This is a genomic window from Paenibacillus silagei, assembly GCF_017874735.1.
In the GTDB taxonomy this organism is placed as follows: domain Bacteria; phylum Bacillota; class Bacilli; order Paenibacillales; family Paenibacillaceae; genus Paenibacillus_AQ; species Paenibacillus_AQ silagei.
Genome location: NZ_JAGGLV010000023.1, coordinates 57,672 through 115,342, shown reverse-complemented (window position 1 = coordinate 115,342; position 57,671 = coordinate 57,672). Strand labels below are relative to the sequence as shown.

Sequence of the window (57,671 nt, the reverse complement as noted above, 5' to 3'; positions counted from 1 at the left end):
TGTCTCCGCCTTCATCAGGCCGTAGTAAGGGGAGACGTCAATGAGGTTAATCCCCAGATCAATCGCCGTATGAACCGTGAGGATAGCCTCATCCTTCGGAACCTCCCGGAACACGCTGCCCAGCGAAGAGGCCCCGAAGCTTAATGCGGAGACATCCAGTCCCGTATTGCCCAGCTTTCTGTATTTCATATTGCTCAACCTCCTATAATTAGTGAATCCAGCTTATAAAATCTAACAGCATTCGCTCCAAATACCGGCTCCATCTCTTCCGCGGACAAGCGGTCTTGCAGTGCTGTGCGCAGAATCCCCACAACCTCCTCATAGGTTGCCGCCATCAGGCACACAGGCCAGTCGCTGCCGAACATCACCCGCCCGGGTCCGAACAGCTCCAGCACAGCATGTACGTAATCCGTGAAATCCTCCTGCGTCCAGCCCTGGGGATCTGCTTCAGTGACCATCCCGGACAGCTTGCAGTAAATTCCCGGATGCTTGGCAACCTCCGCCATCAGGCTTCGCCACGGCTCCAGGCTACCCGAAGCAATCGGCGGCTTGGCCAGGTGATCAATGACTCCCCGCAGTCCCGGAACCTGTTCCAGCATCTCAATGAGCTGCGGAAGCTGATCGGCCAGCACCAGCAGGTCCACCGGCACATCCCGCTCCGCAAGGTATGAGAGCGCTTCTATATAAGGCCGGGTCAAAAGCACACCGGGGTCCGCCATCTCCTGAATCATCACCCGCAGCCCGGTAAACTTCGGATGTCTGCTGAGACGCTCGAATTCGGCCTGGAAGGAAGGGCTTGCTAGATCCAGCCAGCCAATCACGCCCGCGACAGACTCCGCCTGCCCGCTGAGTTCCAGAATATATTCCGTCTCCTCCACCGTAGGCGCAGCCTGTACGACAATCGTACGGCTGATCCCGTGCTTCATTAGCTCCGGCTCCAGATCAGCGGGCAGATAATCCCGGAACAGCACCGGAATCTCCGGCGTAATCCATCCATAATCATCCCTGTCTATCTTCCAATAATGCTGGTGAGCATCAATATACATGATAACGCCTCCATTCCACCTTATTGTAAACATCCGATAAAGGAATAAAAATAGCTTAAACAAACAAATCTATACCTTATTTTGATATGATGTGGGTAAGAATGCAGAGATTTAACTCAGGGGGCGACTTCATGGAACCGATCCGCAGGCATTTTGACCATCAATTGCCGGTTACGCTGCTGCTGGACTATAAGGAAACGAAAAGTCCGCAGCGCGAGCTGCCCGACCACCAGCATGACTGGTACGAATTCATTTACGTATACGGCGGCAAAGGAAGCTTTTTCATCGATCAGACCTTTTATGAGATGCATCCGGGTGACATTATTGTCGTTCCCGGAAACACGGTACACCGGGGATTTCCCGATAATGAGGAGCCGGTGACCTCCTCCGCCCTTTTTTTCAGCCCGGCTCTGATCCATAACCATACCTACAGTGAGTCTTATCCCTATCTGAAGCTGTTCGACGCTGCCAAGACAAACAAGCAGTACAAGTATACCCTGTCTCCAGAGCATGCTGAAATTCTGCAAAATGATATCGATGCGATCCACCGGGAACGCGAGCAGAATCAGCCGGACGGCGGGCAGGCGCTTACGCTGCTGCTTCATCTTACACTGCTGCATCTGAACCGCTACTGTCTGCCGCAAGCCGCTGAGCCTGTCGCTTCAAGTCCCTTGCTGCCGGAGTGGTTCCGTGAGGCGCTCAGCTATATCAATGATCATCTGGATCAGCCGCTGGAGCTAAGCTCTCTGGCTGCGCGGGCGTCGATCTCACCGGCCCACTTCAGCCGGGTCTTCAAGCAGCGTCTGGGCATGAATGTGACGGATTATATTGCGACGAAGCGGATTTTCGCCGCCAAGGACAGCCTGCTGCAATCAAGCTATACCATCGAGCAGATTGCCATGGCCTGCGGCTTCGAGAGCCTGCCCCATTTCTACCGTACATTCAAAAGAATCACCAGCATGACACCCGCCGCCTACCGCAAGAGTAACAGAGCCTAGTAGAGCTTCTCTATCAAGCGTACAATAAGTCACACATCGAATGAAGTCTCATCTCTGAAGGTCCGCTTCACGGACAATTACAGCTTCCCCTTCATAAGTGACAATGCGGCTTCCCGCATAACCGGCCAGCTCTACAGCAAATTGCCTTACCGCCTGCATTCCGGCATAGTCTCCGGCCCGCTTCCCGATAGTCAGGCTGCGGTCCGCTTCACACCAGCTCAGCTCAATCATGGCATAGGCGCCGGTCTCATAATTATAATTATCGCCTTCATCTTCATACAGGGTGAAGGCTGCATCCTTGCCGCCGTATACCTTGAGCCTCGTCACCGCCTCCGGCTGTTCATCCGTATATTGAACATCGGGGCCGAGCGGAACAATGGACCCGGCACGGACATACAGGGGAAGCGTCTCCAGATCCGCCTTGGCTTCAATCGTCACGCCGCCCTCCAGCCGTTCATCGCTCCAATAATCATACCATTCGCCTTCAGGGAGGTAGACCCGGCGCTGCTTAAGAACCCCCTCAAGCTCACGGGAGCCGGGACCGTAATACATGGCCTCTGTCACAGGAGCCACCATGAAGGCCGGACCGAACATGAACTGGTCGCCGATGGCATGGACCTGCACATCTTCCCGGTAATCGAAAGCCAGCGCACGGAACATAGTATAGCTGCGGTGTGCCACAGCTCCGGCCAGGGAGTAGATGTATGGCATCAGCCTGTAACGGAGCTTCAGATAGTTCACCAGCGTGTCATACATCAGCTCACCCTCCTGGCCGAACTGCCATATCTCCCTCGGCGTATCCGTGCCATGGGAACGGAACATCGGCAGGAAGGCTCCGAGCTGGAACCAGCGGACATACAGCTCCCGGTAGCCCAGATCCGCAACACCTTCGTCATAATCCCCGCTCCAGAACCATTGCTCCTTGGGATTCTTTACGAAGAACGCTCCGATATCCAGTGTCCAGTATGGCGAACCGGTCATGCAAAAGTTAAGGCCGTCTGCTATCTGCTTCCTCAGCGTCCCCCAGTTGGCGGCTATATCGCCTGACCATGTAATCGTGCCATAGCGGTGCTGCCCTGCGAACGCGGAGCGTGTCAGATTGATCACCCGTTTCGCTGAGGTTGCTGCGCGCTGGCCTTCATAGATCCCTTTGGAGTGCTGCATGGAATAAGCATTGATCAAGCCCGGATCGAGATACCGCTTCGATTCTGCCGTATTAATCAGCAGCCGCTGCTCCGGCTCCGGCTTCACCGCGCCCTTCCAGTCCGCTTCGAACGGCTCGGTGCAATCACACCACCAGGCATCAATGCCGTGGGCGAACAGCCCTTCGTTGGCCTGCTTCCAGTACAGCGCACGAGCCTCCTCCGAGAAGGCATCATAAGTCGCCTGATTGCCGAGCAGGAAACCGCCTGCCTTCATCTCTTCATGATTCTCCCCGCCCGCGCCCATAATCGGCCAGATGGATACCATCAGCTTGGCGTTCATAGCGTGCAGGCTGTTCATCATCTGCGAGGGATCGGGGAAGCGCTCAGGATCGAAAGTCTTTTGCCCCCACAGATTGCCCGTCCAGGACTGCCAGTCGAGTACGATACAGTCGAGGGGAAGCGAACGCTCACGATACTCTTGCACGATGGCGATCAGTTCCGCCTGAGAGACGTATCTTTCCTTGGACTGTACATACCCGAAGGACCACTTCGGCAGCATTGGTGCTTCTCCGGTCAGGTAGCGGATTCCCGCCGTAATCTGATCGAATTCCGGACCATAAATGAAATAATAATCCATCTCTTCATCCGCATCGCTCCAGAGGTACGAGCCAAAGGCATCATCATGAAAAGTCATATAAGATCCCGAATCTACCAGAATCCCGTAGCCGCGTGTAGACACCAGTACCGGTACAACCGCCTTCATATTCTGCTGGTACAAGTATTGCTGCCGTCCCCGGAGGTTCATCATCCCCTCTTCATGGGAGCCGAGTCCGTACAGGGCCTCCCCTTCCTGCCATTCGAATTCCAGCTTTGTATGAAAAGCCTCCCGGTCCAGCCTCCGTTTGACGCCCTCCGCTCTGGCACGCAGCCCATCCGCACCCTGTCCGGTCTCTACCGTGTCTGCCGAAGCATCGAATACCGTATGATAGACCTCTGTGCGCTCCAGGGTTTTGCCGCCTCTGGCCGGCTCCCGTGTCAGCAGCGTGCCGTCCGCAGCTCTGTAGCTGAAGGCACAGCTCTCTTTATCCACTTCAACCGTTAGCTGCGCCGTTGATATCTGCAGATGGCCAGGCAGTTCTGTGATAGTGTAAGGTACGGTCTCGGCTTCTGGCCGGCTTACCACCATCAGACTCTCTTTACCGCTCAGCTCAGCATTCAGCGTATAGCGGATTCTGGCAATCCCCGGCGTACACCAGCCGATATGCATTATTCCCTCACTAGTCTCCAGCCTTACGCCAGCCTCGCCGGATTGAACAGTTATCAGTTTCATTATGGTTCCACCCTTCCTTATGACTTCCTCTGGTTATAATGATATTATTATTGATAACGGTTCATCTAACATATATTTGCGCGATATCATCACAATATAGCGATTCAGAGGAGGGCATCATGTACGAACACCGTTACCGGGAGAACAAACTGCACGGCCAGCCGGAATTCCCGCTGCATATCTACCGGGTGGAGCATCAGGCCCGCGTGCATTCCATTCTTCCCGTGCACTGGCATAACGAAATGGAGATGATCTATCTGGCGGAAGGCCGCGCTACCTTCTATATTGAGAGCCGCGAGTTCGCCATCCAGGCAGGAGATGCCCTGATCGTTCATCCCGGTGAGCTTCATTCGGGCATGGACACCGCAATGGGCGGCACCTGTTATTATTCCATCGTGTTCAAAGGCTCCTGGCTGTCTTCGCCGCAGCCCGACCGGGTACAGGAGCTGTTCCTGGACCCCGTCCTGCAAGGGAAGGTCCGGCTTCCCGCTCTGTTATCTGCTGCAGATGCCGCCCACTCCCCCTTGCTTCAGCTGATCAGGGAGCTGTTAAGCCGCTATGAGCGTAAGCCCGGGGCATACGAAATGAGCCTGAAGGCGCTCTTACTGCTGTTCATCGCAGACAGCTATCAATACGGGCTGACCAGGCTGAACCCGGCCGCGGAGACCCGGCACGGCCGGGAATATAACCGGCAGATCCGGGAGGTGCTGAGCTATATGGAGGCGCATTCCCGCGACAGGCTGGAGCTGGATCAGCTTGCCGCCGTGGTAGCGCTGAGCCGCTCGCATTTCTGCAAGTTTTTCAAGGCTCAGACAGGGATGCGCCCGATGGAGTATCTGAATTATATCCGCATCAGCCAGGCGGCCAGTCTGCTCCGCAGCGGATCATACAATGTGCTGGAGGCTGCACTGGAGTCAGGCTACCAGCATGTCAGCTATTTCTCCAAATGGTTCAAGCATTATATGAACATGACGCCCTCAGAGTACAAGGCCCGGTATTCTTCCGGCGTGTAGCAGCAGGCTGAGAGCGTACGCTCTACGATGTGAACGACAAAACAGCAGCACCGGGAACACGCTCCCTGGTCCTGCTGTCTGTGTCATGCCTGGTCTGATGCCTCCGGTCTATTCCAGTGTAAATGAAGCAAATTGAGCGCCGCCGCCTCCGGTGTATGTGAAATACAAGGCCTGCACGCCGTCCGGAATCTCCACTTCCGCAGCATATTCTTTCCAGACATTAGTGAAGCCTACCGGAATAGAAGCAAGCGCAGGTCCGTCCCAAGCCGTCTTCACCTGGAACTCCCCATGGCAATATCCCCGCACCTTGATGGAGACCCGGTTAACTCCCTTGCAGTCAAAATACTTGAACCCGGCGGTCGCCGACTCCGTCATATTGGCAATATAGCCAACCTCTTCGTCGCCGTCTCTGCCGTCCTGGGTAATCTTCGGGAACCGGCTGTCCATCCACGCACCCACCTTGCCAAACCCTCCGGTATACATCTCCTGATCCTTCGTGAACAAATGACAGGCCAGGTAAGCCGGATATTCTCCGCGTCCCTCCAGCGGGCCGCCGTTCGGGCCGGAGGTTGTGATCTCCACCTGCGGGATGGTGCCGTCTTCACGGAACGTAATCGGCTCGATGCAGCCCTGGCGCGAGAACGCGGTCCCGTTGGTATGCCGGTGATAGAAGATATACCACGCTCCATTAACCTCCACGATGCTGCCGTGGTTATTGCCGCCGTAATACATCGTCCGGTCCGCAGGCTTATACGTATCGATGTGCAGATCACAGTTGCTCACAATGACTCCCTGATACACGAAATCCCGGGTAGGATGACTGCTGGTGGCATAACACAGCTCATGCATCGAGATGGAGGAATAGATCAGGTAATAGATATCTCCTCTTTTGCGGATGGAAGGGGCCTCGAAGAACTCATAGCCCTCGAAGCCGGTTCCCTGGCTGTAAGGCTGGCTCGGTGCAACGAACACAGGCTCTTCAATAATCGTAAGCATATCGGGACCCAGTACGGTAGCCATCGCGCCGTGTCTGGACTTGTCGCCGTATCCGCAGAAGCCGGTGTACAGGTAAGTGGTGTCTCCTTCGGTCAATACCCCCGGGTCAAACTGCGGCTCATCGCCTTCCCGTTCGCCCAGACGCGTGCCGTCCCCGTAGGTTACATAACCGTAGAATTCATATTTGCCGCCCGGCTTATCGCAGACCGCTACCGATACGACAGAAACCTTGTCCAGTACATAGTAGAGATAATAGCGCCCGTCGGGTCCCTGCGTCACATCCGGTGCATATAGACACATGCTGCCTTCCGGGTTGAGCGGGTCATCTGTCGTCTTGTAGATCACCCCTTCATACTGCCAATCGCCCAGATTGTCCTCCGGCGCTGACCAACAGACATAGTCGTTCAGACAGAAGGCGTGTCCGTTGAACCGGTCATGCGAGCCATAGACATATACTCTTCCTTCAAAAACATAAGGCTCCGCATCCGGCACGTACTCCCAGGAAGGCAGATAGGGGTTGAATCCTTGTTGTTGTGTCATTCTAACATCCTCCATTTGTTATATAGATTGTCGTTGTTAATTTTTCATTCTGGGATGGCCGTGACTCCAGACTAAGCAAGCACTGTCACCTGTATCGTGCAGTCGGCGTAATCCGGATGTACATCTCTCTCCCCGGCCACATCGAGCAGTGGAACTCCGTTACTGTTGTAATGCACTCTGTGGATCGCCGAGCATCTCGTTCCATGCTTCACCAGTTGCTCTTCCCCGTGGTAGAGGACTAGCGTAGTACCATCTGTATCCTGGAAAAAGGAATTATGCCCCGGGCCATACACCCCGTCCAGCGAATAATAAGAAAGTGCCGGCGTGCCCGCCTTGCTCCAGGCACCGGCATCCAGAACATCGCCGCCCCGTGGAATGCTTAACCAGCCCACCGCATAGGTATATCCCGTTGCCGCCCCGCCGGAATAGGCAATATACACGGTATCTTCCGTCAGGAGCGGATACGGGCCTTCGTTATTAATCGTGCCCTGAACATTCTCCCACCCCAGCAGAGGACGCGACAGCAGCACTGGTTCACTGGTTAATACCGCCGGGTTCGCTTCATCTACAGTGGCGATGTATAGCATGGAGCCGGTATCCAGCGGCGTTCCGATCCCTTTGCGGTAAGACCAGACTACACAGGAGGTGCCGTCTGCCTTGAAATAAGTCATATCCAGCGTAATGCCGTCTGCGGCCAATGGAGTACCGTCCATCCGCTTCACCCGGACCGGCGTGCTCCAATCCCCGGCCTTCATAATATCGCCGCCGGGGTTCAGCTTCATCAGATGGCATTGCGGTCCCCATACCTTGCCGCCAACAGCGAACAGAATGTACAGCTCCCCGCCGATGACATGGAATTCCGGTGCCCAGAAGGTCTGGATGAAGTTCAGCTCCTCATTCAGGTCCAGTATAACGGCTTCCTGGAAGCCCGGAGCGAATAAGTCCTGTAAAGTATCTGCCACGCGGACATAGATGCCGATATTATTGACATTGTCATTGGTAGCCAGGAAGTAATACCTGCCGTTCCAGGGGAGAATCACCGGGTCTGCATAACCGCTTGCTAACGGGAACGGCAAGTCAAAAGTGACCACTTTGCCATGTATGGTATGTGTTCCCGGCAAGGTGAAATCAATCCCTGCGGTATCCCAGGCCACCCGCTTATCGGCAGTGGAGCCGTCAGAATATAGCGCTGTGGCTCTGACCTTTGTCAATTCGCCGGCGGAGTGGACACTGACCTGCTCCTCCACGCGAATACCGGTGTTATGCACCGGGGTCCAGGCCGCCTGAACCTTGCGGCCGGCGGGACCGTCTACTGTCAGCACATTCCCCGGACAGGTTCCGGGCAGCGGCTGAGCGGGCCGCTCTACTGTGTAAGCTTCCGCAGGCTCCGGCGGCGAGATCCCTTCCGGCTTCCGCAGATCGGCCAGCCGGTTCACATAATAGCTGCCGTCATTGTCCTGCCAGCGGATCTCATATCCGCCAGTGCTGTCCAGTGCGCAGACTGCTTCTTTTACATAGCGTTCATTATCGAGCCGGACAAGCCGCTGGGCATCGAAGGTCACCAGATCCGGCGAGGTCCACAGCAGAATCTGCCCCCTGCTCTCCCCGTCATCCTCCCCCGAGGCGTCAATCCTTACCGCAATCATCCCGAAAGCACCATCCTGTGTGCGGAACAGATAGGGGTTTTTGAGTCCTTTTTCATGAATCACATTGTTCTCATCCACGGTGGCCACGGCAAATAATAGGCCATAGTTCCGGTTCAGCGGCTGAAATTCGTTAGGGTCATCTGCACAGGCCATATGGACACTGTTGGCGAGAGACCCGGTGTAATCCTGGTTCGGTATGCGCGTGTAGACTGTAAGCTTCATTAGCTCTGCCACCTCATTCATAGCTCTATCACCCTTACCTTGTTATTCATCTTGCAGCATGTCCTATCAGTATAGAGAAGCTTTTGGCGTGAAGTCCATGACATATAGACACCTAAGCTTGATCTATCCTTAGATTATGGGCCGGAGCCGGAATCCTCTATAAAATATCTGGAAAACGCTTTAATCTCTATACTGCCGCTTATGATATACTTGGGCAAAATAAAATTCACCTGGAGGATGTTATGATGAATACTACAGAGGGCTCTTTTTACACAGGGGAGTACAGAAATCTGTTCCTTGAGAACGGACTGCGTCCGGAGGCGATTCAGCAGCGGCTGGAAGATACCTGGAACGAAATGTTCTACGGCGCCCCTGATGTCCGGCTCTATCATACTATGGATGAGGATAAGGGTTATATTGTAGATACAGGCAATACCGATGTGCGCACAGAGGGCATGTCCTACGGGATGATGATGGCGGTTCAGATGGATAAAAAGGAGGAGTTCGACCGGCTCTGGAATTTCGCCAAGGTATTCATGCAGCATACGGAAGGCCGTTACAAGGATTATTTCGCCTGGCACTGTAAACTGGACGGTACACGGCTGTCTCCCGGTCCCGCGCCGGATGGAGAGGAGTTCTTCGCGATGGCACTGTTCTTCGCTTCCCGCCGCTGGGGTGACGGAGCCGCGCCGTTCAATTATTCCGAGCAGGCCAGAATTATTCTCCGCGCTTGTGTGCACAAAGGAGAAGACGGGGAAGGCCAGCCGATGTGGGACCCGGAGACCCGGCTGATCAAGTTCATCCCGGAGACTCCGTTCAGCGATCCCTCCTATCATTTGCCGCATTTCTATGATTTGTTTGCGCTGCAAGCGGATGAAGCAGACCGGGCGTTCTGGAAGGATGCCGCTGCTCGGAGCCGGGATTACCTGCATCTGGCCTGCCACCCGGTTACCGGGCTGTCGCCGGAATACGCCAACTATGACGGAACTCCGGCGGAACCTCAACCGCATGGCGACTTCCGCCACTTCTTCAGTGATGCTTACCGGGTCGCCGCCAACATTGGGCTGGATTATGAATGGTTCCGCTGCGATCCTTGGCAGGTAGAGCAGTCTAACCGCATTCAGGCTTTCTTCCGCGATATCGATCCGGCTGATTACCGGCGGTATACCATTGACGGTCAGCCGTTCGACGAGCCTTCGCTGCATCCGGTCGGCCTGCTATCCACTCTGGCCATGGCCTCGCTTGCCGCCGATGGCCCGGATGCCGGGCATTTCGTCAAGCTATTCTGGGACACCCCGCTGCGCACCGGAGAACGGCGGTATTACGACAACTGTCTATACTTCTTCACCATGCTGGCGCTGAGCGGGAATTATCGGATTTACTTATAAAAGAAACTAACTAAAGCTGGCCTCACTGTCCTCCATTGGCCTACTTCTGGCGGGGCAGATGGACTATGTAGAGTGAAATCAGGGGCACTTGTGCTCCTGATTTGTTCATTTAGCCGACTTCTGCTGGAATCAGGGGCACTTGTGCTCCTGATTTGTTCGTTTAGCCGACTTATGCCGATATAAGGGGCACTTGTGCTCCTCGTTCGTTCATTTAGCCAACTTCTGCCGATATCAGGGGCACTTGTGCTCCTCGTTTGTTCATTTAGCCAACTTCTGCCGATATCAGGGGCACTTGTGCTCCTGATTTGTTCATTTAGCCGACTTCTGCTGGAATCAGGGGCACTTGTGCTCCTGATTTGTTCATTTAGCCAACTTCTACCGATATCAGGGGCACTTGTGCTCCTGATTTGTTCGTTTAGCCAACTTCTGCCGATATCAGGGGCACTTCTGCTCCTGATTTGTTCATTTAGCCAACTTCTACCGATATCAGGGGCACTTCTGCTCCTGATTTGTTCATTTAGCCGACTTATGCCGATATCAGGGGCACTTGTGCTCCTGATTTGTTCATTTAGCCAACTTCTGCCGATATCAGGGGCACTTGTGCTCCTCGTTACTCTAATACCTTCCCTTTCATTTCTCCATCCAGCCGACTTTTGGCTGCATCAATGGGATTTATCCCTTTCATTTCCCCATCCAGTCAACTTTCAGTTGCATTAATGGGATTTATCCCTTTCATTTACTCTCCTCAACGAACAATCGCTCCCCCGGACGATGGAGGCAACGCCATCCATCCCGAAGGAGCGACTATATCTTCCTCTAATATTTCTCATCCAATGTATCTCATTCTTACGTCTCTCATCCTGTCGCTCTCACCCAATGGACCTTCCCCGTTATCTCTCCCCTGCTCCACCCTCGCTCGTGGCCGCCAGCCACGAGCGCAGGACATTTACCCGCCAACCACATCCATACGGTATTCCTGCGGCGTGGTTCCGGTCCACTTTTTGAATACGCGGGTGAAGGATTGCGGGGTGACGTAGCCGATTAGCGAGCCGACCTCCGCCACTTTCAGCTCCCCCCTCCGCAGCAGCTCCTTGGCCTGGCGGACGCGCATATCCTCAATATACTCGGACAGATTGATCCCCCGTTCCTGCTTGAACAGGCGGGACAGATAGGAAGGATTGAAGTGGATCACATCGGCCAGACGGACCAGCGACAGGTCCTGGTCGAGATTCTCTTCTATATATATGCAGATCCGGTCGATAACACCCGCCGCCCGCTTCTGCTCGCCGCTCCTGCGGACAGAGAACAGATTCCCGGCGGTGTCCTCCAGATAACGGAAGGCTTCTCCCCATGTCCGGTGGACCTCCAGCTGCATCAGCCCGCTTGCCCCGATCTCCTGGTCCGCTTCCCATCTGTTCGTATACGACATGAGCATCAGAGCAATGGTGTAATACAGCTCAGTCAAATAAGGGTTGCCCCGCGTGCATTCCTGCCCCGCAGGTTCAGCCATCTCCCTGAACAGCCGGAGGAATTCCTCCTTACGGCCCGCCTCCAGATGTGCAGCCAGAGTCTCCACCTTGCCCTGCATGAACCGGTCACGCATGGTATCCGGCGCCGCCGCTTCATTCAGCTGCACCTTCTGCACCATCCGCTCTCCGTCACCTGCCCGGTAATGCTGAACCTGCCTCGCTTTATCGTACACTACCTGAAGCCTGGACCAGGCAGACTCCTCCGCACTGAGAGTGATGGCCATCCCGACCTCCAGCGATTCCCTGCACGACTGCTGAATCAGCTCGAAGGTGCCTTCCAGAAATTTAATCATTTGCTCCAAATCCTCCGGCTGCGAAGCCTCTCCCGTCCCGTCCGGCTGAATCAGCCAGATCAGGTCACCGTACCGGTCGATAACCCCAAGGCTGACCGTCCGCTCCTTCAGCAGCTTCTCCGACAAGAACTTCACCGCAAGCGCTGTCTCCCGGCGGTCCATATACGTGCGCGAGGATTCAGGATCACTGATGCTGCCCAGAGCGATCAGCACCGGCCGCGAAGCATCAAGCGGAATGTTCAGACGGACGAAGTCCCCGGCCATATCCTGATCCGCCTTGACGCTGTGAATGAGATGGCGGAAATAATCGCCCTGTGCCAAGGTCTCCAGCGTGTTCAGCTGCTCCTTGGATTCACGGATCAGATCATTCACCTGCATGGTGTCGTTCAATTCCTGTAGCGCACGCATCACTGCTTCAATCAGCTTCGGATAACCTTCATTCTTGAGCACATACTGGACGCCCGGAGCCTGAATCGCCTGGTAGACATAATTGAAGTCGCTGTGTCCGGTCAGGAAGACGATTTTGCATTGCGGCCAGCTCCGGCGGATATGCTCCATCAGCTCCAGCCCGTCCATCTCGGGCATGCAGATATCAGACAGGACAATATCCACCCGGGTACGGTGCAGCAGATTTAGCGCTTCACGGCCCGAGTAAGCCTTGTAGATGTCCAGCTCAAGCTCCATTTTGCCGAAAATTACCGCCAGTCCATCTGTGATAATCTCTTCATCATCAACGATAAGCATCCTGTACATCAGCATTCTCACCTCCAGCTCTAAGCAGGATGGTTACCCTTAGTCCGCCCAGCTCACTCCGGTCCGCCAGCAAGCCGCTCTCTTCCCCGAAGGTTATGCGGATGCGCCGGTGAATGTTCACAAGGCCGGTGGTCTCCGCCTGCTCCTGATAGACATTAAGGGACTCTTTCAGTTGCTCCAGCATGTCATCGCTCAGCCGGTCCCCGTTATCCTCAACGATAATGCGGATATCCGGGCCTTCCTGCGCGAAGCGGACAATGATCAGGCCCTCCATGGCTTTCTTTTCCAGGCTGTGCTTGAACGCGTTCTCAATAATCGGCTGCACAATCAGCCGCGGAACGGGCACCTTCTTCAGCTCCTCCGACAAGGCATCGAACCGGACCCCAATTCTGCGGGAGAAGCGCATGGCCTGAATCTCTGTATACATCCTTGCATGGTGAATCTCCTGCTCCAATGACACCAGATCGGAAGCGTTCCGGGTGACAAACTGGAAGTATTCCCCCAGCATCGTTGTAAGCTGTTCGATCCGCTCGGTATCGCCGGTCTTCGCCATTGTGTTCAGAATGAAGAAGCTGTTGTACAGAAAATGCGGGTTAATCTGTGATTGCAGCTGCTTCAGCTCTGCCCGCTGGGCCATAATCTTCTGCTTGTACACCTGGTCGATCAGGGAGTGCAGATTGCTCACCATCTGGTTGAAGCGGCTGTACAGATAACGGAATTCATCCTTCGACTCATGCTGGATATGAATGTCCAGATCACCCTGCTCCATTCTCCGGAAGCTCTTCACCAGCGTCAGCATCGGCTTATGAATGAACTTGTAGGTCGATAGTGCAAAAGCAATGATGATGGCAAGCGCAGCCACGGCGAACACCCAGGCCCAGGTATAGAATTTGCTCAGCGGATTCTTGATAATAGCCTCCGGGATGATCCGGTAGATGGACAAGCCAAGCTCCTGTGAGCCGGTCTGGACGATATAATAAGGCGCACCTGCGATCCTCAGCCTATCCCCGGAGGCCACCGCGCGGATATCCCGGGCATACTGGGACGGTTCCGCCTGCGACAGCTCGCCGGTCATGCTGTAGAGCGCGAATCTCGCACTATCGGAGAGCAGCAGCGTTCCACTGCCGGGATACGTATTGAATTGGCCCAGCGCCGCCCGCAGCTCCTGGGTGTCCAGCTCAATCTCGACCGTCAGCAGCGGCTCCGCCCCCTTGATGCCCCGCTGCTTCATCGCACTAAGGTACAGGCCGCCATCCCACTCAATCACCTGGGAACGGCGGTCCCCGAAGACCGAGCGGATCTCGCGGAAGCGCTTCAGTTCAATCTCACGCACGCCGCCAACTGATGATATGGTCCGGCCTATAGTCATGATATGAACCCTGACGTCCTTGATATACGTGCTGCTGTTCTGCACGATGAACAGCCGCTTCATCAGCGAATTCAGATTCTCCGTGCGGTCAATGGTCGGCAGCGTCTCCCAGGTCAGAGCCAGCTTGTTCAGATCCTCATCCTCCAGCAGACTGTATTGCAGCAGCTTCATCCGCTCGATCTCATTCTCCATATCATTTAAGTAGAAGACGGTTTGCGCACTGGCCGAGCTTCGGATATCGCTGCTGGCCGTTTGCACAATCCACTGATACAGATAAGCGGCGAAGACAAGAATAGGCAGCATAATGAGCAGAAAGGTCACAATCAGCCGCAGAAATATCGTATTGCGCAGTGAGTAATCCTTTTTGAACAACAGTCCCAGGCCCCCAGCAATCATTTTCACCATTATAGCCTGAATCCGGGGAGAGACGCAGGCATATGCATAACTTCCGGGAGGTTAACCTTTGACACTGCCGAGTACAATTCCCTTCACGAAATATTTCTGCAGGAACGGATAGGCCAGAATAATCGGCAGGGAGCCGAGGAAGATCTGGGAAGACTTCAGCGTCCGGTCCGAGATCAGCGCCAGATCAAGCATGGCATCACGCGACATATTCGACAGGTTCTGCTGGATCACTATCGTCTGAATATAGCTCTGCAGCGGATAGTTGGCCGGATTCCCCATGAGCAGCAGGCCGTCGAACCAGCTGTTCCAGTGCTCCACCATTGAGAACAAGGCCAGTGTAGCCAGCGCAGGCTTGGAGATCGGCACGAAGATAGACCAGACCGTCCGGAAGTGGCCGGCCCCGTCAATCAGCGCCGCCTCTTCCAGCTCCTTCGGAATCTCCCGGAAGAAGTTAAGCAGCAGCACCACACTGAACACAGGAACTGCGCCGGGCAGCACCAGCGCCCAGATGGAATCCAGCAGGCCATACTCCTTGAGCGTGGTATACCAGGGGATCAGCCCGCCGTTGAACAGCATCGTGACGAAGAAGGCCCAGGCATAGACGCTGCGGAACCGCAGAGCGTGTGATTCCTTGGATAGCGGGTAGGCCACGAGGATCGTCAGCAACAAGTTCAGCGGCGTCCCAATCCCGATCCGGGTCAGTGATACAAGCATTGACTGCCAGAATTCTGTGCGGCTCATCGTATACATATACGAGGCGAAGGTGAAATCTACCGGCCAGAGCCTGACATACCCTGCGGAGGCGGCCGCGCTGGAGCTGAAGGACACCGCTATAATATGAATAAGCGGGAGGATACAGAGCAGTGAGACCAGAATGAGAAAGGTGGCGTTCAGCACCGATATCCCGTCGAACTTTTTTGAACGGTGAACAGTAGTGATGTCTGTCTGTTTAGGCGTAAGCGGTTGCTGCAAGGGTACTCCCTCCTCTAAAAAATCCGGTATTTGGCGAAACGGTAAGCCAGGAAATACGAGCTGGAAATTAAGGTAAGCGATATGATCGATTTAAAGAAGCCGACGGCAGTCGCTACGCCGTATTGTGCGTCGAGCAGACCGATCCGGTAGACGAAGGTATCCAGGATATCCCCGCTTTCATAGACCTGCGGACTGTACAAATTGAAGACCTGATCGAAGCCCGCATTCAGCAGTTGACCCAGACTGAGTACCGACAGCAGGACGATGACCATGCGTATGCCCGGAATGGTAATATGCCAGGTCTTGTGCCACCGGTTCGCACCGTCAATGGTAGCTGCTTCATATAACCCGGGATCAATGCCCGTTATAGCCGCCAGATATACAATCGTGCCGTAACCGAAGTTCTTCCACACATCCGAAGCAATCAGCGTGAAGGGGAACCAGTCATTGTCGCCGAGGAAGAAGATCTTGGAGACACCGAACCATCCGAGGAATTCATTCACAATCCCGCCCGATGGAGACAGAATATCAATCAAGATGCCGCCAAGCACGACCCAGGACAAGAAATACGGCAGATAGATCGCTGTCTGTACGGAACGCTTGATTACATTACTGGCCAGCTCGTTCAGCAGAATCGAGAATACCAGCGGAATAATCAGGCCCAGAATCAGCTTGAGACTCGAAATAAACAGCGTATTCCACAGCACCTGTGTGAAGCTTGGCAGGTTCATCACATATTCGAAGTTATCGAGGCCCACCCATTTTTGATCCCCGAACAAGCCCTTGGCAGGGATGAATTTCTGGAATGCAATCATGACACCGGCCATTGGGACGTAGGAGAACAGAATGATCATCACCAGTCCCGGCAAAAGCATCAAATGAAGCGGCAGTTCTTTTCGCAGTTTTGTTCTCATCGTTATCCTCCACATCTGCAGGCAAGAATGGAATGGAGGAAGAAAAGGTCGTTTTCTTCCTCCAGTAGCGCCTTATTTCTTAGTCGCTGCGTACCATTCGTTGACCTCTTGCGTAATTTGATCGCCGCCCAGCTTCTTCCAGTCCTTCACGAACTGGTCGAACTTATCGATAGGATCACCCAGTATGATTTTGACAAACATTTCATTCTGCTGCTTCTCAAGCGTTGTCTTGCGCTCAACCATGGTCGGAGTCGGAGCGCCGACGAACTTCTCCTGAATGAACTGGTCATTCTTGATATATTGGTCAGCTATGCCCATGGAGCCCTGCTCGCCATAGATCCGTTCCCAGCCCCATAGGGCGAAGCCTTCCGATGTGCCTGAAGCATACGATTCCAGCTTCTCCTGGATGGTCTTGGCTTCCCCCACCAGCTTCGAGAAGTCACCGGCCTTGCGGGCGGCATCAATCTCACGGAACGCGTCTACGTTCTTCGTGACCGGATATGGCGTAACCGGAGACAGCTGCCAGACACTCTCCGCTTCCGGCGGTGCAAAGTATTTATCGAATTCGGCAGTCTCGCCCCAGTTCTTCTCCAGATGCAGGTTGAACAATTTGATTACCGCTTCCGGATGGGCAGCGCCCTTCTTGACTGCGAAGAAGCGGGTTGTGCTGAACTTCAGCGGCACCTTCGGCGTGTCACCCGATTCCGAGACAATCGGGAAAGCCTGCCACTGGGCTTTGGGATCATTGTCACGGTTGAGCTGCAGCGGCCAGATGGAATTCCACTGCTCGCCGTACTCCATCCCGATCTTGCCGGCTGAGATCAGCTCCGAGACCTTGCCGCCGTCCTTCACGCCGAACTCCTGATCCAGCTGCCCCTTCTTGGCCATATCCTGCAACACCTGAAGCGCTTTCTTCACTTCCGGCTGAATACTGCCGTAGACCAGCTTGCCGGTTCCGTCATCCAGCCAGATATTCGGATAGGCATTATACCCGGCCATGAAGCCCTCCAGTCCCATCGCCCCGCCCCACAGATCCTTGGTAATGCCAAGGCCGTAGGTATCCTTCTTGCCGTTTCCGTCGGGATCCTTATCGGCGAACGCTTCAGAGATCGCCAGGACATCCGCCATCGTCTTCGGCGGCTGCATACCGAGCTTCTCCAGCCAGTCTGTCCGAATCCAGATATACATCGAGCGTTCAATGGAGGATTCCAGGCTCGGAATTGCCATCAGCTTGCCATCGAAGGTCGCGGCATCGAATACACTCGTGCCTTCTCCCGACAGCACCTTCTTGGTGAACGGGGAAGCATACTTCTCGTACAGTGCCGTCATATCCTCAAGCTGGTCCGAATCGGCCAATTGCTTCAGCTGGGTGGCGTTGACCGGCGTTACATCCGGCAGATCGCCGGAGGCCAGGGTGACATTGATTTTCTGCAAATATTGATCCGAGGTCTGGCTCCCCTTCACAATCCAGTTATATTTGATCTTGATGCCGAGCTGATCCTCATACAACTTGGTCCAGCGGTTATTATCAATCGTCTCGTCCTTCAATACGCCAAGCACGTTATTCTCTACCACATCGCCCAGATCTCTGACGAACGACACCTCAATCGGAGGATCGTATTTGCCGAGCGGACTCTCATCTACAGCTGCACTTGGCTTCGGATCATTACCGGCTGCCGCTTCCTTGCCGCCGTTACCGGATTCCAGCTTGCCCGAGCAAGCGGACAACAGCAGTGCAGACAACAACAGGATGGAAGTACTCTTCAGTAAACTCTGACCTTTTCTTGTACCTGTGTTCATAGTCAACCCCCAGTTCAATTATTGTGGTCTTTATTTGGTTACGCTTTCATTATGGGGGAGGTACCTATTTATTTACAACGCTCACATTTTTACTTCACTTATCCGGCATTGACAAAAACACAAAAAAACCATGCTATAATTAAGCATGTTTGCCGGGAGGAGGATGGAAATGGCCCTTATTCACTATGTCGAGTGCAATACAACACACGCTTCGAATTTCGTTGTAGATGTTCCAGCTGGTGCGCATTGGCTCCTGGTCATTACCAAGACTCCGGCGCTATTCTGGGTGCATGGCGGACTCAAGCAATACCCTGCGCACAGCGTAGTTCTCTACCAGCCGCAGCAGAAGGTCTATTACCAGGCCTGCACCGGCCAGTTCATCAATGACTGGATTCGTTTTGAATCAAGTGAGCCTTATATTACGGAATCACCGCTTCCCTTGGGCATTCCTTTTGCGCTTAGCGACCCTGACTATTGCCAAAAGCTGCTTGAGCTGCTGGCCAGCGAGCATCATATGGGCGGGGACTGTAAAGCCTCTTCCATCGATCTGCTCCTGCGCGCACTGTTCAACAAGCTGTGGGAATCCTATTTCCAGGACAATATTACCCCGCAATATTACAAGCTGCTGAAGCTGCGCACGTCTATTCAGACCAATCCCGGGGAGTACTGGACCGTAGCCAGGATGGCCGGTGTGCTGGAGATCAGTTCAGGCTATCTTCAGAATATCTACAAAAAAACCTTCGGACTCTCCTGTATGGAGGATGTCATTAACAGCCGCATCCGCATGGCCAAGGAATACCTCATCCACAGCACAGAGAGCATCGCTGATATCGCAGCACGGTGCGGCTATCCGAATGTGGAGCATTTCTGCCGGCAATTCAAGCAGGTGACCGGGTATACACCGAGAAATTACCAGCGGCAGGCCAAGGCCGGGGCTTCGCCGCCGTAACTCCAGAGCCTATCGGGGCTTCCGGCCGTTGGGCGGACCAGTCATAATACTTGCCGACAAACGGCCGCCAGCACTTGGCCAGCACCGGTGCGAACTCGTGATCTTGCAGCACACCTTGCCGGTTCATGTCAAAAACCCTCTCCGCCCGGAGAGGGTCTAATTGAAAGGATTGTTAATAGCTACTGATTAGAAGACGAGGCTTCATCACTCTTCACACAATCAATGGCGACTACTATCGCGATGATGATTGCCTCCAGCTCCTCATTCCATACTTGCACGCTGTAGCTGTCGCCCCAGGTGAACCACTTCTTGCTCACTTCCCCGACGACCGCCCCGCGCTGCAAGACCTGGAAATCCATATCCCACCAGTTCCCGTGCACCTCAATATCCGCCGAATCTATCGAATAACGCGCCTTGAAGAACGACAGCTCCTTCTTAATGGTGAGCACCTCACGGCCATCCGCTTCCACGAAGAACTTGGGCAGGAAGCTGAACACCTTCTTCGTAATCTGTGCTACTTCCCTTCCGCCTGCATTCATAATCGAGAACGTCTTCGGAATCCGCATGAAGCTGCCCTCCACGTAATACACATCCTGTTCCCGCTCATCCTTCACCGTGAACTTCTCGCCTATGCTGAATACCTTTTGCTTGATGTAGAGTTGTTTCATGGTGTGTCCTCCGCTATCGTAGTTTGGTAAACATGTTCCACATTCCCCAGACCGATACTCTATTCATTTTGGAGATCGCCTCCACAATCGGAATGTCCATGGGGCAAACTTCCTGGCAGGCAAGAGATTTGGAACAGCCATCATATACTCTTTGGGTATATTGTTTTTTATAGGCTTTGTCCTCACTTAATAAGGTCAGATTAGTCATCGACATCGCGGAGGACATTCCAGTAAATAACTCACCCAGGCTGTAATTGGGGCAGACCTCCAGACAACTGCCGCACATCAGACATTGGGACACTTCATATTGCAGCGTTAAATTGGCGGTTCTAACCTTTGCCGGTTCTTCCAGCCATAGCTTCATGTCCTTCATCACTTCGAACATTTGACTCCGGTCCACTGCCAAATCGCTTATGACCGGGAATTTACTTAGGGGATGAATCGTAATTTCATTGTTCTCTTGTACCAGATCATCGCAAAATAATTGGCAGGACAGTACCGGCTTCTCGTTCACCACCATTGCACACGCTCCGCACAGCCCCTGTTCACAGCTGCAGTCAAAGCGGATTGGCCGTTCTCCCTCGTCCTTTTCCAGCATTTCACTATTCAGATTGTTAATTAGAGTCCCAATGGATACATGTAATTCACCCGAGTATTCAAAGCTCTGCCAGTAGGCTTCCTTCGCCCCATTTTCCTGCCGCTTGATATTAATCCTGATACTCATAGTACTGCCTCTTTTCTTAATTAAACTCAATGCAGATACTATTATTCAGAAATACTGCATTCGTAGATTTCTTGAATTGTGTATCATTTTTTTCACTATAATCGATTCTCTGATGTGCCCCCCGGCTCTCTTTTCTGGCCAATGCCGACTCAACCATTCCCCTTGCCAATAAAATATTGGCTGATAATGTTTTGTATTCATAAAAATGATGATGATACCAGGACTCTGCGGTGTCGTTGTTCATTTCCTCCAGCCTTTTTTTGGCTTCCAGCAGCTGTCTCTCTTTTCTATATATACCCATGGCGCCATACATAAGCTCTGATAATTCTTGTTTGATCTGAACATAGCCTTTTATAGAAGTATTCGCCCTCTTTTCCCAATGCTGCAGCTCCTGATTTGCTGTCTCCAGCTGCTGTTCACCTATTTTTTCTGCGGCAGCTTTATCCATTGGGCCGACCAATAGAGAGCTTTCAGCTGCAACCCATCCTCCACAAATCGCGCCTAATAACGAATTTCCGCCCAGTCTGTTGGCCCCGTGATATTGAGCGGAGCATTCTCCTGCGGCAAAAAGTCTCGCTAGATTCGTGGTGTGATCCTTATCCGTCTTGATTCCCCCCATAAAGTAATGAATCCCTGGAGCCACTGGAATGGGTTCCTTATACGGGTTAACGTTTAAGAATTTCGAACAGATGCTGACAACTTCGTCTAACTGTACATCAATAATTTCCGGGGACAGATGAGAGACATCCAAATAAACCTCCTGGCTCCCGTTAATGCCCAGCTTCATCTCATTGCACACTTTATAGATACTCTGACTCACCACATCACGCGGCATTAATGCCCCATATCCCGGAAACCATTCCTCCATGAAGTACCAGGGCTGCCCCTCTCTGATGACGTACAATCTTCCTCCGACGCCACGTGCAGCCTCCGTAATCAGCATACGTTTGGAAGGGGTATGTACCGTCGTAGGATGATATTGAATCATCTCCAGATTCGAAAATTCGACCCCTTGTTCAAGCAGCATTCCCGCAGCATAGCCATCATTTAATCTGGAGCCGGTAGTTTTTCCGAAAACGCCATTCGGCCCTCCGACGGCCATAATCACAGCATCGGCAACCAGGCTTTGCAGTTCGTTCGTGTTTTCGTGCAACAGAACAGCACCCGCACATTCCTGACCCTCTATTAATAGGGAGTGGAATCTCCAACCCGTCAGCCGCTTGATTTGGCCAGCAGCTTCATATTTCCGGCATTTAGCTATGATAGCTGTGGCAATTTGTTTACCGGTACGCGCACCGGCGTAGGCAGTACGTTTCTTTTTTTGTCCGCCGAAATTCCGTAGATCCACTCTGCCCTTCTCATCCCGGGTGAAATTCACACCGATTTCTTCAAGCCAGCGGATGATCTCCGGAGCCCTCTGTACCAGATTAGCCACGGCTTCAGGATCATTAAGATCACTGCCTCCCCGCATAGTATCCGCAAAATGCTCATCTACCGAATCATTTTCTTGCTTGGTATTCAAAGCAGCATTAATTCCGCCCATGGCCATTACAGACTGTGCTCTCTCTGAATACGCCGGTGACACCAAGGTAACAGCTGCTCCTTCTTCCACAAGCTTCAGCGCTGCCGTCATTCCGGCCAGGCCACTGCCCATTACAAGTATATTCTTCATCCGAATGCTGACACTCCTCTCTCTCCCTCAGACAACAAGGTTCACCCGGCTGTCTATGCTGCCCAGAACATAATTTGGGAACCCATATACATCACCAGCACCAAGGCTAAGAAGACATAGGTCCCTCTGATGAAGAGCGGGTAATTTTCCCGTTTTTTAATGACTCCCATGGATATAAAGAGCTTGGGCACGCTGATGGCCATATGCAGACCTACAGTTAAGAGAAACAAAAACTCTGCTGAAACATAAATAATATTAAACACAGTCCCGTCTATCCTTTTACTTAATTCAATCACCAGGATATGCACCAATAAAAATATCCCTGTGAAAATACCTGTTGCGGACTGGATTACAGTGCCCATATTGAGCTGCGGATATTGCTTGGCCTGTTTATCCCTTTGGCGATTTTTCACCATCAGGAAGATAGCGGAAAGCATATGGACGGACATGACAATGGACAGAATGCCGCCGATGGTCATATGAATATATCCATACGGCATGATTCCTGCGTAATAGATACAGGCCACTATAAGATGTATCAAAAAAAACAAAGTGCTTAATGCTCCGGAAATCGCAACTATTTTCTTCATGCCAGGGACTCCTTACCAGATTTTATCCATTAACTTTCACTCTTAATGTAGGCTACAAGGTCATGAAGTGATATTTTTTCCATATGGATATGATCAGGTGTGCTTACGCAAACGGCAAGCCTGTAATTATCCTGTAGCAAGTAACGGTGAAAATAAACTGTATGGTCTTCTTGGGAGCAGAGCTGTACGGATTCTCCATTAATCATGAAATAAAATGAGTTCAGCGGCTTACTTAGCCCGACTCCCAAAAACTTAATATAACTTTCTTTTAACGTCCAGAAATCATACAGCGAATGAGCCTGCTCTCTTATTTCCCGAGAAATGATATCCTCATATTCTTTGACATGGAAGAAGCGTTTAGCAATATCCAGGTCAATGTCCCGAATTTCTTCAATATCTATTCCAATATCCTCAGTATCCAATCCGCAGACTACATACTTTCCAGAATGAGATATATTGTAAAATATCTCATTCTGATCCTTTACATAAGGTTTTCCGTATGAATTTTTGTCAAATTCAATGTCTTTCATCGTTACTCCAGTTTTCTTCGCGATCATGAATCTGGCCAGCACTTCCCCGTACAATGTTCTTTTTCGATCTGCCTCAAATCTGAATTTGTGTATAGCTTCCCTTTTGTCAGAAGCACATGTGCCCAGTAATGTCTGATAATCTTCAGCACTTATGGGGTCTTCGATATTCATATAATAGAGTTCTGCCATAGTTATATTCCTATCCTTGTCTAGTTGAATTAGTTGCCACTTAGGAAAGACTTCTGAATTTCTTTTCCCGCTTGCTGGTTATGATTACCGACACGGCTAGAATCACCGCTGCCATTCCGCCAAGTAAAAACGCGTTTCCAGCTATATCTCCCAAGGTTAATCCTTGCTGTAAATCCAGAATACTTCCCATTGCCCATCTTGCCGGTGAAATATAGGAAATGGCATTGATTAATTTAGGAAACAGCTCCACCTGAATAAAGCAGCCGCCCAGGATAACAATCAGCAGGTTCGCAAAATTGCAAATCATTGAAGCCGCATCCGCCTCTTCCGTAATGGAAACATAGAACGTCCCCAAGGAGACCGCCACCAACGCCGTCAGGAAGAGAATCAGAAACAGCACACCGGGCTCCACGCCAATGGAGGTATTCGTGAAATATTCCATGCTCAGGACTGCGGCCAGGATTTGAAAGGCGACGATGACCAGATTACAGAGTACATTGGACAGATAATACATCCATACTTTGGCCGGAGAGAGGAAGATCCTGGCGTAAATATTGCGCTCCCTATCCGTATTGATTACATTCGCTATAGCTGATGAATTGAAGAAAATGAACAGGATCAAAAAACCGACAAAGATATTGGAATTGTTGTATTCCGTATACAAATCGTTAAGAGAGTTTTTCTCCACAAACTCAGAGCTGGCGATATAATTGCCTACCGCATTCTCGAATACAGCAGCATCCCCCCCAGAAATCTTGCCCAAGTTACGTAAATTCAACAAATGATTCTTGAGGATGGCCTGTAGCAGGGTATAGACGTTCTGCTCTTCATTTCCTTTCACTACTAGCTTCTCGATCGAATTATTTAACAATCCATTCTGGAATCCGCTGCGGATGACCAAAGCCGCATTGATTTTATTACTTTGAAAATTAGCCTCCACTTCATTCTCATCCATATAGAAGACCTTAATGCCCTCAAGACCGCCGACAATTTGGGTTACGGCTTCCGAGGCCCGGCTATGATCCCCATCCGCAATGCCTACGTTAACAAAGGTTGTGGAATAGCTGACCAGCTTACTGGCAATAATCAGGACGATGATCGGAGTAATGGTCATTAACAGAAAAGAAATCGGTTTATGCATTATCGAAATTCTTAAGTTATTTTTTATTAATGCATAAAATGTTCTCATGCTCTTAATTCCTCCTTCTTTTCTTTAGCAACCACAATAAAGAGACAGATGAATATTAAAAGGAGAAATATGGCAGAGCTTACCCAGATAACTTGACTATCCTGCGCGTAGACACTTTTGAAAATGCCGACATTCACCCATCTTAACGGGGAGACCAGCAGGATCTTGCCGAAAACACCGCCCATATCATAAGGGAAGGGGGTATACGATCCCCCGAGAAAGGAGAAAATCGGCAGGATAATCACAGACAGAATCACATCCACTTTGCCGCGGGCTTTTAATAACTGGGCCAATAACATGCCGAGCGCCACATTGAATATGGCAAATAAAACGATATACAAGTACATGAGCACAGAATAATTGCCCCAGTTTACTCCCAAGTATGTGATAGAGAAGATAAAGGCTGGAATGAACACCGCTAAGGCAAAAATGGAATACGCAGCCAACGAAGCGAAATAATACTTTACCCTGCTAAGTCCTGTAAGTAAAATTCTCTCTTTGATTTTGGTTCTTTTATCCGTAAACAGATCCCCAATGGGAATCAGCATCATATACATCACCATAAGCGTTAATTCCACCACTCCATAATAATCATAGGAGCTCATGGCACTTTTGGAGGGAATCAGCTCTACAGGCACTTCATACGTGGCATTATCCGCGCCAATCAATTCAATCGCTTTTTCCCCGTCTATTTTATAGGCTTCCTTAACCGTCTGAATGCTGCTGGCCACGCTGCGGAATAAGGCTACCACTCTCGCTGTATTTAACGGCTCCGATTCATTTCCGTAGACCAGGATCTTCTCCTTATCCAGGTGCACGAATACTTTTTTGTTCACCCGCGCCTCTTTTTTTCCTTCTTTCTCTGAGTCGGTGTAGCCCATTTTGATCCCGTAATCTTTTTCGATGGATACAGAAGCTGTGGTTAAGGCATCAATAACCTCGGCTGCCATCCCTTCCGATTGATTGAGCAACGCAACGTCAACCTTGGTCAGATTTGATTTATCGGAGAAAGCACTCGTTAGAATCGAACCGATCAGAATCATTAAAAAAATAGGGAATATCATCAAGAATAATAACCACTTTGGATTTCTGATTTGATTTTTAATGATTTTCTTTATGATCTGAAACATATGATCTTCCTTTCCTCTAGACTCTATGGTCAGTCGCGTAATTTGCGCCCTGTCAATGTCAGGAATACGGTTTCCAACGTAACATCTGTGGTGCCGATACTTCTGATTTTCACATTTTTGCTGTTTACGTATGCAATAATTGCATTCAAATTATCATTTTCTTTTAACGACTCCACCTGGATCAGGTTGTCATTGATTTCCACATTAACCACGCCATCAATATGGGAGATCGCTTCCTTATCCAGTTCAAGAGCATCATCAACGGTTAACTGCAGAGATTTCTTATCACTGATCAGATCTGTTAATTCTTTCTTTGTACCCGAAGCAATGACCTGGCCTTTGTCAATAATGGCTATGCGATTACAGATCGCTTCAACTTCCTCCATATAATGTGTTGTGTAGACAATCGTCACGCCTTTCTCATTTAACCGCTGGACAGACTTCAGGATGTGGTTTCTGGACTGCGGATCAATCCCGACCGTTGGCTCATCCATAATAAGAATCTGCGGTTGATGGACCAAAGCAGTGGCAATATTCAATCGTCTTAACATCCCGCCGGAGAATGTCTTCGCTTTTTTACGTTTGACATCGGACAGGCCGGTGAATTCCAAGGCTTCATCAATTCCATTCTCCAATCCTTTCCCCTTCAGTCCATACAGTTCACCGAAGAACTTAACGTTCTCATACGCAGTGAAATTGTCATACAGGGCAATGTTTTGCGGGACAAAGCCAAGCTTTCTTTTCTCATCCTCCACCTTATTTCCGAATAGCCTGATGTTCCCCGATGTCGCATGCAGCAGGCCGCATACCAGATTAATCGTGGTACTCTTGCCGGCTCCATTCGGGCCTAACAGACCAAACACCTCTCCTTTTTCGATGGTCAGATTGAGTCCGTTTACTGCTGTATAGTCACCAAATTTTTTGACCAGGTTATCGATTTGAATTACATTCATCTTTCATCCTCCACTCTCTATGAGTTTGATCCGTAAGCTTATTCCCTATATCCATTAATTTATTGCGCAGATGGAACAGAAGCATATTGGGATTATCCATGAAATAAAAATGGTTCCCCTGGAAGAGGGTGAGTGCGTATTTTTGGGTGGTGTATTTCTTCCATCCCTCTAGTTCTTTCTTAGTAGCAATGCTATCGCGGTTCCCGCCATAGATATCAAATGACACCGGGACGGCTTGCGCATTCTCAGGATTATACGTTTCACACATTTTCATATCTTTTCTAAAGGTAGGCAGGATTAATTCCAGAAACTCTCTGTTTTCACTGAAAGCGTCCGGGATTCCGCCAAGACCGATGATAGTATCCATAAATTCAGCGTTTCTTTTCAGATATAATTTGTCATTTCCGTCTTCGGTCAGACTCTCCGTGAACTTGTTCATATAGTTGGGTGCTTTCATGCTTGATATAATTACATATTCCGGTAAGTTAAGCCCCTGTTTATATATTTTTTGCGTCAGCTCATAGGAGACCAGCCCTCCCATGCTATGACCGAACAACACGTAGGGCACATCAGTGTACTCTTTCATTTCCTGGAGCAATAGATCTGTAAGTATATCCACATTATCAATGGCCGGCTCCGTTATTCTGGCCCCTCTGCCCGGCAGCCTGACCAAGCAGGTCTCCACATCTCCCGGCATCTGTTCTTCCCAATGCAGGAAGGTTGACACATCCCCGCCCGCAGGAGGGAACAAAAACAAGCGTAATCTGATTTCGGACTTTTCCGCGTTTCTTTTGAAAAAAAACCATGGTTTAACCTCTTGTTTCATGTTACCCTCCACTATTCTCATTAAGCTGCAAAATTCAGATAGGTGTTAAGGGTATGGAATACCCCAAAGGTAATGGCGATCCCCACTCCCAAATGATCCCCCAGCCATTTCTCTGCTAAAGCGAAATACACGGACGGGAAGACGGACATCCCCATGAATACGAAAAAAGTCCCGCTGATCAAGGTATAGTCCATCCCGCCCGCAAAATAACGAATCCATAAAGCGTAATAGAGCAGTAAAAATACGGCCATTCCAAACACATACCTGCTTTGCAATGACGGGGAGCTTTTATTTACGCGGAAAATTAATACAAGCATAAGTAACACTTGGCTAACACGTTCAATATAACTAATGATTTCAACCCTGTTGGCGAAGACCGCCGCAGTTCCGGCAGTTCCGTTAATCGCAAATGCGTAAAATAGCAGATTAGGAAGCAATACCAACAAAAGAATAATAAGGCCCTTGAGAGAAAATCCGAGCCTGTTTTTAGTTACGACGGGTTGCATGCGTTTATGCCGCACTCTTTTTTTGCTCCAGCAAGGTAGTCATGCTTTTTTCGAACTGCGCTTGATTCTTTCTCATATCAAAGAACATCCAGATGTGATACACAGCCCCCATAATACCGCCGAGGAGAGCCGTAATCTGCATAACAGTCATCTGACCGCCATCGAAATAAATGATTGTGTCTGTCATGGCAAAAACCATGGTGATGATCAAATCCAGTCCGACGATAATGCCCAAGATGTTGAGCTTGGAGGAGAAAACCTGATTTCTTTTGGCCAACAGCGAAGTTACCAGATACCATAATCCAAAGCCGCCAAACATCCAGATAAAGTCAGGGTCGAGCGGGAAAGCTGCTACTTCCAAGGCTACCCGGTACATTTCATTGCCTGTGGAATACAAAGTCATAACCTTCATAATAAAAATTTCTCTCATCCACTCCAAGGACAGCAAGCCGGCGCCGCCATAACCAACAATGGTTACCCATTTGTAAAAGCCTTCCCATTCATAGCTTTTGGATCTCAATGTTGAAACTGCTGCCGATATCCAGTAGATGGACAAGAAACCGATCGCTACGAAGATATATCTCCATAAATGCGGAATAAACGGATGGGCGGCAATTTGCTCATAGAATTCTGTTCCTCTGTATTTCTCCGCCGGATCAATAGGCATCAGAATACCTATTCCCACATAGAGCAAGCCTATGAGGAGAGAGACCCACATCCCGCTAGTGTACAGGCTCATTTTTTTTGCTGTCATTACATCCAATCGTTCCTTCATCATTGTTCCTCCTATAAAATCATATAATGTTAACTTTTCAGATCATTCACTTGCCCTCAGGGTGTTAACTCAAAATACTTTGTCTTCACAAAGTAATCCAAATAACGGTTGAACACCTCCTCTCCTACCTCTGGGCAAGTGATGGTGGTTTCACTCAAGCCTTTGGTAACATTGGTAGTGTCATACGTAATTTCCACATCCCATTCACCCATATCTTCCGGAATGAACGGCAGCATAGCCTTGGTGGTATTCAGATTAGGATTCTCGGCAACTCTGTCCACCAATTCATCCTTCCACTGCTCATAGGGCATTTTTTCAACTTTGAACCCGTACGAATTCATCCAGGTATACACTTGGTTTAGTGTGTTCATTTTACTAGCGACAATATGGAAGTTTTTGTTGCTTGATCCCGCTTGGATGGACAATGCTACAATAGATTTGCTGACATAATCCACTGGAATAAATTCTATATTCACATTCTCCTCGAACAATACTCCTGCCTCTACACAGCTTTTGATCATAAGCCACATGATATCTCTGGTTTGACATGCCCCTGTGGTACTGGAGCCGGATATTCTGCCGACGCGGTAGATACTTAACGGAATGCCTCTCTCTTTGGCCAGAGCCATTATTCTCTCGCCAACCCACTTGCTTTGTTGATATCCCAGTACAAGCACCTCATGATCGGACGGAATGCTATCCTCGTATGCGATATATCCGTTTTCGTGTGAGAGCGTAGAGAATACATAGTGAGTTGACACGTAATGTACCTGCTTTAACTTATGAGTGGATGCCAGACGTAAAATCTCCTGAACTCCCTGTACGTTTACATCTTTAATCTTGTTATACGGCTCCAGGAAATTAGTGATAGCGCCCGCATGATAGATGGAATCGATTCGGACTGCCAATTCGTTGAAATCCTGCAGCTGTTGGCCGAGCAAAGGTCTGGCAAGATCGCCCGTGCAGACTTCTATTCTGCTTCTGTAAGCTTCGTCCCATAAATTGTACATTTCCATATTAGCCACAACTCTGTCGTAGCCGCTCTGCACACTGTCCGCACGGACCAGCAACACCATATGATAATCTGTCATAGCGATAAGCTCCTGCAGCAGAAATGCCCCCAGGAATCCCGTCACACCGGTCAAAAGGATGTTATGGATCCGGGTATGATCCCACGCTTGAAGTTCCTTTGCTCCGGTAATTCCCTCGTCCAGCCACACCTCATTTTTCAAAAATTCCCGGGTCTTATAGCGGAAATTACTTACGGCGGATTCATTGATATCCTGTTTATTTTGCTCGCTTTTGACCGCTTCAATATACATCGCCATTTGCTCAATGGACGAACTGTCGAAGAAAATCCGCACCGGCAGCATCATATCAAAGGCATTCTTGAACTTTACAATGAGCTGGGCCGCCATGATGGAGGTTCCGCCAAGTTCGAAAAAGTTATCCAAAACTCCTACTTTGTCAACGTTAAGAATATCTGCCCACAGGGCGGCAATTTTTTGCTCCGTTTCCGTTCTCGGCTGCAGATATTCAGCCTTAACGCCTGTTCTTGTTTTCATTTTCGAATCCGCAATCGCCCTCATTATTTCTTCAATAGACTTTGTATGACTAACCAGATCGTTAATTTGATCTTTTTCGGCTTCATCCAGCTTATTCCATCTGTTGAAAATGAACTGGTAGGGGTCAAAGCTGCGGTCTGCCTTGTGCGGTTTGTCTGGCATATCCGGTTCTTGGTCTGCTTTGTTAGGGTGGAGTGCTTCATTCGCATAATCCTCGAGCTTTTCACAAGAAATTGTCAGGGCTTCACCTGTGTGAACACGCTTCAAGTCGGTGCGGGTAATCCTGGCCAGAAATTGAGCCGCACTCTCATTCCTGCCGCTGGATTGATAGTGGAACACTATAGAGTCACACTGGTGTTCTCTAATTCTATTGGCTAATTCCTTCATTAAATGATATTCAACATTTTTACCGAGCACCCGGCAATTTAAGAGCAGAGCGTCAACCTTGAAGCTCTTCTTATCAACTGTCCCAATGATGGTACCGGCCATGCCGTAATCTCCAAATCTGTCTTGTACCTTTACGGAATAAATCAATTGATTATCCCCGTTAAGCGCTCCGATGATTTCCTCCTGTGTCCATAGTAATCCTGTCAGGTTGAAGTCTTTGGTATTATGGAGGATATGCTCGATCTGTTCGGCCTGCAGCTTATTGATTTCCCGTAGAGACACTTCCAGCTGGATGGATTGAAGGAATTCCTCCAGACTGTATTCCTCAGTGTTGTCTGCCAAGACATCTTCGCCATTGCTGTAACGGGAAGCTTCAGCGGATATATAATCCAGAATCCCCGAGGCCTCTACGCTCTGCATCCAAAGTGTAGAATCCTCCGGCAGCAGCAGCTGGCGTATTCCGTTTAGGTACAGCTCTTTCGTATCCAGTACAATGAATTGATCCAGTGAAACGCCATGTTCTCTATGTATTTGCAGGATTGCTTCTGTTATCGTTTCACACTCACAGCTCATATACTTACATTCTTGCTTAGTGAGGATGAGATCTTCCCTGTCCAATATGGCATTCAATTGTCCTGGAGCGGATCTTGAGCACAGCATGATTTCATTTCCCCAGCTTACAAGTTCCTGCAGATAGCGCTGAAATAAAAGGTAGGAATCATCCGTAACCACTCTTTGCTCATCCAATTGATGAAGAACTGCGTGTCCCTCTTGTTCCTCTTGCTCACACAATAGGACATCCGCATCAAAGACAAGGATATTGCGCTTATTGCTCAGATCCAGCTTGATGATTCGGCTAATCTGTCTTGCAGCCTCTTTGTAGATGCTATTCACATAAGGAGCTTTGGCAAAAGCATACATGCCCATGTGATAGCTCTGATCTGCGCCGTATCTGCGGATCAGTTCTTCCCCGTCTGCCAGGTATATGCCTTCAACGAATCTAAGCTTATCCATCATAAACTTTCGCAGCATCATGGACGTTTCCATTGCACCGCACATAATTTGCAGGTCACCGACCCCCAGAGGTCTGTTCTCATAGACAGGAGGGAGCATAAAAATCAGCTTGCAGCGGAGTGCCGCCTTGGCCTGCAGAACGGCTTCGATCAACATTGACAGATCAGCCTTGCATGAATTAAAGCTCTCTTTCCGATAGAAATCTTTCCGGCCTATAATATCTTCCAACCGGGTCCAGATGACTAAATAATCCGGTTTCTTCTGAAATAATAAGCTGTCCGGGTCCATGCACTGGGATATAATCTGATTATAAGGTCCGGTTTCAATTTTGGACTGAAGCCCGAGTTCCTTGATATCTTCTTCAAGATAGTCTTCCAGTAAATCAGCAGTGAAGCTGGACAATATATAAATATTGTGCGGCATGTCACTCACTCCATCCTCCTCCTTCACTCTCCACTTCCGGGCTCACACCTTACACATTGATCTCAAAATGTTCAAGCTTGCTCTTCAGCCGCGCCAAAAATTCGACCGCATAGAATCCGTTCACTACACGATGATCGTACGCCAGGCCAAGATTGATATAGCTTCTTTCTGCCACCGTCCCTTCCTTCAGGACCAATTCCTTCATTACCGCACCCACGGAGATCATCCCGGTCTGTCCCGGCAGAATGATGGGAATGACGCTGACAACATCGGCGCTTGTATTCAGACTAATCGTTATCGTTCCGTTCATCAGATCCGTTTCAGCAAAACTGCTTCTTAAGGCTTTATATTTATATTCCATCATTATTTCTGCAGTATGCTCAATCCTTCCAGCATGTTCAGCTTTAATTACCGGAATGTAGAGACCTGTCCCCACATCGATGGTCACACCGACATTGACTTCAGCAGCAGGAATAAATGTATCTTCATCCTTCAGCTTTCCGTACATTAACGGGAATTCATCCTTGATCGATACCAGCAGCACCGGTAATACTTCTCCAAACCCCACAATGACCTCAAGCTGCTCACCGATTTCCCGCATTCCGGTTAGAGCTTCATCACAATATACTTTCATTAATAAAAATGCGTTTGGAATATTCTTATGCGATTCGGCTACTGTTTTAGAGACCTGTTTTTGATTCTTACTCAAGAGAATCCGGGCCTCATCTCCATCGATTCTTTGCTTCAGCAGCTCTTCCAAGTCACTTAATTTAATCAATTTCTTATTTAAGGCTGACAGCTCCTGCTGCGAAAATTGGTGCAACGCGGCAAACGCTTCTGCCTGATTGGAAAGTTTGTAACTGGCCGTGCTTTCTGCTGTGGCACTGCCCACGGATAATTCCTTGTATGTATTCATCTCTTGGAGGGACTCAAAAACAAAGGCAATAACCTCGCCGGTTCTCACATCAGTTTGTTCTTTAGCCGCAGGATAAAAATAGCCGTCTGCTTCACATTCGATATCAATAGCTGCCTTGGAGGTCTCCAGGGTGGTAATTAGATCACCGGAATGAATGAATTCGCCCTCAGCGCAATAATAGTTCTGGATCAAGCAGCTGTTATCATTCGCATTTAACTGTGGAACAACAATTGGTCTCATACCCGCCTCCGTTATCCTTCTTTAGCGATTTTCATCAGCTTCAGTACACTTTCATAAATGTCCTGTTCCCCTACCAGTACCTGGCTTTCATAATACTTGGATGCGGGAATAATACTGTCAGAAGAACTTAAGAGCTCAATGGCTCCATCCTTCTGCTTATTGAGATATGGATATAATTTGACCGCTATTCCTTCGCCCCAGGTATGCCCGCTGGTCCCCTCTTCCACAATGAGAATCTTGCCGGCTGCAACCGCATCTTCAATAATGGCCTCGATTCCGCAGGGATACAGCTTGGAAGGTACCGCTACCTTAACTTCAATTTCATCCGCCATAATCAGCTTTTCAGCCACTTTCATGCACATGGAAGCCAAGCCTCCGGGGCAAAGAATAAGAACATCCGGTACACTGTTTTCTTCTATACTGGCGACTGCCCAGTTCTCATGGTCACCTTTAAAGGAATAGTTGAAAAGTTCATCGATTACGCCATTTTCATACCTGTACTGGGAATATATTATTTTTTCTTCAAAAAAAATACAAGGATTTTTCTCACTAAGCATCCGGTTAAACACATAATAATTATCATGGAAAGGAGACAGCTCATACACGCTTAGATTCGGGATGCCCATGAAGTATTTTTGCATGCTTTGGCTGTGTGTGGGTCCGTACCCCCTGTAACCGCCATTCGCACATCTGACAATCATGCTGAGATCCAGCTTGTCCCCGTACATGGTTACGGACTTGGACGCAAAATTGAGCAAAGGGTCAAATGACAATGTAGTGAAATCCGAAAACATCATATCCACGATCGGTTTGTGGCCCATGATTGCCATTCCGCTTGCCATGTTGACAAATCCCTCTTCACTTATCGGCGTGCCAATCACTCTGTCCGGAAAATCATCAGATAATCCCTTGTTGATTTTGAAGGCACCCCCATAAGGCTCACGTACATCTTCCCCGATTACAACGACTGCCTCGTCCTCACACATCAGTTGATGAATGGCATGTCTCAAATTCTCATTTATTTTTTCTTGTTTCATAGTCCGCCCATTCCGCTCCCTCTCTGTGTATGACAAGTTCCTGCAGCGTTTGCATTTGATTCCGGACACCTTCTTCAAGCTTTTCTACCCTTGCCTTATCGCTGGCTTTCATTTGGTTGTACCAGTAATTCTCCCGGACTCTTTCAAGCTCATCAGCACTTCTAGTATCATCGCCTTTACTGTGGGACGCGACCCGATCTGTTATAAATTCAATGACCAGGGGTTTGGATTCCTTGCGGACACGGTGTATAGCGTCACCAGTCTGTTCTCTTATTTCATTAACAGCTTTGCTCCGGATGCACAGATAATCAAGATCGAACCCACGTACCCGGCCTTCTATGCTTCCCGACATGCTGTAGCTTTGCTGGGTTGATATTGCTATTCCATTGTTCTCTACAACGATAACCATCGGGAGATTCCATATGCCGGCAAAGTTCAAGCTTTCGTACACGCAGCCCCTGCCAAAGGTTCCGTCTCCAATATAGACAAATACCAGATTATCCTGTTGCTTGTATTTATAACTCCAGGCGATGCCTGTGCCTACCGCTATGCCTTCGGCCTGAACCCCTGTAGATATAAAACGGTCTCTGCGGATATGCTGGCTTCCTCCGATTCCATTGCATACGGCGCCTTGTTTGCCCATGACCTCTGCCAGCAAGCCCTGGGCATCCCCATATCTGGCAATATAATGCCCATGCCCCCGGTGATTGCTGATCACAAAGTCTTCTTCTTCAATGAACGGATTCAACGCTACCGGGATATATTCTTGTCCCATGCAGGTATGAGTGGTCCCTGTGACATGTCCGCTTGAAAAAAGCCCGAGGACCGATAGCTCATATTGACGGATCAACAGCATTCTTTCCAGATCATGATCACTAGTGCTTCCCGCCAGAACCGCCTGCCCGGCAATGGCATTATTCAAAGATTTCATTGCTTACTCCTTTGCTCTTTAAGACCGTTATAAAGGCGGCAAGATTTTTCAGGCTTTTTACTTCCTTGAAGGAGAACTTCACCTTATAGGTATCTTCAATAGTTGTGATTAACTTGATATGCTTCAGGCTTGTCCATTCCGGAGCATTTTGCGGTGACAAGTCTTCGTGAATCGTTTCTTTGTCCGGTATGGCCAGAATATCCGCAACAATCTCTTTTAAAGTCATAACTTCAGCATCCTCTCATCATTCAGCCCGTTGACTGCAGTGCTGTATTGTAAATACTCATGACCAGTTCTGTGCCCATCGCCGTGTAATACTCTCTTAAATAAGGAACATGCCCTTCTTCATCACCAAGACCGTCGTTATACTCACTAAGCTTATATTTCACAGCGATTTCGTCTCCATGAAGTACAGATATATTCCCGTTTTTCGCACATTCCGCAGCTATTTTTTGCTCCGACTGTTGAATGAGCCGCTTTGTTTCATTCATCTGATTGACTTTATCCGATGCCGGACACAGATATAGGATGACCTTGGACTGATGCTTGTTCACAAAGCTACAGGCATATTGGATGAACCGGTTCGCATTGTCCGTCAGCACGGCTTCAAGCCTAGCATCCTTAGCATCCATGCCTTGAATCCAGTCCTCCAAACGGAGTAACAGGATGCCGATGCCCTGACTGCTTCTGCATAACAGTCCCGTATCATCAATCAATTGCTGGAACACCTGGCTATATGGTGCGAATTGCAGCTTATAGTCGATCCGGAGCTTATCCAGCCAGAATTCCATCGGCTCTCCTACCGGCCCGGATTCGAAGGAGGAGACGACCGTCATCACTACTTTCTTACGCGATAGAGAGGAGACGAATTCACCGATGGTCCGGTCAGGATTCTCAGTAATCAACTGGATTAATAGCTTGAAATCCTCAATCATCTGCAGAATGGTATCCTGGGCGAACAGATCCGTATTGTACTCGAACCCTGCAGATATTCCATTCTTCAGAATGGTTGCGTACAACGACAAATCGAATTGTGCCGTCTCTACCGATACTGGGAGTACTTCAACCTCAATTCCCGGAATACTAACACTCAGCATCGACTCCTCGGTCTGAACATACAGCACCTGGAACACTGGTGAATGCTGCATCTGACGTTCAATATCTAGGCCCGTTACCACTTGTTCAAACGGAATCTCCGCATGATTAAAGGCTTCCATGCAATGGTCTCTAACCTGGGTGAATAACTCTGCAAAGGTCATGCTGCTGGCTATTTCACTTTGGATCACTACCGTATTAATGAATAGGCCGATTAATTTCTCCAATTCAAGCTGGTTTCTGTTGGCAACCGGTGTTCCAATACAGAGCTTATTATCCAGACTGTAGCCATGCATCAGAAGGGTTAGCGCGGACATCATCATATGGTACATCGAGCCATTCATTTGCACACATCTGTCGCTCATTGCCTTCACTGCTTCTGTTTCAATGAAAAAGTATTCCGTCCTTCCCCGATAAGTCTGCGTGCTGCCCCTTCTATAATCGTAGGGTAAATGAATGGCCTTTGGTGCATCTTTAAGCTTGCCAATCCAATACTCCAGCTGATCATCCAGCTGGCCGCCTTCAATTCTTTTACGCTGCCATTCCGAATAATCGACATATTGTACCTGCAGCAATGAACGGGTAACTTGTCCGTGAAGCCTGTCCCGATAGGCACTGGCAATTTCATTCATGATTACACCAAAGGACCAGCCATCACAGATAATATGATGAAGGGAGAGGGTTAAGACGATTTCTTCTGCAGACAATATCAGCACATAGAACCGCCACAAAGGACCTACAGTCAAATCAAAAGGCCGTCTTGCAATTTCACTGTTAACCTCCCGGATCTTTGCGTCCCTCACCGCACCGTCGTATTCTTCCAAATGAATAATATCCAGCTTGAATCTTTCATACGGCTTGATAATCTGTGACGGGATATAATCTATCGTGTTGAACACTGTCCTAAGACTTTCATGCTTCTCAACGACTGCATTGAGCACATCTTCCAGAATATCAAGTCTTATATCGCCTTTGAGCCGATAGGACTGCGGGACATTAAATACGCCACCGTTCATGAACTGCTCCATAAACCATTGTCTTTGCTGTGAAAAGGACTGGCTGAACGCATTCGAGGTTCTGGCCACCCGCTCAATATCACTTTTCTTGCTGTCTCTGGACTTTGTAATTAGTCCTGCGAGCTGTTCCCTTGATAAGGATTTGATTTTATCCTTCTTAGTCTCCATATAAGTACTCCTTACCTATCTTTTCAAAAGCTCCTTAAGGCGCTTCCTCTTTACCTTCATGGCTTCCTTCTCTGTCTCCATCACTTCACTTGCAGAAGCGACTTCGGCATAGCTGCTCGTTGTCTCCTCCAGATATTCACATAGGCTGCGGATGGTTGGGTATTTGAACATATCCACCACTGTAATATTCGTATCAAAGCTCTCCTTGATCTTGTAATAGACCTGAACCACAAGCAGCGAATGGCCGCCAATATCAAAGAAATTATCATTGACGCCAATGTTCCGGGCATTCAGGACGGCTTCCCATATTCGCTTGACCTTGGCTTCGTTGTCATTCGCTGCTTCTACAAATTCATTCATTACGCTTCTTCTTAACCTTCCAGGCTCCGGAAGCATCTTCTTATTCAGCTTGCCATTTGGCAATAACGGCATCTCCGGCAAGACAATAAAGAACGATGGAATCATATAATCCTGCAACTGACTTCTGATATGTTCTCTGATGACAGGAATGTACTTGTGGTTATCTTTCCACTCCAGAGGATTGGTGAAGTATACACTTTGGTCCTCATTGAAGCGGATAAAATTCGGTACTTCATAATCATAGGCACAGGTGTCCGGTCCATATTTATTCTTATGGAACAAGATCAATTGATAATCTCCGCTCTCGCCATGACCATTCCACAAAGCGCGAAGCCGGTAATTTCCGCCATCCTGCACGAGCAAATCATATAAGCTTGGAGCATACAGTTGAAGCTCTCTAACGTCTTCTCTCAGCTCACGGACAGTTGCAGCTTGTATCGCATCGTCATTCAGCAGCGACTCAACCTTGTTCTCATGAACCAGCTTATCGAACTGGACATCATGGATTACAATAACGTCATCCTGCCGCCCGGTGAGTATATCCTGGAGCCCCTGCTCCGCTTGTATATTCCGCCAGCTGAACTGAACGATATTGTCCAGTTGCTCCGCTTCTTTCGTCCGAATCACTACCTGATAGCGGAATTTACTCATCTCATTCTCGAACTTTGTTACTTTAGGCAGAATGGAGACATGCTCTACCTGCTCCAGGGAGTCCTTAAGACTCAAGAAATATTTGGAGTCTACCAGCAGCTCATTCTCCGCTGTAATGGAATTCTTAATCCGGTCGTTTAATTCTTGCACGGTGGTATCCGCAGGAGCCTTATACCATTCCACCGAAGTATGATAGCTCTTCAGCAGCGGCAGGGAACGTACATCACCGATAAAAAGGGTCCCCTCTTTGTTCAGCATGCCTAAAAGAGTAGTAATCACCTCATTCAGGTACGCTCCGCTCGGGAAGTACTGAATGACAGAGTTGATAATAATGGTGTCGAACGTCTCATTCTGCAGCTCGCCAAGCTCATCAGCCGATTTCTGATATAGTCTGACATTCATGGAGCGGTCCAAATTCCGTTCGATATAATCGAGGCCTATCCTCGATAGATCAATACCCACGTACTCTTCGCATAACGGGGCGATTTTGAACAGAATCATCCCTGTACCGCAACCGACCTCCAGTACTCTCCGCGGCTTAAAGCTCTTAATCAGATCTACGGAATCGGTAAGCCACTCTTCCATTTCCGGGATCCCAAGCTTCTCCCCGGTGTAGCTGCTGTTCCAGCTGATTGTATTTAAGCTGAAATCTTGAATCGTTTCCTCTTTGTTGTACGCATTATCGAATATCGACTCCCACTGGGTGACCTGTTCCTTGCTCTCCTCCATGACATCCTGTTCTCTATAATTCACATCACGGACAATATAGGACACGATTCTTACATCATTTCCATCCTCTAGGTTTATAACTACGTTATCCTTAACGGAAGGATGGGACTGAATCACCTTTTCGATTTCCCCTAATTCAATGCGCAGTCCTCTTACTTTGACCTGATTGTCAGCGCGTCCAATGAAGCTGATGTTGCCGTCCGGCAGCAATTTGACAATGTCACCGGTCCGGTACATCCGTGCACCCACATATTTACTGAACGGATTCGGAATGAATTTCTCGGCTGTCAGGTCGTCCCGTTTGTAGTATCCTCTGGCCAGATTCACACCGGCAATGAATAGCTCTCCGCTCACATTGTAAGGAACGGGATGCATGTACTCGTCCAGTACATACAGCTGTACATTGGAAATGGGCTTGCCGATCGGCACAATCTCTTTATCCAGCTGCTCGCTGCAATCGTAGTAAGATACTTCAACGGAGGCTTCGGTAGGGCCATACAAGTTGTATAAACCTGCATCGAAGGTCTGGAAGAACTGTTCCTTTAACCGGTACGGCAATGCCTCCCCGCTGCAGAACACTTTTCTCAGGCTGCTTCCTGCCTGCTTGGCTCCGGGATGCTCCAGGAACAGCTTCAGGATCGAAGGAACAAAATGAGCGATGGTAATCTGTTCATCCCTGATCAGCTGAGCGAGATACTCCACGTCTTTATGCCCTTCCGGCTTCGCTATAACCAGACAGGCGCCTACCGTAAGCGCCCAAAAAATCTCGCTGCAGGATACATCAAAGCTGAAGGGCGTCTTCTGCACCTGCCGATCTCCCGGCTGCATCCCAAATTCTCTTTGACCCCATACAATACGGTTTCGGATGCCGCTGTGAATATTAATCGTTCCCTTAGGCTTTCCTGTCGAACCTGAGGTATAAATCATGTATGCCGCGTGGGTACCTTCAACCTGTACTCCCGGATTATCTGTACTCATCGGCAGGAACAGTTCCTTATCCCGCAAATCCACCTTCCGGATTCCCGCAAGCGCATCGGTCTCGTCCATGCAGTACAGCACCAGCTTAACCTCAGAATCCTGTAGCATATAATCTACCCGGTCCCGGGGGTATGTTGGATCAATAGGGATATAGGCCGCGCCTGCTTTTAGAATCCCATAGACAGCTACCATCATTTCAATGGACCGGTCTGCGTACACACCAACGAAATCCTCGGTCCCTATTCCCTGCGCAATCAGATAATGGGCGACTTGGTTCACCCGCATATTAAATTCCCGATACGTAAGCGTGTCTCCCTGGAATCTCAGCGCCGGTGCATCCGGTCTTAAGGCAGCCTGTTCTTCAAATAATTCATGGATAAATAATTCATTCTCAAATGTATAATCCGTCTTATTGTGCTCATAGAGGATTTCATTGATTTCTTCTTTATCCATGAAATTGAACTGCCTGATTTTTTGATAGGGATCTGCGCATAGGCTGTTGATAATGTTCTCCAGATGCCGCATCATCTTCCGTATGGTGCCTGTTTTATAAATATCCGTATTGTATTCACATAAGGTGTGAACTCCGTCTTCCAGCTCTCTCATGGAAATCCAGAAATCGAACATTGCTGATTTATTGTCTGTTTCCACTCTGGTAATCGCAAGATTCGGCAGCTTGAAATCTGGCAGTGCTTCATTTTGAAGGGAGAACATCACTTGGAACAACGGGTTTCTGCTTAAATCGCGTTCCAGCTCCAATTCGTCCACCAGCATCTCGAACGGCATATCCTGCGCATCATAGGACTCCAGTGCACTTGTCTTTACCCGTTCAATCAATTCCAAGAAGGAAATATCTCCTGACAAATCATTGCGTAGCACCAAGGTGTTCACAAAAAATCCGATCGTATTCTCTGTTTCCATCCGCGTACGGTTGGCAATCGGAGTTCCGATGGCGATATCCTCCTGTCCGGTATATCTTGCGAACAGGACATCGACCGCCGCCAGATAAATCATAAAGGGTGTAGCGCCCGTAGTTTCTGCCAGTTCATTCACCCGGTCCATCATGCTCTTGTTATATACGAAAAAGTCCTTTTTCCCATTAAATGTTTGTACTTTGGGTCTGTCGTAATCCGACGGTATATCCATGGTAGCAACATCCTTGAGTTTGTTCTTCCAATATACGAACTGGTCTTCTTTAACCATTCCGGTGAACCAGTCCCTCTGCCACTGGGTATAATCCGCATACTGCCATTCAATTTTGGGTAATTCGGCCGGCTTTTGATTCACTAAAGCATCATATAGCTCGACGAATTCATGTACAAAGACTCCCATAGACCAGCCGTCGGAAATAATATGATGCATGGTGAGGAAAATAACATGCTCATCTGCGGCGAATTTAAGCAGCTTACATCTGATTAATGGTCCGTTTTTGAAATCAAATTCCTGATGTACTTCTTCATCTGCCAGTTCGGTAATTACCTGTTCTCTTGCCTCTTCTTCCACATGCGTTAGATTCTGCAGAGGGATACAGACGGCATCCACATCATGCAGAACCTGCATAATTTGCCCTTCAATGTTGTCGAAGGTCGTTCTGAGTCCTTCATGGCGCTTGACGATTTCTGTAACAGCCTGCTGCAGGCAGGGGACATTTAGCTCGCCTTTAAGCCTGATGGTCTCCAGAATATTGTAAAACGCGCTTTCTTCATCATATTGTTTTAAGAACCAAAGTCTTTGCTGGGCATAAGAAGCCGGTATGCCCTGTTTCTTCTCTTCATCAGATAATTTTGGAAGGGGATTTTCCCCCTTGGAATCCGTAACCGGGCGAACTCTCTCTTCCACAAGCTTAGCCAGCGCTCCAACGGTCGGATGATAGAATAAGTCATTGATGGCAAATTCGATCCCGTATTCTTTTTTAATTCTGGAGACGACCTGGGTTGCCTTTAAGGAATGTCCTCCAAGCTCAAAGAAGTTATCATTCATCCCTATCTTCCCGGCGGATAATACTTCGGACCAAATGTTGCTTATGATTCTCTCAGCATCTGTAGACGCTTCTACATATGGCTCTGCTTGTTCCTCTTCGATCACTTCGCCATCCCTATTGACCGTGAGCATCTTCAGCGTGCTTACCGCGCCATAATCATCTAGGACCTTGGCGTTCTCAAGCTGGAGAAGAGCCTCTGTATCTTCCTGCCTGTAGACAGCAAGATATTCTTTGGCATACACTTTCTCATCGATTCTGTGGCTGATATGCACATTATTCTCGTCAATTCCTACATAGACCATGTCGTCACCTAGGTTCAGCAGGGCTTCAAAGAATAACAAGCCATCCTGCTCACTGATCACGTGCTGCCCGATGGATTCACTGAGGCTGTTAATGGATTGCAGGCTGCCCGCAGTCATTCCGATCTTATCCCACATCGTCCAGGAGATACATTTCACTGCATACCCTAACTGGCTGGCTGCATATTGGCAGAACATTTCCAGGAAGCTGTTTCCTGCCGCATAGGCACTGAAGGTCGCACTTCCGAGCAGCGAGGTCACCGAAGAGAAAGTGATCAGCATCGCAGCTTTTCTGCTCTTCAAGAGTTCAAACAGATTCAGCACACCATAGACCTTAGCATCGAATTCTTCGGCAAAAGTCTGCTGTCCGATTTCCGTAATCAGGTATGAATCCCGGTTATCAAAATGCCGTTGGTAGCTTGAATTCCCGGCAAGGTGTATAATTCCGTCTATCTGAATTCCCTTCGATTGCTCATAATCTTCAACCGCCTGAACGATGGAATCCAGCACACACACATCCGCCTGCCGGTAACTGATGGAAGTTCCTAGTGCAACTAATTGGTTGTAATGTTGAACTCTGCTATCATTATCCTCAAGAGTCCCCAGATCGCTTCTTCCCAGGATCAGAAGATTCGCTTGATAGTTTTCAATGAGCTGACTGCAGATTTTTGTGCCGATGCCCCCAAGGCCCCCGGTTACCACATAATTTCCGCCTTGTTTGATCCTTGTCTTGGGTTCTGCTTTCCGTAAAGGCACATTCCGGAGCTTCCAGGTTAATCTCCTGCCGTCACGGTAACTGATTTCCTTCACGGCAGTCTCTCCGTGCATAATCTCAGCGCGTAATAAGCGGGCATCCTGCTTGATATCCCTGCCTTCCAAATCGATCAGCAGCGATCGTAAACCCGTATTCTCCGTATCCAGAGTAGCCATGAAGCCGATTAATGCGGCATTATCATAACGGGTTTCCAGACCGCCTGCATCCTGGAACACATTGCTGCTACCCACATACAGGCTTGTAGAAGCGCATAGGTCATTGTCCGCCAATACCTGCAGTAAGTGGATTAGACTAAAGACACCGAGTTGGTTACTGCTTGAGATATCTGTATCTCCGCTAGCGTTGATTTGATAAGTGGGAAGATAGATCATATGATCGGCCTTCCACCCGATTTGCTTAAAATAGTCAAACAGCTCTTTGCAGCCCTCATAACGGGTATAATCACAGCCATAATGATTCCGGTCATATACCTGGAAGCAGTCCTCTTGCTTGACCGATATGACCCTGGTCTCATCCAGTCCCATACCTTCTATGAATTCACCCGCCAATCCGTGGCGGTCCTCAAACACCAGGATATTGACGCAGGGTACGGTGCCCTCTTCAAGCTTAAAGCTCAGCGGCTTCCATACTTTCTTGAATATCCATGGCTTTACGGTGTTCTTATTTCTGACGATTTCGAGTTTTTTCAGGACAGCATCGTATTTGCCGGCAAGCAGGGAATCTCTTAACAGAATCCGCTGAATTTTACCAATTCCTGTCTTTGGAATCTCTTTTTTAGCCAGAGGAATGATGTATTCAATAACAAGCCCGATTTTTGAAGTGATGACCTTTTGCATCTCTTTGATGATTCCTTTGAGCTTCACGGCATCCATAGATACCGGATGGAAGAATATCGCTAATACTTCCTCTTGTGAACTGCTTGCTTTGACTGATACCGCAGCCGTATAGGATACTTCAACCCCGTCAATCTCCTCAAGGATGGCCTCAATTTCCGAATTATTATAATTGACACCATTGATGATAATGATGTCTTTGGCCCTGCCTGTAATGGTAAGTCCCCGGTCGGTTATAATCCCCAGATCCCCCGTATCGAACCAGCCGTCTGACGTAAATGCTTCGGCGTTTGCTTTGGGGTTATTGTAATATCCCGGTGTAACACACACCCCGGCCATCTGAAAGCGTCCCTCTGTATAAAGAGGCACTAATTCATTCTGAGCATCGACAATACGGATGCTGTTCCCTGGAAGAGGTCTGCCTACACTTACACTGCTATCCTCCTTCTTCACTACATCATGACCGAAATCCGTGGAATATATGGAACCCGAACAAGTCTCGGACATCCCGAAGCACGGCATCATTGCCGACTTATCCAGATGATATGGCTTAAGGATTTCATTAAACTTCAGTGCGGTCCGCGCCACCACCACTTCTCCGCCGTTGGTTATAAATCGCAGGGCAGACAGGTCAATATTCAGTTCTTTGATTCCACCCTCAAGGCTGTTAATCAAATTAAAGGCGAAGTTGGGTGCCCAGGTATTCGTAGCTCTGAAATCACTCATCAGCGTAAGCCAACGGAGCGGAGCTTCCAGAATATAATTAACAGGTGCCAGAATCTCCTGGCAATGCAGATAGATGTCTCTTACATTACACATTACAATTCCGCCCACATGGTCCATAGGCATCCAGTTAAAGGTCACTTCTTCTGGACCAAACCCGTTATTTTGGCAGGCGGCGATCGTGCGTCTCAGAATATTTCTGTGGGTCTGCATAACTCCTTTCGGCATTCCTGTGCTTCCCGAGGTAAGCAGCAGCAGCGCTACATCATCCGGCTTCACCTCGTAGGTGATTTCTAGTTCCCGGCTGTTCATCAATTGTTCAGCGGAATAGACGGTGAACTCTTCTTCGCCGCCAAGAACTCCGGGAACACTGCGAATACTTTCAGCCAGAGCTTCATCCGTCACAATCACAGGCTGTTCAAGCATTTTCCAAGCATTCAACAGTTTGCGGATCACTGCATTATCTTCTTTATAAGAAGCAGCTACCGTAGCCGGAATTCCGATAAAGCCGCCTAACATACAAGCCCAGAAGGTATTTACATAATTCCGGTTGTTATCCATCTGATAGATGACCTTGTCCCCAGGCTGCAATCCTCTTTCGATAAGACCGCAGCAGATAGCCTTGGCTTCACTGTAGACCTGCTTATAGTTAGCAAACTCAATGCTGCCATCATAATTAACGAACCGGATGCCATAATCCTCAGGAGCTTGATCGGCAGCCCGTTTGATGTAATAACCCAGATCAAAGACGGTATTCTCAGGAATGATCACTTCTTCTCCAACAATGAGTGATAGCTGTGTGTCAGCGCCGCTCTCTTCCTTGCAGGCTTCAACCACTTCAACGTTATCCGTTTTGCCGGAGCTCTTCTTCTTAATAAAAGAAAAATGCTCGGCCAAATCGGAGATATGCACGTTATCCCGGCTGATTCTTAGAGCCTTGCGCACGAACTTCACAGGAGAATCACTCATAGCGCTCTGCTCATCCGGGATCACTAAGTTGCTCCAGCGCTGAATGAGGTTGTCATTAATAATTTCCAGTTCGAGCAGATCATTGATTTTGACAACGCCATCTCTGTAATAAGGAATGTTTGACACAGGAACGAACTCTGTTGCTGCCAGACAATCCTTCTTATTTAAGTCAAGCAAGATGCACAATCTGTCGGCGATTGCACTTCTTATGGCTCCGGTTCGCTCTTCATCGAATGCCGCTTGTTCCACTACAGCATCCGTCACCGGCTCCACATAATAGACAACAAGCTTGGATTCACCCTTCCTGTTATAACGGTGAAGCATCTTCACGTCTTCTACTAATGATTCCGCTCTTAGGGCACGCTCCAGCACAGGCAAATCACGTTTGATTCCGCCAATTACCATGCTGGTGCTTAAGGTCTCATTAATCATTAACGTTCCATCTGCATAATAACGGCCCATATACCCGGAAGCGGTCTGATCCGGCGTCCATACACTGCCCTCGAATCCATCCGGAAGCGGGTGACCATATGTATCAACAATCAGAACGCGCGGTATAGCGGAAGCTGATATCTGAGGGATAGGCTGGTTATGCAAGTTCACAACGGCGGATACTGCCTTCCCTGCTTTGAAATCTGTATTCTGCTCAGATGGAAGCAGTTGAATCGTGCGGATAGCTTCATTTATTTTAAGGACCATTTCATCCAAAATCGTTATGAAGCTCCGTTGAAATTCTTCAATGATCCTGTCGCTGAAATAAGCGGAATTATAGATCGTCTCCACAAGGATTCCGTGATCCGGCTTAACCACCCAGGCCAGCGGATAATTGATTTCTTCTCTTAATTGCAGCTCTGTTATTGAGAACTCTGTGATATCCTTATAAGCCTGAGCGTTGGCATAATTCTCATATACAAAAATACTCTGGAATAACTGAGGCAGATTATGGGCGCTGCTGATCTCAGCCAACGACATATATTCATGGGGACTGCGGCTGATTTGATCCTGTGTGAGGTTCTCCAGACACTCCAGCAAGGTAAGGTTACCATCCAACTGAACACGAACCGGAATGGTATTGATAAAGATGCCTACGGTTTGATCGATACCTTTTAATTCCGCAGGTCTTCCCGACACAGTCGTCCCATAGACGACATCTTCTTTTCCACTGTATTTACTCAACAGGATGGCAAAGGCAAGATTATACAGTTGATAGGCGCTGAACCCGTTATTTTTAGATATCTGCTCGATAGAATGATGTATATCCTCTGAAAGCCGTAAGGAGAGTTTACGGGTCTCCCCCTTCTGCTCTTCCACTACAGACTCAGTATACAGAGGCAAAGCTTCCTCGAAGCCCTTAAGCTTGTCTTTCCAGTACTGTCTGGAGACCTCGGCATCCTGTTTATGCAACCAATGGATATAGTCCTTAAATGATGCGGATTTTTTCTTCGCCGGCGCTTCCCCTGTCATGAACGCTTTATAATTCCCGAACATTTCCTCCAGTACCAGAGGCAGTGACCAGCCATCCATGATGATGTGGTGAAAGCTCCAGACAAAATAATAGCTGTCTTCAGTAATCTGAATTAGAGCAAACCTCATCAGCGGAGCCTTGTCCAGTTCAAAACCCATCATTCGATCATTTTCAAGAAACGTGCTATAATCATGCCCGATTTCTTCAAGCGGCAGATTGCTCCAGTCATACTGAATGTAGCTGCATTCGCATTGCTTCAGAACTACCTGAACAGGTTTTTTCACACCTTCCCAGACAAAGGCGGTTCTTAGAGCGGAATGATCGTTAATGACCTTCTGCCAGGAATCCCAAAAATATTCGAAATTAATCTGCCCGTGTAATTTGCACGAGAATTGCTCCAAATACATGCTGCTGCTTTCACTTTTCAAGCTGTGGAACAGCATGCCTTCCTGCATGGTGGATAATCCATAGATATCTGCAACGTTCCTCTTGTTCATGTATTCTCCTCTTTCTTGTCCCTGAGTGACCTTAATTGAACTTTGCCAAGATGAAATCTAAATCTTCCATATCCACATCGTCAAAATCTGCAGCGGAAACTCCATCATCCTCAGATTCAATACAGTAGCTGATCATCCCCCTAAGCGTATCCGTGAAAGCATTGGCCTGCTGCACGATGTTCTCCCCGGAATGGATATTCGGGTTATATCCCCACTCGAAGGTTAAGCGCTCTTGCTGGATATACCCGTTGACTTCAAGCAGACTGACTCTTGTATTCTTCAATCCCCTGGTATACAGCGGTTCTCCGGTAATCAGCCGGAAATGTGCATGCTCGGAGGTTTTGTTATCCAAATGCCCCATGTAATTAAAAACAATATCCATAGCTTCACGGGGGTAATCACTAAGCAAGAACTCGAACTTACGCTTCTGCACGGCAGCTAATCTGTCTTTCACTTTTTTTAACGTAGCTCCAGTAGTTGAAATATCACTTGCGGAAAAGTAGAAAGGATACAGGTTGGTAAACCAGCCTACCGTTCTTGACAGATCCACCTGATCCGCAAGCGTATCTCTTCCGTGACTTTCCAGATATAAGGTATGGTCTGCCCCATCCCATTCATGCAGCATCGTTTCCAGGGCGGCAATCATGACCTCAATCGGCTGAATGCTGTAATGCTTAGGCACTTCAATCATTAGCTTGGCGGTATCTTCTTCCGATAAGGAGAACAGGCAGTGCTCTGCTTCTCCTTCAAGATTGTCTATGCTGGACCAGCCTCTTTTGGTTTTTCTTGAATGAGCCGCAATTTCTTTGGTCCATTCCTTTTTTTTGCTCACTGCTTCATGGCTGCCGGCGTATGCTTCTGCTGCGTTGCTCCAGCTTATGAAGGATGAGGTTTTCTGCGGAAGCCTGACTTCCCGCTTGTCTATTAAGGCTTGATAGCCATTCAATACATCCTCAGCGATGAACCTGAAGGACACCGCGTCGCATACCAGATGATGTGCTGTCAATACCAGTCTGCTGCTTGACCATGTATCGGACACAATTAGCAGACCTTTAAATACTTCTCCCGCTTGCAAATTAAGAGATTGCTGAAAAGCCGTCAATTCCTGCTGCATCCGCTGTTCATAGTCATCACAAGCTGGAATCTCTACTGTCTTCAGGCGTTCGCTGTAGGCAAACGGCAGAATATCCGCATACCTTGGAGCCTTTCCGGGAAGTACACGGGTTCTTAACAAATCATGCTGCCGGCACACTTCATTGAGTGCTTCATTCAATCGCCCAGCATCTACAGTCTGCTTCAATTCAAAGCTTACAGACTGATTCCAATGGTTATTTTCCGGGAAATTATTGGTGAAGAACCACTGCTGGATAGGTGTCAACAGGTAAGTACCTGTAACCTCTCCCTGATCACAGCAGATGTGTTCAACTGCCGCAGCCTTTAAGGCCATTTGTTCAATACATTTATCATCGTAAAAAGACTTTAATTCGAGCTTAATTCCTGCCTCTGCCGCCTTAGCAATAACCTGCATGCTGATAATGGAGTCTCCGCCAATTTCGAAGAAATGATCATGGATACTAACCCGCTCAACTCCTAAGAGCTCACACCAGATTCGTTCCAGCGTTCTTTCAATCTCTGTGGTCGGTTCAGCAAAATCGTTCTCCGCTTCCATAGGCTGGCCTAAGGACGCTAATCTGCTGTTATCCGGCTTACCATTCATATTTAGCGGAATGGCCTCAAGCGTATAAAATGCTGATGGGATCATATACGAAGGTAATCCATCGTTCAAAAAGCTTCTGATTTCTGTCAGAGTCACTGCTTCATCCACAACTAAATAAGCTGCCAGATAAAGATTGCTCTTGTGGTCAATCTCCGGGATAACAACCGCCTCAATCACTCTGTTATGAGAAGAGAGCTTATTCTCAATCTCTCCGATTTCGATCCGGTGTCCCCTGATCTTGACCTGATGATCTATTCTTCCGGTAAAAACAATATTTCCGTCGTCCAGCCAGCTTGCGTAATCCCCCGTCCGGTACAATTTACCGGGACCATAGGGATTATCTATGAATTTCTCCGCTGTCAGTTCCGGCCTGTTCAGATACCCCCGGGCAATGCCTACTCCTGCTATACATAATTCTCCAATAATTCCTTTTCCACATAAGGAAGTATAATTCATAATATAGATTTGCATATTGGAAATTGGCTTGCCGATCGGAATTCTATTCGGGATTTGAACAGTCCTTTCGTATTGCCAGTCCGACGCACAGACCGTAGTCTCGGTAGGTCCATACGCATTGAAATATTCAATCGGCTCTGGCAAATTCTCCACCAGATTGACGCTTGCTGCTGATCCCGCTGTGATCAACAGACGGATTCCGACGGGTCTATCCGCTATTACATTCCAGTATGGCGGCGGCAAGGTGGCGACGGTTACGTTATGCCTTTTCAGCTCCAGTTCCAGCAGATTCACATCCAGCGCTACTTCTTTGGTAATGATGCATAGTCTTGCACCGGTGAGAATTCCCATAATCATTTCCCAGACAGAGGCATCAAAAACAAGATTGGCAAATTGCAGGATCGTATCATCCGTGGTCACTTTGTATTTATCCCAAAAATAATCTCTCAAGTTAACAATACCGCTGTGTTCCACCATAACGCCTTTGGGCTGACCTGTAGTTCCCGAGGTATAGATTACATAAGCAAGATTATCCGGATTACTGTGGTCCGTAAGATTGTCCGTGGACTCGGCATCGATATGCTTGTCACCCATTGAAATCTGCTCAATGCCTGCATAATCCTGATGGATGCCGGAAGTTATCATATACCGGACTTTGCTGTCTTCCAGAATATACTCCATCCGCTCCCGGGGATAAGCCGAATCTACCGGCATATAAGCTCCGCCAGCCTTGGTTACCCCCAGTATGGCAATGATGGCCTCAATGGATTTATCCAGCATAATGGCAACCAGACTCTCGCAGCCCACACCGTATTTTCGCAGACGATGTGCCAGTTGATTGCTGCGGTTATTCAGTTCTCTGTAGGTAATCCTCTCATTGCCGCATACTACGGCTACTGCCTCTTCCCGGAGCGCCGCCTGGGTCTCGAATAACTGCTTGATGGTCTGTGGCTTATAGTCCGTAATCTTTTCGTTAAAAGAGTAGAGTATCTCATCCTTTTCTTCTTCCGGGATCATTTCAATATTTTTTATAGGCTGATTGTCATATTCAGCAATGAATTGCAGAATATTCAGATAATAATCCTTAATCTTTTCAATCCGCTCCCGGGAGAATTTATCCGATTTATACTCAAACCAGGCGCTTAACCCATCCTTTTCATCATTGACTTCCAGCGCCAGATCAACCTTGGCCGTTTTTAAATCCAGTTCTTCGAACTCTATGTAGAAATCCTTTGTTGTAATATCCTTTAACGCATTGGTCTCATAACTGAACACCACCTGATAGATCGGGGTGGACAGCAAATCTCTTTCTACCTTCAAGTCCTCTACTATAAAATCAAACGGCAAATCCTGATGCTTCAAGGCCTGCATCACCTGGGCATTCTCCGCCTGGATATAATCGAATAATTGTTGCTCTTCACCAATATTACTGCGGATCGGCAGCATGTTCAGGAAGCACCCGATGATGCTCTGGCATTCCTCTTCATTTCTGCCGGTAACCGGGACCCCGACAATAATATCGTTTTGGTGTACATACTTATGCAGCATGATTTTGAGTGCGCTCATTAACAATACAAACAGTGTAACCCCGTGTTTTTTTGCAGCAGCTTCCAGTTTTACTTTCATCTCCTTGCGGATTGAAAAAGCTACCCGTTCGCCATGATAGGTAAGCCCATGACCGGCCGTGTAATCCGTTGGAAGCATACAGCTCATGCTGCTGCCCGACAATTGTTCCCTCCAGAACTTAAGCTGATGATCGAACTCGCCTTTGGCAATCCGGTCATTCATGTGAATGACATAATCGTAGTATTGCACAGCGGGTTCGTGTACAGGTTCCATACTTGCGCCTTCATAGGCTTCATACTGTTGAAGCAATTCTCTAATAAAAATGCCGCTTGAATAACCGTCCGATACAATATGATGCCAAACAATTTGTCCAATCCATTCGGTCTCACTCAGCTTGTAACAGATCAGGCGAATAAGCTTGCCCTCAGCTAACCGGAACGGCTGTATTCCTTCCGTGTACATCCTTTGCCTGATACCGTCAGGCGATGTTTCCATCCCTGCCTGGGAGCAATCATACATTCTGAAGGCCGGCTCTTCGGTATCTTCGCTGAGCTCAACCTCAAGCTGTCCTTGTCCTCCCTTGAATTTGGAACGCAGCACCTCCTGCTGCTTAACCACCGTTCTGAAGGCCTTGTGCAAAAGCTCCACTTGAAGTTTTCCATGGAATTTCACATAACCCGAAACATTATACGTAATCGATTCATTGAAGAGCTGTTCGACATACCAAATTTTCTTTTGCATATAGTTGGAAGGCAACACTGTCAACTCCGGTGCTCTCTTGCTGACCCTATGCAGCCCTTTGTCTTGCAGGATGATCTGTCTTTTCTTTTTTCTTTGTTCCTCCAAGAGACTCTCCAGCAGCAGTCTCTTGGCGTCCGATAAGGCATTGACTCTGTTTTTCACGCTTCCGCTTTCGTTGTTCTGCATCTCTCCACACCTCTAACTGTCCATATTTAGACTGCATCCAAATCGAGGCTTTCTGACAACTCTTCCAATACAAGGTCAGCTACATTCTTGACAGTCGGTGCTTCGATAAACAGTTTCAACTGCAATTCAATCCCATAGAGTTCCTTAATTCTCAGGACGACTTGTGTGATCATCAGAGAATGTCCGCCAAGCTCAAAGAAGTTATCGTTGATTCCAATCGGCGTGATCCCCATAATATCCTGGAGGATTTCCACTATACTCTCTTCAATCGCATTGTCAGGCTGTTCATATTCCACCGATATATCCGGCCGGTTATACTCTATCGTGTCCGCTTCTACAGCACTGTCTGCTGAGAGCTCCCTATCCCAGCCGTTGCTTCCAGCCGCTTCATAAGCCTTCTGCTTGCCAGCTTCAATCCAATGTCTCTTCCTTTCAAAAGGATACGTCGGCAAAGGGGTTCTGAATAAGATTTCATCTTCGTAATATTTTGCAAAATCAATGGTTAGTCCGCTGATCCAGGCCTTCTTTACGAACTCCGCCAGAAATTTATTATCATTCATCGTATTTTTAACGCCGCGGACCGTTTGGAACAATAGGCACTCTGCGTAGTCTTTCAAATTATCCTGCATAAAGACAGAGAGCGTTTTTCCCGGACCCACTTCGATGAAGTATTTATAATTTTTCTGTGCCAAATGAAGTGCAGCATCTTTAAATCTGACGGTGCCCAGCATATGCTGTATCCAATAGTCAGCACTCATCGCCTCTTCCGGCTTCAGCCACTCTCCCGTGACATTGGACATGATCGGGATCATCGGCTTGTTGAACGTCACCGTCTGGAGCACCTTCAGCATGTCCTCCACTGCACCCTGCATCATATAGGAATGAAAAGCATGGGAGGTGTGAAGAATTCTGTACTCCCGATGCTCTGTAATCTGTTCGACCACTTCCTGCAGCGCTGCGCTATCCCCGGCCAATACCACCCGGTTCTCGGAATTAATCAAGGCCAGTGAGACCTTCCCGTTAATATAGGCCTGCGCTTCCTGCTCGTTCATGTTCACATACAGCATTTCGCCCGCCGGCAGACTTTGGATGATCCGGCCCCGCATGACCATTAATCTAAGACCATCCTCGAGTGAGAATACCCCGGCCAGACAAGCGGCTACGTACTCTCCAACACTATGCCCCAGCAGAGCTTTGGGAGTAATTCCCCAATGCATCAAAGTCTTGGCCAAGCAGTACTCAACGGCAAATAGAGCAACCTGTGTATTCCGGGTTTCTGTGAGTGTCTCCTCACCCTTAGCATCCGCTTGATCTGCAAAGATAAGCTGTCTTAAATCATAGTTCAACTGCTTCTGAAGGATTTCGAAGCACTTATCCAGCTCATGCCGGAATACAGGCTTCGTATCGTACAGTTGTTTTGTCATATTCACATACTGCACGCCTTGTCCCGGGAACAGGAACACAATTTCCTTTTCGTTCTCATTTGGAGATTTCACGGCAGGAAGGCTGCCGCCCAATTTATGAATCAGATCTTCTCTGCTGTTACAGACCAGACCGCCTCGATAGGGCAGTCTCTTTCTTCCGATATTCATCGTATACAGGATATTCCGGTAATCAATGTCTTCATTATTTTGCACAAAATCCAGCAATTGTCCGGCCACCTCTTCATAGGCGGTCTTTGTCTTTGCGGATAGCAGCAGCAATTGGAATTCCTCATTACTCTCGACTTTGCGGGTGTCGATCGCTTCTTCCAGGACTACATGAACATTGGTCCCTCCAATGCCAAACGAGCTGACGCCTGCTCTTCTTACCCCGCAATCCGGGTTCCAGTCTCTGAGACGGGTATTGACATAGAAAGGCGAGTTCTGCAAATCAATGTTAGAATTCGTTTCTTTATAGTTGATGCAGGGTACAAGCTTCTGCTTCTGGAGCATCAGACTGGTTTTAATTAACCCGGCCGTACCTGCTGCAGAATCCAGATGTCCGATATTGGCCTTAACTGCACCCAGGGCGCAGAAATTCAGCTTGTCCGTGGCTTCCGAGAAGGCTTCTGTAAGTGCTTGTACCTCTATGGGGTCCCCCATGGGAGTCGCTGTTCCATGAGTCTCAATATAAGTAATCGTTTCTTCATCTATCTCGCTTAGGATCTGGGCGCTCTTAATCGCATTGCGTTCGCCTTCAATGCTTGGTGCCGAATAACCCACCTTTGCCGAACCGTCATTATTAAAGGCGGCTCCCTTAATGACAGCGATGATATGATCGCGGTCGTTCACAGCATCTTCCAATCTTTTCAGCAGCACGGTTCCTACTCCGCTGCCGCTTAATGAACCGCTGCAATCTTTATCAAACGGCCGGCAATGTCCGTCCTCCGCGAGAACCTCTCCTTTGATGTAGAGATAACCGCTATCCTGAGGAAGCGACAGGGAGCTCCCTCCGGCAATGGCCATATCGCATTGATAATTCAGCAGAGCCTGACAGCCCAGAACTACGGCGGTCAGGGAAGTGGAACATGCAGTCTGCACGTTCACGCTCGGTCCCTTCAGATTCAGCTTGTAGGAAATCATGGTCGAAGCATAATGAACATCGTTCCCAATCCATATTTGTCTGATCTCCGGAGTGGAATCCAGATCCATACTGGACATAATATTCTTCAATAAATACTTGCTGGTTCCCGTTCCGACGAATACGCCAACCTTCCCTGCATACTGGTCCGATTGGTATCCGGCACTTTCCATCAGCCGCCAAGAGCTCTCGAGGAGAATTCTTTGCTGCGGGTCCATCAGAGCCGCTTCCCTGGGTGTGAATCCAAAGAACGCCGCATCAAATTGCTCAATATCATTGATTTTGAAGCCGCACTTCCTGTACTCCGGATTGCTGAGCAGTTCTTCCGGTACCCCTGCTGCCCGAAGCTCCTCATCGGTGAAGAAGGTAAGCGACTCCGTCCCATTGCACAGATTCTCCCAATACTGCATTACGTTATCTGCTCCCGGAACCTGGCAGTCCATTCCGATAATGGCAATATCGAGGTCTCTAAGATCATCATTCTGAGCGGATATTTCCATGCTTCTGTATCCTCCTTTCCGTTTTTATTTAGATAATAGAAGTGCAGCCTCTTCTTCTGTCAGATTCTCTAACTGGTCCAATAATGCTTCGAGGTCTGCTTCGGATTCGTCTTCAATAATTAAGTCGTTAATGTCATTGAAGTGTTTTCCGGCCAAGTCAGCAATGCTGATTCCGCCCAGAAGGTCAACAATGGAAATGTTAATACTGCATTTCTTATTTATTTTATTTCTGATCTCTGCAGCGATAATGGAGTCCACTCCAACCGAACTGATCGGCTCATCAAGCACAAGTGCTTCCTTCTTGGCATGAATGGTCTCTGCGATGATCTCAGCGAAGAAATCCATGATAACTGCACTTTTTTCTTCTATGCCGGAGGCTTTGGCCAGAATGCTGAATAAGTCCGTCTCCTGCGCGTCCCCTGCGGTATCTTCGCTTTGCTCGGCTAGGTGATTGTACAATGCCGGCTTGCCCGGATAATTATTAAGCGCAAGCGGCCAGTCCGCTTCACCGATTACCGCATGGCATAGCTGTTGTCCGAACACTCTTTCCAGAGCCTGCATGCCATTCACTGCGTAGATCGGGTTCATGCCTCTTTGATATTTATAATGATCAATCAAATTCTTTTCTTTAACCATCCCCACACCCCATGGTCCCCAGCCCAGACTCAAAGCGGATTTGCCTTTACTGCGGCGGTAGCAGGCCAGTGAATCCATAAAGGAATTCGCTGCGGCATAATTCACTTGTCCAACCGCCGTTACAACCGAGCCGGTGGATGAATACATGATGAAAAAGTCCAGTTCAACCTCTTCAAGATATTTATGCAATAACCAGGCGCCTTTAACTTTGGTGTCATAGACCTCATCGAACTCATGTTGCTCCATCTGCATCATTAATTTGTCTTTGACTACACCGGCAATATGGACTACACCGCCGACCGGCATGGTTTCTTCATGAATCAATCTATGCGTAAGCTCCCCGACTGCTGCTTCATTAGCGATGTCCAGCGCGGCTACTTCAACAGTACAGCCTTTCCGTTCAAGCTCATTGATAAATTGCACCTGGCTGTACAGCTTATGGGATGAAGCCATCACTTTTCTTTCTTTTTTACCAGGGAACGGAGTACGGCCCACCAATACAAAATGTCTGGCTCCCTTCTCGTACATCCAATTCACAGTGATTTGCCCGAGTGAGCCCATGGCACCTGTGACCAGATAAATCTTATTGTCCGCCATAGTTACCGGGATGTTCCCGTCCAGATCGTAGATATGCTCCAGTCTGGCAACATAACGGACACCGTTTCTATACGCCAGCTGATCTTCACGTGTATAGTTCTCCAGATCATTGATCAAAAGATCGACAGAGGCGGGGTGATGATCGATATCCATACTTGCTCCCCAGCTTCCAATGCACTCGGAGTGGCTGATTACTCTGCACATACCGATAGCCGCTCCCTGCAGGACATCAACTGGCTCCTTGCCGTCAACACTGACTGCCCCTTGGGTAACTGCCCAAGTACGATATTTCACGGAGTGCTCATTCAAAGTATTCATAACATGGCGGATACTGTTGACAGCCTTCTGCTTGGAAGCCTCAATAGCATCCGTGTCCATCTGATCATGACTTGTAATGTCCATACCCCACAGGTGGATAATGCCGTATTCCTGCTCTTGATCCATGTGCTGAATCAGCTTGATATAATCCGCTTGATTATTGCTGACAATAACACTGCCTGCATCCTGGTTACCGGGATTCTGATAATCCGCGTAGAACCGTTTGCAGTTATAGCCTCTGCCGCTTAGGTTCCCGGCAATCCTGTCACCCATGCCGGAA

At 48.7% G+C, this 57,671-nt stretch carries 35 protein-coding genes (2 of these 35 cut by a window edge); 4 read left to right on the top strand and 31 right to left on the bottom strand.

Annotated features, from left to right (window positions below; translation table 11 throughout):
* Together J2Z70_RS26320 and J2Z70_RS26315 are read right to left on the bottom strand one after the other, a co-directional pair.
* Positions 1 to 189: the 5' end (the start) of an aldo/keto reductase gene (locus J2Z70_RS26320; RefSeq protein ID WP_209878089.1), read on the bottom strand. Its footprint begins 771 nt before the window's first position; only the first 189 of its 960 coding nucleotides appear in the window; its start codon is at positions 187 to 189; its stop codon lies beyond the left edge, outside the window.
* A gap of 5 nt (positions 190 to 194) precedes the next feature.
* A complete protein-coding gene (locus J2Z70_RS26315; RefSeq protein WP_209878087.1) occupies positions 195 to 1,046 on the bottom strand; it encodes an amidohydrolase family protein in 852 nt (283 codons plus the stop codon).
* Between the two features lie 131 nt (positions 1,047 to 1,177).
* On the opposite strand from J2Z70_RS26315, the gene J2Z70_RS26310 reads away from it, so the two are divergent.
* Positions 1,178 to 2,044: an AraC family transcriptional regulator gene (locus J2Z70_RS26310; RefSeq protein WP_209878085.1), complete on the top strand. Its 867-nt coding sequence runs from the start codon at positions 1,178 to 1,180 to the stop codon at positions 2,042 to 2,044.
* Positions 2,045 to 2,092: 48 nt separating this feature from the next.
* Here the strand turns inward: J2Z70_RS26310 and J2Z70_RS26305 are convergent, their stop codons facing one another.
* Positions 2,093 to 4,519 carry a glycoside hydrolase family 31 protein gene (locus tag J2Z70_RS26305; RefSeq protein WP_209878083.1) on the bottom strand — a complete coding sequence of 809 codons (2,427 nt, stop codon included), beginning with the start codon at positions 4,517 to 4,519 and terminating at the stop codon, positions 2,093 to 2,095.
* A gap of 119 nt (positions 4,520 to 4,638) precedes the next feature.
* On the opposite strand from J2Z70_RS26305, the gene J2Z70_RS26300 reads away from it, so the two are divergent.
* Positions 4,639 to 5,532 (top strand): helix-turn-helix transcriptional regulator, encoded by an 894-nt coding sequence (locus tag J2Z70_RS26300; protein ID WP_209878081.1) that lies wholly within the window; start codon positions 4,639 to 4,641, stop codon positions 5,530 to 5,532.
* Between the two features lie 108 nt (positions 5,533 to 5,640).
* Here the strand turns inward: J2Z70_RS26300 and J2Z70_RS26295 are convergent, their stop codons facing one another.
* Entirely contained in the window at positions 5,641 to 7,068 is a 1,428-nt protein-coding gene (locus tag J2Z70_RS26295; protein ID WP_209878079.1) for a family 43 glycosylhydrolase, read from the bottom strand.
* Positions 7,069 to 7,139: 71 nt separating this feature from the next.
* Positions 7,140 to 8,957 carry a family 43 glycosylhydrolase gene (locus J2Z70_RS26290; RefSeq protein WP_209878077.1) on the bottom strand — a complete coding sequence of 606 codons (1,818 nt, stop codon included), beginning with the start codon at positions 8,955 to 8,957 and terminating at the stop codon, positions 7,140 to 7,142.
* A gap of 224 nt (positions 8,958 to 9,181) precedes the next feature.
* On the opposite strand from J2Z70_RS26290, the gene J2Z70_RS26285 reads away from it, so the two are divergent.
* Entirely contained in the window at positions 9,182 to 10,324 is a 1,143-nt protein-coding gene (locus tag J2Z70_RS26285) for a family 8 glycosyl hydrolase (RefSeq protein WP_209878075.1), read from the top strand.
* A 946-nt stretch (positions 10,325 to 11,270) separates the two neighbouring features.
* On the opposite strand, the gene J2Z70_RS26280 is transcribed toward J2Z70_RS26285, so the two are convergent.
* The 5 genes from J2Z70_RS26280 to J2Z70_RS26260 form a co-directional block, all read right to left on the bottom strand.
* Complete coding sequence (locus tag J2Z70_RS26280) at positions 11,271 to 12,890, bottom strand: response regulator transcription factor (protein ID WP_245368526.1); 1,620 nt, start codon at positions 12,888 to 12,890, stop codon at positions 11,271 to 11,273.
* Positions 12,877 to 14,673: a sensor histidine kinase gene (locus J2Z70_RS26275; RefSeq protein WP_245368525.1), complete on the bottom strand. Its 1,797-nt coding sequence runs from the start codon at positions 14,671 to 14,673 to the stop codon at positions 12,877 to 12,879. The genes J2Z70_RS26280 and J2Z70_RS26275 overlap by 14 nt, the downstream gene beginning before the upstream one ends.
* Positions 14,674 to 14,724: 51 nt before the next feature.
* The gene (locus J2Z70_RS26270; RefSeq protein WP_051478002.1) at positions 14,725 to 15,612 is read right to left on the bottom strand and encodes a carbohydrate ABC transporter permease; all 888 of its coding nucleotides are present in this window, start codon (positions 15,610 to 15,612) and stop codon (positions 14,725 to 14,727) included.
* Positions 15,613 to 15,659: 47 nt separating this feature from the next.
* Positions 15,660 to 16,559 (bottom strand): ABC transporter permease, encoded by a 900-nt coding sequence (locus J2Z70_RS26265; protein ID WP_036724972.1) that lies wholly within the window; start codon positions 16,557 to 16,559, stop codon positions 15,660 to 15,662.
* 72 nt (positions 16,560 to 16,631) lie between these two features.
* Positions 16,632 to 18,359 carry an extracellular solute-binding protein gene (locus J2Z70_RS26260; protein WP_209878070.1) on the bottom strand — a complete coding sequence of 576 codons (1,728 nt, stop codon included), beginning with the start codon at positions 18,357 to 18,359 and terminating at the stop codon, positions 16,632 to 16,634.
* Between the two features lie 169 nt (positions 18,360 to 18,528).
* On the opposite strand from J2Z70_RS26260, the gene J2Z70_RS26255 reads away from it, so the two are divergent.
* Positions 18,529 to 19,308 (top strand): helix-turn-helix transcriptional regulator, encoded by a 780-nt coding sequence (locus J2Z70_RS26255; protein WP_209878068.1) that lies wholly within the window; start codon positions 18,529 to 18,531, stop codon positions 19,306 to 19,308.
* A gap of 179 nt (positions 19,309 to 19,487) precedes the next feature.
* On the opposite strand, the gene J2Z70_RS26250 is transcribed toward J2Z70_RS26255, so the two are convergent.
* The 21 genes from J2Z70_RS26250 to J2Z70_RS26150 all read right to left on the bottom strand — a co-directional run.
* Positions 19,488 to 19,976: an LURP-one-related/scramblase family protein gene (locus J2Z70_RS26250; RefSeq protein WP_209878066.1), complete on the bottom strand. Its 489-nt coding sequence runs from the start codon at positions 19,974 to 19,976 to the stop codon at positions 19,488 to 19,490.
* A 13-nt stretch (positions 19,977 to 19,989) separates the two neighbouring features.
* The gene (locus J2Z70_RS26245; protein ID WP_036724987.1) at positions 19,990 to 20,700 is read right to left on the bottom strand and encodes a succinate dehydrogenase/fumarate reductase iron-sulfur subunit; all 711 of its coding nucleotides are present in this window, start codon (positions 20,698 to 20,700) and stop codon (positions 19,990 to 19,992) included.
* Positions 20,701 to 20,716: 16 nt separating this feature from the next.
* A complete protein-coding gene (locus J2Z70_RS26240; protein WP_209878064.1) occupies positions 20,717 to 22,372 on the bottom strand; it encodes an FAD-dependent oxidoreductase in 1,656 nt (551 codons plus the stop codon).
* 53 nt (positions 22,373 to 22,425) lie between these two features.
* Entirely contained in the window at positions 22,426 to 22,962 is a 537-nt protein-coding gene (locus J2Z70_RS26235) for a hypothetical protein (RefSeq protein WP_209878062.1), read from the bottom strand.
* Positions 22,963 to 22,991: 29 nt separating this feature from the next.
* The gene (locus J2Z70_RS26230; protein WP_209878060.1) at positions 22,992 to 23,663 is read right to left on the bottom strand and encodes a 4'-phosphopantetheinyl transferase family protein; all 672 of its coding nucleotides are present in this window, start codon (positions 23,661 to 23,663) and stop codon (positions 22,992 to 22,994) included.
* 58 nt (positions 23,664 to 23,721) lie between these two features.
* Positions 23,722 to 24,795: an ABC transporter permease gene (locus J2Z70_RS26225; RefSeq protein ID WP_209878058.1), complete on the bottom strand. Its 1,074-nt coding sequence runs from the start codon at positions 24,793 to 24,795 to the stop codon at positions 23,722 to 23,724.
* Between the two features lie 71 nt (positions 24,796 to 24,866).
* Entirely contained in the window at positions 24,867 to 26,000 is a 1,134-nt protein-coding gene (locus tag J2Z70_RS26220; protein WP_209878056.1) for an ABC transporter permease, read from the bottom strand.
* A 29-nt stretch (positions 26,001 to 26,029) separates the two neighbouring features.
* Positions 26,030 to 26,953, bottom strand: a complete 924-nt coding sequence (locus J2Z70_RS26215; protein ID WP_209878054.1) for an ABC transporter ATP-binding protein — start codon at positions 26,951 to 26,953, stop codon at positions 26,030 to 26,032.
* A complete protein-coding gene (locus J2Z70_RS26210; RefSeq protein ID WP_209878052.1) occupies positions 26,931 to 27,779 on the bottom strand; it encodes a thioesterase II family protein in 849 nt (282 codons plus the stop codon). The genes J2Z70_RS26215 and J2Z70_RS26210 overlap by 23 nt, the downstream gene beginning before the upstream one ends.
* A gap of 20 nt (positions 27,780 to 27,799) precedes the next feature.
* Entirely contained in the window at positions 27,800 to 28,285 is a 486-nt protein-coding gene (locus J2Z70_RS26205) for a hypothetical protein (protein ID WP_209878050.1), read from the bottom strand.
* Positions 28,286 to 28,289: 4 nt separating this feature from the next.
* Positions 28,290 to 29,060 (bottom strand): hypothetical protein, encoded by a 771-nt coding sequence (locus tag J2Z70_RS26200; RefSeq protein ID WP_036724996.1) that lies wholly within the window; start codon positions 29,058 to 29,060, stop codon positions 28,290 to 28,292.
* Between the two features lie 56 nt (positions 29,061 to 29,116).
* On the bottom strand, positions 29,117 to 31,939 hold the full coding sequence (locus J2Z70_RS26195) for a thioester reductase domain-containing protein (protein ID WP_209878048.1): 2,823 nt from the start codon (positions 31,937 to 31,939) through the stop codon (positions 29,117 to 29,119).
* Positions 31,940 to 32,498: 559 nt separating this feature from the next.
* Positions 32,499 to 33,413, bottom strand: a complete 915-nt coding sequence (locus tag J2Z70_RS26190) for a 2-oxo acid dehydrogenase subunit E2 (RefSeq protein WP_209878045.1) — start codon at positions 33,411 to 33,413, stop codon at positions 32,499 to 32,501.
* Between the two features lie 203 nt (positions 33,414 to 33,616).
* A complete protein-coding gene (locus J2Z70_RS26185) occupies positions 33,617 to 34,711 on the bottom strand; it encodes an alpha-ketoacid dehydrogenase subunit beta (RefSeq protein ID WP_342593061.1) in 1,095 nt (364 codons plus the stop codon).
* Positions 34,620 to 35,573 carry a thiamine pyrophosphate-dependent dehydrogenase E1 component subunit alpha gene (locus J2Z70_RS26180; RefSeq protein ID WP_209878041.1) on the bottom strand — a complete coding sequence of 318 codons (954 nt, stop codon included), beginning with the start codon at positions 35,571 to 35,573 and terminating at the stop codon, positions 34,620 to 34,622. Before J2Z70_RS26180 ends, J2Z70_RS26185 begins: the two co-directional genes overlap by 92 nt.
* Entirely contained in the window at positions 35,557 to 35,799 is a 243-nt protein-coding gene (locus J2Z70_RS26175; RefSeq protein ID WP_036725003.1) for an acyl carrier protein, read from the bottom strand. Before J2Z70_RS26175 ends, J2Z70_RS26180 begins: the two co-directional genes overlap by 17 nt.
* A gap of 22 nt (positions 35,800 to 35,821) precedes the next feature.
* Positions 35,822 to 37,852: a condensation domain-containing protein gene (locus J2Z70_RS26170; RefSeq protein ID WP_209878039.1), complete on the bottom strand. Its 2,031-nt coding sequence runs from the start codon at positions 37,850 to 37,852 to the stop codon at positions 35,822 to 35,824.
* 15 nt (positions 37,853 to 37,867) lie between these two features.
* On the bottom strand, positions 37,868 to 48,112 hold the full coding sequence (locus tag J2Z70_RS26165) for a non-ribosomal peptide synthetase (RefSeq protein ID WP_209878036.1): 10,245 nt from the start codon (positions 48,110 to 48,112) through the stop codon (positions 37,868 to 37,870).
* Between the two features lie 31 nt (positions 48,113 to 48,143).
* Positions 48,144 to 52,754: a non-ribosomal peptide synthetase gene (locus J2Z70_RS26160; RefSeq protein WP_209878034.1), complete on the bottom strand. Its 4,611-nt coding sequence runs from the start codon at positions 52,752 to 52,754 to the stop codon at positions 48,144 to 48,146.
* 50 nt (positions 52,755 to 52,804) lie between these two features.
* Positions 52,805 to 55,840, bottom strand: coding sequence for a type I polyketide synthase (locus tag J2Z70_RS26155; RefSeq protein WP_209878031.1), 3,036 nt, complete (start codon positions 55,838 to 55,840; stop codon positions 52,805 to 52,807).
* A 24-nt stretch (positions 55,841 to 55,864) separates the two neighbouring features.
* Positions 55,865 to 57,671, bottom strand: the 3' end of a protein-coding gene (locus tag J2Z70_RS26150) for a type I polyketide synthase (protein ID WP_209878029.1). Its footprint extends 3,668 nt past the window's final position; 1,807 of the gene's 5,475 nt are visible here — the last part of the coding sequence; the start codon falls outside the window, past its right edge — the gene reads right to left on this strand; it ends in the stop codon at positions 55,865 to 55,867.

Excerpts from the sequence above, each read along its gene's own strand:
- J2Z70_RS26315 (WP_209878087.1), bottom strand. The coding sequence starts at position 1,046 with ATGTATATTGATGCTCACCAGCATTATTGGAAGATAGACAGGGATGAT.
- J2Z70_RS26310 (WP_209878085.1), top strand. The coding sequence starts at position 1,178 with ATGGAACCGATCCGCAGGCATTTTGACCATCAATTGCCGGTTACGCTG.
- J2Z70_RS26305 (WP_209878083.1), bottom strand. The coding sequence starts at position 4,519 with ATGAAACTGATAACTGTTCAATCCGGCGAGGCTGGCGTAAGGCTGGAG.
- J2Z70_RS26300 (WP_209878081.1), top strand. The coding sequence starts at position 4,639 with ATGTACGAACACCGTTACCGGGAGAACAAACTGCACGGCCAGCCGGAA.
- J2Z70_RS26295 (WP_209878079.1), bottom strand. The coding sequence starts at position 7,068 with ATGACACAACAACAAGGATTCAACCCCTATCTGCCTTCCTGGGAGTAC.
- J2Z70_RS26290 (WP_209878077.1), bottom strand. The coding sequence starts at position 8,957 with ATGAATGAGGTGGCAGAGCTAATGAAGCTTACAGTCTACACGCGCATA.
- J2Z70_RS26285 (WP_209878075.1), top strand. The coding sequence starts at position 9,182 with ATGAATACTACAGAGGGCTCTTTTTACACAGGGGAGTACAGAAATCTG.
- J2Z70_RS26280 (WP_245368526.1), bottom strand. The coding sequence starts at position 12,890 with ATGCTTATCGTTGATGATGAAGAGATTATCACAGATGGACTGGCGGTA.
- J2Z70_RS26275 (WP_245368525.1), bottom strand. The coding sequence starts at position 14,673 with ATGGTGAAAATGATTGCTGGGGGCCTGGGACTGTTGTTCAAAAAGGAT.
- J2Z70_RS26265 (WP_036724972.1), bottom strand. The coding sequence starts at position 16,559 with ATGAGAACAAAACTGCGAAAAGAACTGCCGCTTCATTTGATGCTTTTG.
- J2Z70_RS26260 (WP_209878070.1), bottom strand. The coding sequence starts at position 18,359 with ATGAACACAGGTACAAGAAAAGGTCAGAGTTTACTGAAGAGTACTTCC.
- J2Z70_RS26255 (WP_209878068.1), top strand. The coding sequence starts at position 18,529 with ATGGCCCTTATTCACTATGTCGAGTGCAATACAACACACGCTTCGAAT.
- J2Z70_RS26250 (WP_209878066.1), bottom strand. The coding sequence starts at position 19,976 with ATGAAACAACTCTACATCAAGCAAAAGGTATTCAGCATAGGCGAGAAG.
- J2Z70_RS26245 (WP_036724987.1), bottom strand. The coding sequence starts at position 20,700 with ATGAGTATCAGGATTAATATCAAGCGGCAGGAAAATGGGGCGAAGGAA.
- J2Z70_RS26240 (WP_209878064.1), bottom strand. The coding sequence starts at position 22,372 with ATGAAGAATATACTTGTAATGGGCAGTGGCCTGGCCGGAATGACGGCA.
- J2Z70_RS26235 (WP_209878062.1), bottom strand. The coding sequence starts at position 22,962 with ATGAAGAAAATAGTTGCGATTTCCGGAGCATTAAGCACTTTGTTTTTT.
- J2Z70_RS26230 (WP_209878060.1), bottom strand. The coding sequence starts at position 23,663 with ATGAATATCGAAGACCCCATAAGTGCTGAAGATTATCAGACATTACTG.
- J2Z70_RS26225 (WP_209878058.1), bottom strand. The coding sequence starts at position 24,795 with ATGACCATTACTCCGATCATCGTCCTGATTATTGCCAGTAAGCTGGTC.
- J2Z70_RS26220 (WP_209878056.1), bottom strand. The coding sequence starts at position 26,000 with ATGTTTCAGATCATAAAGAAAATCATTAAAAATCAAATCAGAAATCCA.
- J2Z70_RS26215 (WP_209878054.1), bottom strand. The coding sequence starts at position 26,953 with ATGAATGTAATTCAAATCGATAACCTGGTCAAAAAATTTGGTGACTAT.
- J2Z70_RS26210 (WP_209878052.1), bottom strand. The coding sequence starts at position 27,779 with ATGAAACAAGAGGTTAAACCATGGTTTTTTTTCAAAAGAAACGCGGAA.
- J2Z70_RS26205 (WP_209878050.1), bottom strand. The coding sequence starts at position 28,285 with ATGCAACCCGTCGTAACTAAAAACAGGCTCGGATTTTCTCTCAAGGGC.
- J2Z70_RS26200 (WP_036724996.1), bottom strand. The coding sequence starts at position 29,060 with ATGAAGGAACGATTGGATGTAATGACAGCAAAAAAAATGAGCCTGTAC.
- J2Z70_RS26195 (WP_209878048.1), bottom strand. The coding sequence starts at position 31,939 with ATGGGCATGTATGCTTTTGCCAAAGCTCCTTATGTGAATAGCATCTAC.
- J2Z70_RS26180 (WP_209878041.1), bottom strand. The coding sequence starts at position 35,573 with ATGAAATCTTTGAATAATGCCATTGCCGGGCAGGCGGTTCTGGCGGGA.
- J2Z70_RS26175 (WP_036725003.1), bottom strand. The coding sequence starts at position 35,799 with ATGACTTTAAAAGAGATTGTTGCGGATATTCTGGCCATACCGGACAAA.
- J2Z70_RS26170 (WP_209878039.1), bottom strand. The coding sequence starts at position 37,852 with ATGGAGACTAAGAAGGATAAAATCAAATCCTTATCAAGGGAACAGCTC.
- J2Z70_RS26165 (WP_209878036.1), bottom strand. The coding sequence starts at position 48,112 with ATGAACAAGAGGAACGTTGCAGATATCTATGGATTATCCACCATGCAG.
- J2Z70_RS26155 (WP_209878031.1), bottom strand. The coding sequence starts at position 55,840 with ATGGAAATATCCGCTCAGAATGATGATCTTAGAGACCTCGATATTGCC.